This is a genomic window from Pseudomonas sp. SWRI99, assembly GCF_014270125.1.
Lineage (GTDB): Bacteria > Pseudomonadota > Gammaproteobacteria > Pseudomonadales > Pseudomonadaceae > Aquipseudomonas > Aquipseudomonas hamedanensis.
Window position 1 is genome coordinate 57,337 of the sequence record NZ_JABWQR010000015.1, and the last position, 57,671, is coordinate 115,007.

The 57,671-nt window shown below is 59.8% G+C and carries 50 protein-coding genes and 1 tRNA gene (2 of these 51 only partly in view); 20 read left to right on the forward strand and 31 right to left on the reverse strand.

Translation table 11 applies throughout. From position 1 onward, the window contains the following. Together HU743_RS14130 and HU743_RS14135 are read right to left on the reverse strand one after the other, a co-directional pair. Positions 1–468, reverse strand: the 5' portion of a protein-coding gene (locus tag HU743_RS14130) for a TOBE domain-containing protein (RefSeq protein WP_186649276.1). 297 nt of this gene lie to the left of the window's left edge; 468 of the gene's 765 nt are visible here — the first part of the coding sequence; it begins with the start codon at positions 466–468; its stop codon lies off the left edge, out of view. A gap of 184 nt (positions 469–652) precedes the next feature. Further along, positions 653–1,387, reverse strand: coding sequence for a ComF family protein (locus HU743_RS14135; RefSeq protein WP_186649279.1), 735 nt, complete (start codon positions 1,385–1,387; stop codon positions 653–655). 90 nt (positions 1,388–1,477) lie between these two features. Here HU743_RS14135 and bioB point away from each other — a divergent pair, with 90 nt between their 5' ends. From bioB to HU743_RS14185, 10 genes are all read left to right on the forward strand, one after another. After that, a complete protein-coding gene (gene bioB / locus HU743_RS14140; protein WP_186550843.1) occupies positions 1,478–2,533 on the forward strand; it encodes a biotin synthase BioB in 1,056 nt (351 codons plus the stop codon). 159 nt (positions 2,534–2,692) lie between these two features. Beyond that, the gene (bioF, locus tag HU743_RS14145; protein WP_186649281.1) at positions 2,693–3,871 is read left to right on the forward strand and encodes an 8-amino-7-oxononanoate synthase; all 1,179 of its coding nucleotides are present in this window, start codon (positions 2,693–2,695) and stop codon (positions 3,869–3,871) included. After that, the gene (locus tag HU743_RS14150; protein WP_186649284.1) at positions 3,864–4,595 is read left to right on the forward strand and encodes an alpha/beta fold hydrolase; all 732 of its coding nucleotides are present in this window, start codon (positions 3,864–3,866) and stop codon (positions 4,593–4,595) included. The genes bioF and HU743_RS14150 overlap by 8 nt, the downstream gene beginning before the upstream one ends. Next, positions 4,588–5,397, forward strand: coding sequence for a malonyl-ACP O-methyltransferase BioC (bioC, locus tag HU743_RS14155; RefSeq protein ID WP_186649287.1), 810 nt, complete (start codon positions 4,588–4,590; stop codon positions 5,395–5,397). Before HU743_RS14150 ends, bioC begins: the two co-directional genes overlap by 8 nt. Next, on the forward strand, positions 5,394–6,074 hold the full coding sequence (gene bioD, locus HU743_RS14160) for a dethiobiotin synthase (RefSeq protein ID WP_186550851.1): 681 nt from the start codon (positions 5,394–5,396) through the stop codon (positions 6,072–6,074). Before bioC ends, bioD begins: the two co-directional genes overlap by 4 nt. A 108-nt stretch (positions 6,075–6,182) precedes the next feature. Then, on the forward strand, positions 6,183–6,479 hold the full coding sequence (locus tag HU743_RS14165) for a pyrroloquinoline quinone biosynthesis protein PqqE (RefSeq protein ID WP_186649289.1): 297 nt from the start codon (positions 6,183–6,185) through the stop codon (positions 6,477–6,479). A gap of 274 nt (positions 6,480–6,753) precedes the next feature. Then, the gene (locus HU743_RS14170; protein ID WP_186649292.1) at positions 6,754–8,559 is read left to right on the forward strand and encodes a phenylacyl-CoA dehydrogenase; all 1,806 of its coding nucleotides are present in this window, start codon (positions 6,754–6,756) and stop codon (positions 8,557–8,559) included. Positions 8,560–8,750: 191 nt separating this feature from the next. Continuing rightward, on the forward strand, positions 8,751–10,040 hold the full coding sequence (locus HU743_RS14175) for a GGDEF domain-containing protein (protein ID WP_186631457.1): 1,290 nt from the start codon (positions 8,751–8,753) through the stop codon (positions 10,038–10,040). Between the two features lie 90 nt (positions 10,041–10,130). After that, positions 10,131–11,927, forward strand: coding sequence for an acyl-CoA dehydrogenase C-terminal domain-containing protein (locus HU743_RS14180; RefSeq protein ID WP_186649295.1), 1,797 nt, complete (start codon positions 10,131–10,133; stop codon positions 11,925–11,927). A gap of 262 nt (positions 11,928–12,189) precedes the next feature. Then, positions 12,190–13,968, forward strand: coding sequence for an acyl-CoA dehydrogenase C-terminal domain-containing protein (locus HU743_RS14185; protein ID WP_186621035.1), 1,779 nt, complete (start codon positions 12,190–12,192; stop codon positions 13,966–13,968). 228 nt (positions 13,969–14,196) lie between these two features. On the opposite strand, the gene HU743_RS14190 is transcribed toward HU743_RS14185, so the two are convergent. Continuing rightward, positions 14,197–15,111: a LysR family transcriptional regulator gene (locus HU743_RS14190; protein WP_186631448.1), complete on the reverse strand. Its 915-nt coding sequence runs from the start codon at positions 15,109–15,111 to the stop codon at positions 14,197–14,199. A gap of 169 nt (positions 15,112–15,280) precedes the next feature. Between HU743_RS14190 and HU743_RS14195 the strand changes: the two genes are divergently transcribed. From HU743_RS14195 to HU743_RS14210, 4 genes are all read left to right on the forward strand, one after another. After that, positions 15,281–16,564: an aminotransferase class III-fold pyridoxal phosphate-dependent enzyme gene (locus HU743_RS14195; protein WP_186649298.1), complete on the forward strand. Its 1,284-nt coding sequence runs from the start codon at positions 15,281–15,283 to the stop codon at positions 16,562–16,564. A 249-nt stretch (positions 16,565–16,813) separates the two neighbouring features. Then, the gene (locus HU743_RS14200; RefSeq protein WP_186649300.1) at positions 16,814–17,185 is read left to right on the forward strand and encodes a type II toxin-antitoxin system RelE/ParE family toxin; all 372 of its coding nucleotides are present in this window, start codon (positions 16,814–16,816) and stop codon (positions 17,183–17,185) included. Continuing rightward, positions 17,163–17,483, forward strand: a complete 321-nt coding sequence (locus tag HU743_RS14205; protein WP_186649303.1) for a DNA-binding transcriptional regulator — start codon at positions 17,163–17,165, stop codon at positions 17,481–17,483. Before HU743_RS14200 ends, HU743_RS14205 begins: the two co-directional genes overlap by 23 nt. 95 nt (positions 17,484–17,578) lie before the next feature. Continuing rightward, a complete protein-coding gene (locus tag HU743_RS14210) occupies positions 17,579–17,737 on the forward strand; it encodes a YqaE/Pmp3 family membrane protein (RefSeq protein WP_003228885.1) in 159 nt (52 codons plus the stop codon). 110 nt (positions 17,738–17,847) lie between these two features. On the opposite strand, the gene HU743_RS14215 is transcribed toward HU743_RS14210, so the two are convergent. The 16 genes from HU743_RS14215 to rpsU form a co-directional block, all read right to left on the reverse strand. After that, the gene (locus tag HU743_RS14215; protein WP_186649305.1) at positions 17,848–19,656 is read right to left on the reverse strand and encodes a S9 family peptidase; all 1,809 of its coding nucleotides are present in this window, start codon (positions 19,654–19,656) and stop codon (positions 17,848–17,850) included. Further along, positions 19,622–20,782: a pyrroloquinoline quinone biosynthesis protein PqqE gene (gene pqqE, locus HU743_RS14220; RefSeq protein ID WP_186649308.1), complete on the reverse strand. Its 1,161-nt coding sequence runs from the start codon at positions 20,780–20,782 to the stop codon at positions 19,622–19,624. The genes HU743_RS14215 and pqqE overlap by 35 nt, the downstream gene beginning before the upstream one ends. After that, positions 20,754–21,029, reverse strand: coding sequence for a pyrroloquinoline quinone biosynthesis peptide chaperone PqqD (gene pqqD / locus HU743_RS14225; RefSeq protein WP_186550876.1), 276 nt, complete (start codon positions 21,027–21,029; stop codon positions 20,754–20,756). The genes pqqE and pqqD overlap by 29 nt, the downstream gene beginning before the upstream one ends. Beyond that, on the reverse strand, positions 21,026–21,778 hold the full coding sequence (pqqC, locus tag HU743_RS14230) for a pyrroloquinoline-quinone synthase PqqC (protein ID WP_186649311.1): 753 nt from the start codon (positions 21,776–21,778) through the stop codon (positions 21,026–21,028). Before pqqC ends, pqqD begins: the two co-directional genes overlap by 4 nt. 136 nt (positions 21,779–21,914) lie before the next feature. Next, positions 21,915–22,826, reverse strand: coding sequence for a pyrroloquinoline quinone biosynthesis protein PqqB (pqqB, locus tag HU743_RS14235; protein ID WP_186649314.1), 912 nt, complete (start codon positions 22,824–22,826; stop codon positions 21,915–21,917). A gap of 81 nt (positions 22,827–22,907) precedes the next feature. Then, positions 22,908–22,982: a pyrroloquinoline quinone precursor peptide PqqA gene (gene pqqA, locus HU743_RS14240; RefSeq protein WP_003444522.1), complete on the reverse strand. Its 75-nt coding sequence runs from the start codon at positions 22,980–22,982 to the stop codon at positions 22,908–22,910. 156 nt (positions 22,983–23,138) lie between these two features. Next, positions 23,139–25,550: a pyrroloquinoline quinone biosynthesis protein PqqF gene (pqqF, locus tag HU743_RS14245; RefSeq protein ID WP_186649317.1), complete on the reverse strand. Its 2,412-nt coding sequence runs from the start codon at positions 25,548–25,550 to the stop codon at positions 23,139–23,141. A gap of 38 nt (positions 25,551–25,588) precedes the next feature. Further along, the gene (locus HU743_RS14250; protein WP_186649319.1) at positions 25,589–26,383 is read right to left on the reverse strand and encodes a carbon-nitrogen hydrolase family protein; all 795 of its coding nucleotides are present in this window, start codon (positions 26,381–26,383) and stop codon (positions 25,589–25,591) included. Positions 26,384–26,395: 12 nt separating this feature from the next. Next, on the reverse strand, positions 26,396–28,078 hold the full coding sequence (locus tag HU743_RS14255; protein WP_186631422.1) for an NAD(P)/FAD-dependent oxidoreductase: 1,683 nt from the start codon (positions 28,076–28,078) through the stop codon (positions 26,396–26,398). Positions 28,079–28,301: 223 nt separating this feature from the next. Next, positions 28,302–28,763: an Lrp/AsnC family transcriptional regulator gene (locus HU743_RS14260; RefSeq protein ID WP_186649321.1), complete on the reverse strand. Its 462-nt coding sequence runs from the start codon at positions 28,761–28,763 to the stop codon at positions 28,302–28,304. Between the two features lie 245 nt (positions 28,764–29,008). Then, a complete protein-coding gene (locus HU743_RS14265) occupies positions 29,009–29,608 on the reverse strand; it encodes a PBECR2 nuclease fold domain-containing protein (protein WP_186649323.1) in 600 nt (199 codons plus the stop codon). A gap of 195 nt (positions 29,609–29,803) precedes the next feature. Then, positions 29,804–29,880, reverse strand: a tRNA-Ile gene (locus HU743_RS14270). A gap of 15 nt (positions 29,881–29,895) precedes the next feature. After that, a complete protein-coding gene (locus tag HU743_RS14275) occupies positions 29,896–33,642 on the reverse strand; it encodes a bifunctional diguanylate cyclase/phosphodiesterase (protein WP_186649325.1) in 3,747 nt (1,248 codons plus the stop codon). A gap of 126 nt (positions 33,643–33,768) precedes the next feature. Further along, positions 33,769–35,616 carry an RNA polymerase sigma factor RpoD gene (gene rpoD, locus HU743_RS14280; RefSeq protein ID WP_186621013.1) on the reverse strand — a complete coding sequence of 616 codons (1,848 nt, stop codon included), beginning with the start codon at positions 35,614–35,616 and terminating at the stop codon, positions 33,769–33,771. Positions 35,617–35,683: 67 nt separating this feature from the next. Next, positions 35,684–37,648 carry a DNA primase gene (dnaG, locus tag HU743_RS14285; RefSeq protein WP_186637365.1) on the reverse strand — a complete coding sequence of 655 codons (1,965 nt, stop codon included), beginning with the start codon at positions 37,646–37,648 and terminating at the stop codon, positions 35,684–35,686. A gap of 486 nt (positions 37,649–38,134) precedes the next feature. After that, positions 38,135–38,350 carry a 30S ribosomal protein S21 gene (gene rpsU, locus HU743_RS14290; RefSeq protein WP_002551877.1) on the reverse strand — a complete coding sequence of 72 codons (216 nt, stop codon included), beginning with the start codon at positions 38,348–38,350 and terminating at the stop codon, positions 38,135–38,137. A 199-nt stretch (positions 38,351–38,549) separates the two neighbouring features. On the opposite strand from rpsU, the gene tsaD reads away from it, so the two are divergent. Further along, positions 38,550–39,575 (forward strand): tRNA (adenosine(37)-N6)-threonylcarbamoyltransferase complex transferase subunit TsaD, encoded by a 1,026-nt coding sequence (gene tsaD, locus HU743_RS14295; protein WP_186550900.1) that lies wholly within the window; start codon positions 38,550–38,552, stop codon positions 39,573–39,575. Positions 39,576–39,598: 23 nt separating this feature from the next. Here the strand turns inward: tsaD and plsY are convergent, their stop codons facing one another. After that, positions 39,599–40,168: a glycerol-3-phosphate 1-O-acyltransferase PlsY gene (plsY, locus tag HU743_RS14300; RefSeq protein WP_186550902.1), complete on the reverse strand. Its 570-nt coding sequence runs from the start codon at positions 40,166–40,168 to the stop codon at positions 39,599–39,601. 74 nt (positions 40,169–40,242) lie between these two features. On the opposite strand from plsY, the gene folB reads away from it, so the two are divergent. Together folB and folK are read left to right on the forward strand one after the other, a co-directional pair. Then, positions 40,243–40,599, forward strand: a complete 357-nt coding sequence (gene folB, locus HU743_RS14305) for a dihydroneopterin aldolase (protein ID WP_186550904.1) — start codon at positions 40,243–40,245, stop codon at positions 40,597–40,599. Then, the gene (gene folK / locus HU743_RS14310) at positions 40,590–41,108 is read left to right on the forward strand and encodes a 2-amino-4-hydroxy-6-hydroxymethyldihydropteridine diphosphokinase (protein WP_186649327.1); all 519 of its coding nucleotides are present in this window, start codon (positions 40,590–40,592) and stop codon (positions 41,106–41,108) included. The genes folB and folK overlap by 10 nt, the downstream gene beginning before the upstream one ends. 83 nt (positions 41,109–41,191) lie before the next feature. On the opposite strand, the gene HU743_RS14315 is transcribed toward folK, so the two are convergent. From HU743_RS14315 to HU743_RS14365, 11 genes are all read right to left on the reverse strand, one after another. Next, positions 41,192–42,424, reverse strand: a complete 1,233-nt coding sequence (locus HU743_RS14315; RefSeq protein ID WP_186649329.1) for a multifunctional CCA addition/repair protein — start codon at positions 42,422–42,424, stop codon at positions 41,192–41,194. 63 nt (positions 42,425–42,487) lie between these two features. Continuing rightward, positions 42,488–44,050 (reverse strand): SpoVR family protein, encoded by a 1,563-nt coding sequence (locus tag HU743_RS14320; protein WP_186621009.1) that lies wholly within the window; start codon positions 44,048–44,050, stop codon positions 42,488–42,490. Next, positions 44,047–45,318 (reverse strand): YeaH/YhbH family protein, encoded by a 1,272-nt coding sequence (locus tag HU743_RS14325; protein ID WP_039757709.1) that lies wholly within the window; start codon positions 45,316–45,318, stop codon positions 44,047–44,049. The genes HU743_RS14320 and HU743_RS14325 overlap by 4 nt, the downstream gene beginning before the upstream one ends. A 120-nt stretch (positions 45,319–45,438) precedes the next feature. Beyond that, positions 45,439–47,361 (reverse strand): PrkA family serine protein kinase, encoded by a 1,923-nt coding sequence (locus tag HU743_RS14330; RefSeq protein WP_186621008.1) that lies wholly within the window; start codon positions 47,359–47,361, stop codon positions 45,439–45,441. A gap of 296 nt (positions 47,362–47,657) precedes the next feature. Beyond that, the gene (gene glpE, locus HU743_RS14335) at positions 47,658–47,987 is read right to left on the reverse strand and encodes a thiosulfate sulfurtransferase GlpE (protein ID WP_186649331.1); all 330 of its coding nucleotides are present in this window, start codon (positions 47,985–47,987) and stop codon (positions 47,658–47,660) included. Between the two features lie 33 nt (positions 47,988–48,020). After that, on the reverse strand, positions 48,021–48,902 hold the full coding sequence (locus tag HU743_RS14340) for a symmetrical bis(5'-nucleosyl)-tetraphosphatase (RefSeq protein ID WP_186649333.1): 882 nt from the start codon (positions 48,900–48,902) through the stop codon (positions 48,021–48,023). Continuing rightward, positions 48,902–49,282 carry a Co2+/Mg2+ efflux protein ApaG gene (gene apaG / locus HU743_RS14345; RefSeq protein ID WP_186550917.1) on the reverse strand — a complete coding sequence of 127 codons (381 nt, stop codon included), beginning with the start codon at positions 49,280–49,282 and terminating at the stop codon, positions 48,902–48,904. The genes HU743_RS14340 and apaG overlap by 1 nt, the downstream gene beginning before the upstream one ends. A 112-nt stretch (positions 49,283–49,394) precedes the next feature. Further along, positions 49,395–50,213 (reverse strand): 16S rRNA (adenine(1518)-N(6)/adenine(1519)-N(6))-dimethyltransferase RsmA, encoded by an 819-nt coding sequence (gene rsmA, locus HU743_RS14350; protein WP_186621005.1) that lies wholly within the window; start codon positions 50,211–50,213, stop codon positions 49,395–49,397. Further along, positions 50,210–51,199, reverse strand: a complete 990-nt coding sequence (gene pdxA, locus HU743_RS14355; RefSeq protein ID WP_186649336.1) for a 4-hydroxythreonine-4-phosphate dehydrogenase PdxA — start codon at positions 51,197–51,199, stop codon at positions 50,210–50,212. The genes rsmA and pdxA overlap by 4 nt, the downstream gene beginning before the upstream one ends. After that, positions 51,196–52,518, reverse strand: coding sequence for a peptidylprolyl isomerase SurA (surA, locus tag HU743_RS14360; protein ID WP_186550920.1), 1,323 nt, complete (start codon positions 52,516–52,518; stop codon positions 51,196–51,198). The genes pdxA and surA overlap by 4 nt, the downstream gene beginning before the upstream one ends. Then, complete coding sequence (locus tag HU743_RS14365; RefSeq protein WP_186649339.1) at positions 52,493–55,309, reverse strand: LPS-assembly protein LptD; 2,817 nt, start codon at positions 55,307–55,309, stop codon at positions 52,493–52,495. Before HU743_RS14365 ends, surA begins: the two co-directional genes overlap by 26 nt. Positions 55,310–55,439: 130 nt before the next feature. Here HU743_RS14365 and HU743_RS14370 point away from each other — a divergent pair, with 130 nt between their 5' ends. The 3 genes in view from HU743_RS14370 to HU743_RS14380 are tightly spaced (at most 1 nt apart) and all read left to right on the forward strand, a layout consistent with a single transcriptional unit that may run on beyond the window. Beyond that, the gene (locus tag HU743_RS14370) at positions 55,440–56,459 is read left to right on the forward strand and encodes a phosphotransferase (protein WP_186649341.1); all 1,020 of its coding nucleotides are present in this window, start codon (positions 55,440–55,442) and stop codon (positions 56,457–56,459) included. Then, complete coding sequence (gene murU / locus HU743_RS14375) at positions 56,456–57,127, forward strand: N-acetylmuramate alpha-1-phosphate uridylyltransferase MurU (RefSeq protein ID WP_186649343.1); 672 nt, start codon at positions 56,456–56,458, stop codon at positions 57,125–57,127. The genes HU743_RS14370 and murU overlap by 4 nt, the downstream gene beginning before the upstream one ends. A gap of 1 nt (position 57,128) precedes the next feature. Beyond that, positions 57,129–57,671, forward strand: the 5' portion of a protein-coding gene (locus tag HU743_RS14380; RefSeq protein ID WP_186649345.1) for a TerB family tellurite resistance protein. 225 nt of this gene lie beyond the right edge of the window; 543 of the gene's 768 nt are visible here — the first part of the coding sequence; the start codon lies at positions 57,129–57,131; the stop codon falls past the right edge of the window.

Here is a 57,671-nt window from a genome sequence, read left to right on the forward strand (position 1 = left end):
GGTGCTGTCGTGGGTGATCTGCGCGTCGAGGCCCAGACCTTCAGCGAGTTCGAGGCGAATCAGGTCATTGCGACCCTGTGCCTGAATCGACACGACCCTGCCATGCAACTGATTGCGCGCACTGGTCCGGAGCATCAGCCGCCCGAGCAAATCGAGATCGCTGGCGTCTTCCGCCGCTTCCAGCACCTGCGCCTGCAAGGCTTGCAGCTTCTGATACAGGCGCAGCACACGCTCGCCCTCAAGGGTCAGCCTGGCGCCGCCGCCACCCTTGCCGCCGACGACACGTTCGACCAGAGGTTTCTGCGCAAGGTTATTCAGCTCATCAATCGCATCCCATGCCGCTTTGTAACTGAGCCCGGCGCTCTTCGCCGCACGGGTGATCGAGCCCTGTTCGGCGATGTGTTGCAACAGAGCGATGCGCTGCGGGCGGCGGACGATGTGTTGGGACAAGAGAGAAAGCATGGACATATCTGCGGCGCTTTTGACTTGGGCGGTGAATTGGACGTTGGCCACTTGCAACGCATGAGTCAAGCCGAACACAAAACCTGTAGGAGTGAGCCTGCTCGCGATGACGGTGGATCAATCAGCATAGATGTAAGCAGTGCCGACGCTATCGCGAGCAGGCTCACTCCTACAGGGGGTCTAGTGGGCTTCAGGCGCCGGGTTTCGGCGTGCGGGCGAGGCAATACACATCTACCCGCGCCGCACCTGCATCCATCAACAACCGCGCCAGCGCCTGAGCAGTCGCACCGGTGGTCAGCACATCATCCACCAACGCCCAATGCCGCCCCTTCACATCGGCATCGGGCGCCAACGCAAAGGCGTTGCGCAAATTGCGTTGGCGCGCCTTGGCATCCAGATCCTGCTGGGCATCGGTGTCCACGATCCGCCGCAAAATCTGCTCTTCATACGGCAAGTTCAGCGAAACACTCAACCAGCGCGCCAGCATCGCCGCCTGGTTGAAGCCGCGTTGACGCAGGCGTTTGCGCGCCAGCGGCACCGGCAATAACCCGTCAGGACGCGGCAAGCCTTCATCGAAGCGATGTTGCAGGTATTGCCCGAGAACGTCGGCGAGCAAGTGACCAAACGGCCATTTCGCGTTGTGTTTAAAGCGGGTGATCAGGCTGTCCACCGGGAAGCCATAAACCCAGGGTGCGGCGACCTGCTCAAAGGTCGGCGGCTCTAGCAGGCACTCTGCGCACGTCAGCCCGTCTGCGGCCAACGGCAAAGCGCAGCTCTGGCAATGGCTACCGAGCCAGGGCAGTTCGCTTTCACACGCCACACACATTGGCATTTGTGCTTCTGCGGGCTCATCGCAGAGCAGGCAGGTCTGTATGTTTTTTAAACAGATGTAAACCGTACCTTCGTAACGTGGTTGACAGTGCATGCGTCTTCCTTAAATATGCCGAACATCCGTGTAGCGCCTGTGGGTATTCCATTCCCGCAGCGCCAGCCAAGCATAACCAAGGAACTCCCCATGAGCGCGAGCACCACCGCCACCCTGCGTCACGACTGGTCACTGGCCGAAGTCAAAGCACTCTTCGTACAGCCATTCAACGACTTGCTGTTCCAGGCGCAAACGGTGCATCGGGCCCATTTCAATGCCAACCGCGTGCAGGTCTCGACCTTGCTGTCGATCAAGACCGGTGCCTGCCCCGAAGACTGCAAGTACTGCCCGCAGTCCGGGCACTACAACACCGGTCTGGAAAAAGAAAAGCTGATGGAAGTGCAGAAGGTCCTTGAAGAGGCGGCACGCGCCAAGGCCATCGGCTCGACGCGCTTCTGCATGGGCGCGGCGTGGAAACACCCGTCAGCCAAAGACATGCCGTATGTGTTGAAAATGGTTGAGGGCGTCAAGGCCCTGGGCCTGGAAACCTGCATGACCCTCGGTCGCCTCGATCAGGAGCAGACCGAAGCGCTGGCCAGGGCCGGTCTCGATTACTACAACCACAACCTCGACACCTCGCCGGAGTTCTACGGCAGCATCATCACTACCCGCACGTACAGCGAGCGCCTGCAGACGCTGGCTTATGTACGTGAGTCAGGGATGAAAATCTGCTCCGGCGGCATTCTCGGCATGGGCGAATCGCTGGATGACCGCGCCAACCTGCTGATCCAGTTGGCCAACCTGCCCGAGCACCCGGAATCGGTGCCGATCAACATGCTGGTGAAAGTCGCCGGAACGCCGCTGGAAAACGCCGACGACGTCGATCCGTTCGACTTTATCCGCATGCTCGCCGTGGCACGCATTCTCATGCCGCAATCCCACGTGCGCCTGTCCGCCGGCCGCGAGGCGATGAACGAGCAGATGCAGGCCCTGGCGTTTTTTGCTGGCGCCAACTCGATTTTCTACGGCGATAAATTGCTGACCACCGCCAACCCGCAGGCGGACAAGGACATGCAGCTGTTCGCACGTCTGGGCATCCAGCCGGAAGCTCGCGAAGAACACGCCGATGAGGTTCACCAGGCCGCGATCGAGCAGGCACTGGTCGAGCAGAAGAGTAGCGAGCAGTTCTATAACGCTGCGGTTTAAGAACTGCGCGGATTCCTCTGAAGGAATGCAAAACCCCTGTGGGAGCGGGCTTGCTCGCGAAAGCGTCAGTCCAGTCGACATCACCGTTGAATGTCACACAGCATTCGCGAGCAAGCCCGCTCCCACAGGGATATGTGTCATTTGAACATCGAGGCCTGCATGTCTTTCGATCTCGCCGCACGCCTTGCTGCCCGCCGCGCGGAAAACCTCTATCGCCAGCGTCCGTTGCTCGAGTCCCCTCAGGGGCCCGAAGTGGTAGTCGACGGTAAGCCGTTGCTCGCCTTTTGCAACAACGACTATCTGGGCCTGGCCAATCATCCGCAGGTGATCGAAGCCTGGCGCGCTGGCGCCGAGCGTTGGGGCGTCGGCGGTGGCGCGTCGCATCTGGTCATCGGTCACAGCGGCCCGCATCACGCCCTGGAAGAAGCGCTCGCCGATCTCACCGGCCGGCCCCGTGCGCTGCTGTTCACCACCGGTTACATGGCCAACCTCGGCGCCGTCACGGCGCTGGTCGGGCAGGGCGATACGGTGCTGGAAGATCGTCTCAATCATGCATCGTTGCTTGACGCCGGTCTGTTGTCCGGGGCGCGTTTCAATCGCTATCTGCACAACGACGCGACAAGCCTGGCCAAGCGCCTGGAGAAAGCCACAGGCAACACGCTGGTGGTCACCGACGGTGTGTTCAGCATGGACGGAAACCTCGCCGACTTGCCGTCGCTGGCGCGAGAGGCCAAGGCCAAAGGCGCGTGGCTGATGGTCGACGATGCCCATGGCTTCGGCCCGTTGGGCGCCAACGGAGGTGGCATCGTCGAGCATTTCGGCTTGAGCCAGGACGATGTACCGGTGCTGGTCGGCACCCTCGGCAAAGCCTTCGGTACGGCCGGAGCGTTTGTGGCCGGCAGCGAAGAACTCATCGAAAGCCTGATCCAGTTTGCCCGCCCGTACATCTACACCACCAGCCAGCCGCCCGCGCTGGCCTGTGCGACGCTGAAAAGCCTCGAACTGCTACGCACTGAACACTGGCGTCGTGAGCACTTGCAGACACTGATCCGCCAGTTCCGCCAAGGCGCCGAGCAGATCGGGCTTGCGCTGATGGACAGCTTCACGCCGATCCAGCCGATCATGATCGGTGACGCGGGCCGTGCGCTGCGGTTGTCGCAAATGCTGCGCGCGCGCGGGCTGATGGTCACGGCCATTCGTCCACCGACCGTGCCCGCCGGCAGCGCGCGTTTAAGAGTGACCTTGACCGCCGCCCACAGCGAGGCGCAGGTGCAGCTATTGTTAGAAGGACTGGCCGATTGCTTTGCCCAACTGTCATCGGAGCCCTGCCATGCGTAATCGCCTGATTCTGCTGCCCGGCTGGGGCCTCGGTGTCTCGCCGATGGAACCCTTGGCGGCGGCGCTGCGGGGACTCGATGAACATCTGCAGGTCGACATCGAACCGTTGCCGGAGCTGGACTCCAGTGACCTGCAGGACTGGCTCGATGAACTCGATGAGCGCATCCCTCAGGATGTCTGGCTCGGTGGCTGGTCGCTGGGTGGCATGCTCGCGTCAGGGCTGGCGGCGCAGCGCGGCGAGCGCTGCTGCGGCATGCTGACGCTGGCGAGTAATCCGTCCTTCGTCGCTCATGAACAGTGGCCGAACGCGATGTCCGGGGCGACATTCGAGGCGTTTCTCGCCGGGTGCAGCGCCGATCCTCGGTTGACCCTCAAACGTTTTGCGTTGCTGTGCACCCAAGGTGCGGAAGACCCGCGGGGCTTGTCGCGCTTGCTCCTCGGCGGCGCTCAGAACGCCACGGCAAATGTGCTGCTGGCGGGGTTGGAACTGCTTGCGCAACTCGACACCCGTGCAGCGTTGCAGGGCTTTCGCGGTCCGCAGTTTCATCTGTTTGCCGGCCTCGATGCGCTGGTGCCGGCCGAGGCGGCGGCAGCGTTGTTCGCCTTGTTGCCCGATATTGAAATCGGTCTGATCGAACAGGCCAGTCATGCGTTTCTCCTGGAGGACCCACACGGAGTGGCGGGTGCGATCCAGGCTTTTCTACACGAGTGCGGTGATGACTGATTTGTCTTTTGGACAACCGGGTGGCTTGCCTGACAAGCGCCAGGTGGCGGCTTCTTTTTCCCGTGCGGCGGCCAGCTACGACAGCGTCGCCGAGTTGCAACGTGATGTCGGTACCCAGTTGCTGCAGCGTCTGCCGGCGGCATTGCAGCCGTCGCGCTGGCTGGATCTGGGCTGTGGCACCGGTTATTTCACTCGCGCGTTGGCCTCGCGTTTTGCCAAGGGTCACGGTTTGGCGCTGGATATTGCCGAGGGCATGCTCAGGCATGCGCGGCCTGTCGGCGGCGCCGAGCATTTTATCGCAGGGGATGCAGAGCGATTGCCCTTGCGCGACTCGACCTGCGATCTGGTTTTCTCCAGCCTCGCGGTGCAGTGGTGCGAGGATTTCGAGGCGGTACTCGGCGAAGCGTTTCGCGTGCTGAAACCGGGCGGGATCTTTGCCTTTACCAGTCTTTGTACGGGGACGCTGATTGAGTTGCGCGATAGCTGGCGGCAGGTCGATGGGCGGGTGCACGTCAACCGCTTTCGTGAATTCGCTCGCTACGAGCAACTGTGTGCGGCCAGCGGCTTGCGCACGTTAGAGCTGGATAATCAGCCTCACGTGTTGCACTACCCGGACGTGCGCAGCCTGACCCATGAATTGAAAGCCTTGGGCGCGCACAATCTGAATCCGGGGCGGCCGGGCGGGTTGACGGGGCGAGCGCGAATTCTCGGTCTGGTCGAGGCTTATGAACGTTTCCGTGAGGCGTCGGGATTGCCGGCGACTTATCAGGTGGTCTACGCCGTGTTGGAGAAACCGCTATGAGCGCAGCCTGGTTCATCACTGGCACTGATACCGATGTCGGCAAGACCACCGTCGCCGCCGGGTTGCTGCACGCCGCGCGTGCGGCAGGATTGAGTACCGCAGCGGGCAAACCGGTGGCCTCCGGTTGTGACGTCACGCCAAAAGGCCTGCGCAATGCCGATGCGCTGGCGCTGCTGGCCGAATGTTCGATCCCGCTGACTTATCAACAGGTCAATCCGGTGGCGTTCGAACCGGCGATTGCTCCCCATCTGGCGGCGCGGGAAGCGGGCGTGGCGCTGACCGTGCAATCGCTGCTGGCGCCGATGCGCGCGATTCTCGCAATGAATGCCGACTTCACCCTCATTGAAGGCGCGGGGGGCTGGCGGGTGCCGTTGGCGGACCAGGATAATTTGTCGGATCTGGCGATTGCGCTGAAGCTGCCGGTGATTTTGGTGGTAGGCGTCAGGCTGGGCTGTATCAGTCATGCGTTGCTGACGGCCGAGGCGATTGCCCGCGACGGCCTGCAGTTGGCGGGATGGGTGGCAAACATCATCGATCCGAAGACTTCGCGGTTGGAGGAAAACCTTGCGACTCTGGCCGAGCGCATTCCCGCACCTTGCCTGGGCCGGGTGCCGAAACTCAAGGCGCCGAGTGCCGAAGCGGTGGCCGAGTATTTACAGCTGGATCTGCTCGACTAAGGTTTTCGCTATGAACAGGCACTGTGCCATTAGTGTTTTTGACGGGCGTTTTTCTGGCGCGTCTGCTTCAATGGCCGCCAGTGATCCTTTACAGGGATGAGAGCGACGATGGAAATCTCCGGCAACACCGCTTTTTATGCAGGGCTGAGCTCGATTCAGTCGGGACAGAACCGCGTCGATCAGGCCGCGAGCCAGATTGCCAACAACACCATCGAACGCTCGGTGACCAGCCAGTCGTCCGAAGTTCAGGTCGATCGCCTGCGCGGTGTGGATCGTGCGCAACAGTCGGACCTGGCCAGCAACGTCATCGAGATGTCCCAGGGCAAGCTCCAGGCGGAGCTGGGTGTCAAAGTCGTCAAAGCCTCTGACGAAGTGCTGGGTACGATCATCGATACGTTTGCCTGACGTTTCGTCTGCTGCTGATTGAACGCCGCGCCTTGTCGCGGCGTTTTTCGTGGTAAGTCCTTCTTGCTCAACTAATCTTCTCTCTGCGCCCGTGGCTCGTCCGAGCCTGCGGCGGTTTGCTGTGTCCGGCGTTTGAAAAAGGCGAAGACGAACGGCAAAAGATCGACGCTTGACAAGATTTCGGCGTAAACGTATGTTTCAAACAACTGTTTGACCGTCACAACAAATCTACGCGGTCGTTCATTCCCGGTTACATCAGCAGAGGTTTATCGCTATGCCTGACTACAAGGCCCCCTTGCGTGATATTCGCTTCGTTCGTGACGAACTGCTCGGCTACGAAGCGCACTATCAGAGCCTTCCGGCTTGCGCAGACGCAACTCCGGACATGGTTGACGCCATTCTCGAAGAAGGCGCCAAGTTTTGTGAGCAGGTACTGGCACCGCTGAACCGCGTGGGCGACCTTGAGGGTTGCACCTGGAGCGAGTCCGGCGTGAAAACCCCGACTGGCTTCAAAGAGGCTTACAAGCAATTCGTCGAAGGCGGCTGGCCAAGCCTGGCGCACGACGTCGAGCACGGCGGTCAAGGCCTGCCTGAGTCGCTGGGCCTGGCGGTAAGCGAAATGGTTGGCGAAGCCAACTGGTCGTGGGGCATGTACCCAGGCCTGTCGCACGGCGCGATGAACACCATTTCCGAGCACGGCACCCCTGAGCAGCAGGAGGCCTATCTGACCAAGCTGGTTTCCGGCGAATGGACCGGCACCATGTGCCTGACCGAACCGCACTGCGGCACCGACCTGGGCATGCTGCGCACCAAGGCCGAACCTCAGGCCGACGGTTCCTACAAAGTCTCCGGTACCAAAATCTTTATTTCGGCCGGTGAACACGACATGGCCGATAACATCGTCCACATCGTACTGGCGCGCCTGCCGGATGCACCGGCCGGCACCAAAGGGATTTCGCTGTTCATCGTTCCCAAGTTCCTGCCGAATGCTGACGGTACCGTTGGCGCACGCAATGCTGTGACCTGCGGTTCGCTGGAACACAAGATGGGCATCCACGGCAACGCCACGTGCGTGATGAACTTCGACGGCGCCACCGGTTACCTGATCGGCCCGGCGAACAAAGGCCTGAACTGCATGTTCACCTTTATGAACACCGCACGTCTGGGCACCGCGCTGCAAGGTCTGGCTCACGCCGAAATCGGTTTCCAGGGTGGTCTGAAATACGCTCGCGATCGCCTGCAAATGCGCTCGCTGACGGGCCCGAAAGCGCCGGACAAGGCCGCTGACCCGATCATCGTGCACCCTGATGTGCGCCGCATGCTGTTGACCATGAAGGCGTTCGCCGAAGGCAACCGCGCAATGGTGTATTTCACCGCCAAGCTGGTCGACATCGTTAAATACGGCGTCGACGAAGAAGAGAAAAAGAAAGCCGACGCACTGCTGGCGTTCATGACGCCGATCGCCAAAGCGTTCATGACCGAAGTCGGTTTCGAAGCCGCCAACCACGGCGTGCAGATCTACGGCGGCCACGGCTTTATCGCCGAGTGGGGCATGGAGCAGAACGTTCGCGACAGCCGCATTTCGATGCTGTACGAAGGCACCACCGGCATCCAGGCACTCGACCTGCTGGGCCGTAAAGTGCTGATGACCCAGGGCGAGGCTCTGAAAGGCTTCACCAAGATCGTCCACAAGTTCTGCCAGACCAACGAAGGCAACGAAGCCGTTCAGGAATTCGTCGCGCCGCTGGCTGCACTGAACAAGGAGTGGGGCGAGCTGACCATGAAGGTCGGCATGGCGGCCATGAAAGATCGCGAGGAAGTCGGCGCGGCCTCCGTGGACTACCTGATGTACTCCGGCTATGCCTGCCTGGCTTATTTCTGGGCCGACATGGCGCGTGTGGCAGCCGAGAAGCTGGCAGAAGGCACAGGCGACCCGGCGTTCTACACCGCCAAGCTGCAAACCGCGCGCTTCTACTTCCAGCGCATCCTGCCACGTACCCGTACCCACGTGGCCACTATGCTGTCGGGCGCCAATAACCTGATGGACATGAAGGAAGAAGACTTCGCACTGGGCTACTAAGCCTTAGCGCTGTCTCATGAAAACCGCTGCTCCCACTGGGGGCAGCGGTTTTTTTTGTTAATGAATCGCTCAGATAGTCAGCTTTTCGGCCGTTAAAGAGGCTGCATGTGATCTGCATCACATTGTATGTGCTTAACTGCGCTTTGCAGGCACAATGCCATCTCTTTGATATGACGGGTCGGAGCTTACCCTTGCCGCGTTCTTCCGCTGTACGTTTCAGCCATTTCCTACCATCGCTGCTGTTGTTGCTCGCGGGGCTGGCGGCTGCGTACGTCAAAGACCTCAGCGTGTTCTTCACCTCTCTATTCAACGTGCTGCCGACGCTGGTGTTGCTGCTGGGTGGTGCGTATTGCGCGGTCTACCGACGCCAGCGCGAGCTGTTTCTGATGCTCACCGTGTACATTGCCTACTTTTTGCTCGACACCCAGACTGACTTTTATCGCGATCACGGCAAGGTCCGCGAAGACGCGGCGGTGGTTTTTCATCTGGTCTGCCTGCTGTTGCCGTTATTGTTTGGCCTGTTCGCGGCATGGCAGGAACGCACGCATCTGTTCCAGGACATGGTCGCGCGGTTCGCCGTGCTGTTGGCATTCGGCAGCGTTGCGTTGGGACTCGAGCAGAGTTACCCGCAGGCGTTGCTGCTCTGGCTCTCGGAGATTCGCTGGCCGGCGCTGCATGGGGCGTGGATGAGCCTTATCCAGCTTTCCTATCCGGTGTTCATTTCGGCATTTCTGCTGTTGGCCTGGCAGTACTGGCGCAACCCGCGTCCCCTGCATGCAGCCCAACTGGTGGGCTTGCTCGGGGTGTTCTGGATGCTGCCGAAAACCTTCATCCTGCCGTTCACCCTGAACATCATGTGCAGCCAGGTGATGTTGATGATTGCGGCGGCCGTGGCGCACGAAGCCTATCAAATGGCCTTCCGCGACGAGCTCACCGGTCTGCCGGGACGTCGCGCCCTCAACGAGCGTATGCAGCGCCTGGGTCGCAACTACGTGCTGGCGATGAGCGACGTCGACCACTTCAAGAAATTCAACGACACCCACGGCCACGATGTCGGCGATCAGGTCCTGCGTCTGGTCGCCAGCAAGTTGTCGAAAATCAGCGGTGGCGGTAGGGCGTATCGCTATGGCGGCGAGGAATTTGCCCTGGTGTTCGCAGGCAAAACTCTAGAAGAGTGCATGCCGCATCTGGAAGTGATTCGTGAGTCGATTGCGTCCTACAGCATTCAATTGCGTAATCAGGAAAACCGCCCGCAGGATGACCAGCAAGGACGCCAGCGCCGCAGTGGCAGCGGGGCCAGCGCCGTGTCGGTGACGGTCAGCATTGGCGTTGCCGAACGCGTCGAGCAGCGCACTCCGGAAGAAGTGCTCAAGTCGGCCGATCAGGCGTTGTATAGCGCCAAGGGTGCCGGGCGAAACTGCGTGATGGCCTTCGGGCAGAACCGCCGCGGCGCGGTACGCATGGACACCGCTGCGGGTTGAGTGATGACGGCGCATTCAGCGTCCGCACAGTGATTGTGGCGCGTGGTGGCCGGCAGTAGGTTGGAAAAATCTGCTGACGGAGAATCCACCATGCCCGAGTACAAAGCGCCTCTGCGCGACATGCGTTTTCTGATCGACCACGTCTTCGATTTCCACGCCAACTACGCCAATCTGGGCGCGCATGACGCCAGCCCTGACATGATCAGCGCGATCCTCGAAGAGGGCGCGAAGTTCTGCGAGAACGTTCTGGCACCTATCAATCGCAGTGGTGACGAGGAAGGCTGCCATTTCGACAACGGTGTGGTGACAACGCCTACAGGCTTCAAACAAGCCTTCGCACAATACGTCGAGGGCGGCTGGCACGGCCTGGCCGCTGATCCGGCCTACGGCGGTCAGGGCCTGCCGAGTTCGCTGGGGCTGGTGATCAGCGAAATGGTCGGCTCCAGCAATACCTCATGGGGCATGTACCCGGGCCTGACCCATGGCGCGATGTCGGCGATTCACGCCCACGGCACCGCGGAGCAGAAAGACACCTACCTGAGCAAACTCACCGCCGGACAATGGACCGGCACCATGTGCCTGACCGAAGCCCATTGCGGCACCGATCTGGGCATTATCAAAACTCGCGCGGTACCGCGGGCCAATGGCAGCTACGCCATCACCGGCAGCAAGATTTTCATCTCGGCCGGCGAACATGATCTGAGTGACAACATCATCCATCTGGTACTGGCCAAGCTGCCGGATGCGCCGGCCGGAACGAAGGGCATTTCCCTGTTTATCGTGCCGAAATTCTTGCCGGATGCGGCAGGCGAAGCGGGCGAGCGCAACGGCGTTTCCTGTGGCTCGATCGAGCACAAAATGGGTATCAAGGCTTCGGCCACCTGCGTGTTGAATTTCGATGCCGCCATCGGTTATTTGATCGGCGAGCCGAACAAAGGCCTCAACTGCATGTTCACCATGATGAACCACGCGCGGCTCGGCACCGGCATGCAGGGGCTGTGTCTGGGCGAGGCGAGTTTTCAGGGCGCAGTCAGATACGCCAACGACCGCCTGCAGATGCGCTCGCTGACTGGCGCCAAGGCTCCGGATAAACCCGCCGACCCGATCATCGTCCACCCGGACGTGCGCCGGATGTTGCTGACGATGAAAGCTTTCAACGAAGGCAACCGCGCACTGACCTACTTCACTGCGCAAATGCTCGATGTCGCCCATTTAAATGCAGATGCCGAGGCGCGTCAGGACGCTGAAGACCTGTTGGCGTTCCTCACGCCGATCTGCAAGGCGTTCATGACCGACACCGGGCTGGAAGTGACCAACCTCGGCATGCAGATTTTCGGTGGCCACGGTTTCATCCGCGAATGGGGCATGGAGCAACTGGTACGAGATTGCCGCATTGCGCCGATCTATGAAGGCACCAACGGCATTCAGGCACTGGACTTGCTCGGACGCAAAGTGCTGGGCAGTCAAGGCAAGTTGCTGCGTGGCTTTACCAAAATCGTTCACAAGTTCTGCGCGGCAAATGCCGAACATCCGCAACTGGGCAGCTTCGTTGCGCAGCTTGATACGCTGAATCAGCAGTGGGGCGACCTGACAATGAAGGTCGGCATGGCGGCCATGAAGAATCCGGACGAAGTCGGCGCCGCGTCGGTGGATTACCTGATGTACAGCGGCTACATCATCCTCGGGTATTTGTGGCTGCGCATGGCGCTGGTGGCACAGGTTCAGTTGGAGACAGGCGAGGGGGAGGCGGATTATCTGCGCGGTAAATTGGCGACCTGCGAGTTTTACTTCAAGCGCTTGTTGCCGCGTACGGCTACGCATCAAGCGGCGATCGAGGCGGGAAGTGATTGCCTGATGACTTTGCCGGCGGAGTCGTTTGCGCTCTGACACCGTTTTGTGTGGCGAGGGAGGTTGCTCCCGCTTGAGTGCGCAGCGCTCACCGGTTGGCGGCTGCTACGCATCCGAGCGGGAGCAAGCTCCCTCGCCACAGGTTTCCTTGCAGCATTTTAGTGTCGCTCAAACTTAATGACTAAAAATAACAAATCAGTCACCGGTTGACCCTATGTGTCGCAAAAGTTGTTGGGGTACACTCAGGCTCAACGAAAACATCATTCCACGAACCACCTGTTTAGATCTTGCGAGGTTTGCCATGGCTGACTACAAAGCGCCGCTGCGTGATATGCGCTTCGTCCTCAATGAAGTGTTCGAAGTCGCCAAACTCTGGGCCGAATTGCCGGCGCTGGCCGAGACGGTCGATGCCGAAACCGTTGAAGCGATTCTCGAAGAAGCCGGCAAGGTCACCAGTAAAAGCATCGCGCCTTTAAGCCGCGCCGCTGACGAAGAAGGCTGTCACTGGGCCGACGGCGCCGTCACCACACCGGCCGGTTTCCCACAGGCCTACCAGACTTATGCCGAAGGCGGCTGGGTCGGCGTTGGCGGCGATCCGGCCTACGGCGGCATGGGCATGCCCAAAGCCGTGTCGGCGCAGGTCGAAGAAATGGTCAACTCCGCCAGCCTGGCCTTCGGTCTCTACCCGATGCTGACCGCCGGCGCCTGCCTGTCGATCAACGCCCACGCCAGCGAAGAGCTGAAAGCGGCGTACCTGCCGAACATGTACGCCGGCGTCTGGGCCGGTTCCATGTGTCTGACCGAGCCGCACGCCGGCACCGATCTGGGGATCATTCGCACCAAAGCCGAACCTCAGGCTGACGGTTCCTACAAGGTCAGCGGCACCAAAATCTTCATCACCGGCGGCGAACACGACCTCACCGAAAACATCATTCACCTGGTACTGGCCAAGCTGCCGGACGCCCCGGCCGGTCCGAAGGGCATTTCGCTGTTCCTGGTGCCGAAGTTCATGGTCAATGCCGATGGCAGCCTGGGGGCGCGCAACCCGGCCAATTGCGGTTCGATCGAACACAAGATGGGCATCCAGGCTTCGGCGACCTGCGTGATGAATTTCGACGAAGCGGTCGGTTATCTGGTCGGCGAGCCGAACAAAGGCCTGGCTGCGATGTTCACCATGATGAACTACGAGCGTTTGGGCGTCGGCATTCAGGGCCTGGCAACCGGCGAGCGCTCTTATCAGAACGCCGTCGAATACGCGCGCGACCGTCTGCAAAGCCGTTCGCCGACCGGTGCGCAAAACAAGGACAAGGTCGCTGACCCGATCATCGTCCACCCGGACGTACGGCGCATGCTGTTGACCATGAAAGCCTCGAACGAAGGCGGCCGTGCGTTCTCCACGTATGTGGCGATGCAGCTCGACACCGCGAAGTTCAGCGAAGACCCGACCACCCGCAAGCGTGCCGAGGATCTGGTGGCATTGCTGACGCCCGTCGCCAAGGCATTCCTGACCGACCTGGGACTGGAAACCACGGTTCACGGTCAGCAGATCTTTGGCGGCCACGGTTACATCCGCGAGTGGGGCCAGGAGCAACTGGTGCGTGACGTGCGCATCACGCAGATCTACGAAGGCACCAACGGCATCCAGGCGCTGGACCTGGTCGGGCGCAAGATCGTCGGCAGCGGCGGTGCGTTCTACAAGCTGTTCGCCGATGAGATCCGCCACTTCACCGCAACCGCCAGTGCCGATCTGGGCGAGTTCACCAAGCCGCTGAACGACGCTGTCGATACCCTCGACGAGCTGACCGCATGGCTGCTGGACCGGGCGAAAAACAATCCGAACGAAATCGGCGCGGCATCGGTCGAATATTTGCAAGCGTTCGGCTACACCGCTTACGCCTATATGTGGGCGTTGATGGCCAAGGCTTCGCTGGGCAAGGAAACCCAAGACGATTTCTACGCCAGCAAGCTAGGCACCGCGCGCTTCTATTTCGCCCGTCTGCTGCCGCGTATCCACTCCTTGAGCGCGTCGGTAAAGGCTGGTAGCGAATCCCTGTTCCTGCTGGATGCGGCGCAGTTCTGAACCCGTGCGCGCCGTGTAAGCATTTTCTTACACGACGTGCTGCTGTTCTCCCATAGGCGAGGATTGGATCCAGAGCTACTCTACATTTCATGGACGTCGCGCAGGAAGCGCAAAGTAACAACACGGACACGTAGGATTCTGCCAGGGTGGCGGAGTGAAATGGATGTCAGGGAAACAGTCTGCAAAGCCCCGCTTCGGCGGGGTTTTCTTTTGTCTGGAAAAAAGTGTTCAGACCCGTGGATCAAGCGCCGGCTTCACTTCGCGGCTCATCACTTCTTCGAGTAACGTGCGCAGCAGTGCCAACGAGGCCTGCTGGCGTTGTACGTCGCGGCACACCAGGCCGACTTGCAGCGGCACCCGTGGTTCGCTCAGCGGTTTCCACAGCAGCGCCTGATCGTCGTACTCCTTTTGCGAGCGTCCCGGCAGCACGGTCGCCAGTTTGGTGTGCGGCAAACTGTCGAGAATCCCCAGCATGTTATTCAGCTCCGCCTGCACTTGCGGGCGACGCCCGAGGCTGCTCAGTTGTGCCTGCCAGATCTGACGGATCTGGAACTCTTCACCCAGCAACAACATCGGCAGTTCCGCCGCTTGGCGCATCGAGACTTTCTTGAATTCGCGCAAAGGATGATCTGCCGGGATGACGAGCGTCAGCTCGTCTTCGTAGAGCTGCACGCCATGCAGACCCGGTTGGCGCGGCGGCAAATAGCTGATGCCGATGTCCAGTGAACCGTTGAGCAAACGCCGCTCGATCTCCAGCCCGGTCAGTTCATAGATCTGCACCACCAGATGCGGCTGCGCCTTGCGCACGCGTTCAAGCATCTGCGGCACGAGGCTGGTGTGCACCGTTTGCAGCACACCGATCGCCAACGTGCGCAGTGCCTGCCCCTTGAAATTGCCCAACGCCTCGCGCGCTCGCTGCAAGCCATCAAGCAGTGGCAACGCGTGGTTGTACAACGTGTGCGCGGCGAGGGTCGGCAACAGGCGCTTGCTGCTGCGTTCGAACAGGCTGACGTCGAGGTTTTGTTCGAGTTGGCGGATCTGCTGTGACAGCGCCGGTTGCGAGATCGACAGGCGTTCTGCGGCGCGGCCGACATGACCTTCCTCGTAGACCGCGACGAAATAACGCAGTTGCTTGAAATCCATAAGTTATGCTTATCGAAAATGCTGGGAAATCGAAATGGCCTGAAGCCGCCCGTGAGCCTAGTCTAACCGTATTCGTAAGGCTTACAGGGCCAGAAAGCGCGATGAATAGCGTTCGCATACCGAGTCTTTACATAGGCAGTTCAAAAAACCTCAAGCGAGGTTTTTATCCATGAATCTGTTCAGTTTGCGGCGTCAGGCGCCGAGTCTTGATGACCTCGCCAGCGAGGTTGCGCAATCGGCAGACAGCGATACGCTGAGCGCCGAGCGGCTGATGCCCAGCGTCGAACGTCCCCGACAGGTCTTCGTTCGCGGGCAGGGCTCCTGGCTGTGGGACAGTCGCGACCGTGCCTATCTGGATTTCTCCCAGGCCGGCGGTGCGAACAGCCTTGGCCATAGCCCTTCGGCACTGGTCAAGGCGATCGCCAGCCAGGCTCAGGCGCTGATCAATCCCGGTTTCAATCTGCACAATCGCGGCATGCTCAGCCTGGCCGAACGCCTGTGCGCCAGCACCGCCAGCGATCAGGCGTATCTGCTCAACAGCGGCAGCGAAGCCTGTGAAGCCGCGATCAAACTGGCGCGCAAATGGGGGCAACTGCACCGCGGCGGTGCCTCGCGCATCATCGTCGCGAAGCAAGGTTGCCATGGGCGCAGCCTGGCGACGCTCTCGGCATCGGACAGCGACAATCTGCACAATCGTTTTGCGCCGTTGCTACCGGGTTTCGATCCGGTACCCTTCAACGACTTGCCAGCACTGCATGCGGCGGTCGATGCGCAGACCGTAGCGATCATGCTTGAGCCGATCCAGAGCGATGCCGGCGTTGTACCGGCGACCGAGCACTATCTCAAAGGCGTCGAGCGACTGTGTCGCGAGTTAGGCATTCTGTTGATACTCGACGAAGTGCAGACCGGCATCGGGCGTTGCGGCACCCTGCTCGCCGAGCAGTCCTATGGCGTACGCGCCGATATCGTCGTGCTTGGCAAAGGCTTGGGCGGCGGTGTGCCGTTGGCGGCACTGTTGGCCCGCGGCAAGGCCTGTTGCTTCGCCGTCGGCGAACTGGGCGGCACGCATCACGGCAACGCACTGATGACCGCGGCCGGCCTGGTGGTACTCGACAGCGTGCACGACCGTAGCTTCCTCCAGCAGATCAATGACAACGGCGAGCATCTGCGCGCGGGTTTGGCGCGATTGGCGCAGCGCTACGGCCATGGCGAATTGCGCGGCCAAGGCCTGTTTTATGGGCTGACCCTGTCCGAAAACTGCGCCGACGCCGTCGTTCACGCCGCGCTGCACGAAGGCCTGATACTCAACGCCGCGCAAGCCGACTGCCTGCGCTTCACTCCGGCCCTTACCGTCAGCAAAGCCAACATCGATGAAATGCTTCTGCGGTTGGGTCGCGCTTTTTCCCGCGTACGCACGGCACAGATGCAATGCCGCAAGGGGATAGCCGTCTGAGCGGGCAAGCACTGCCGAACTGAAAGAACCGTCTCGCGGTATAACGCACGCCCCACGCCTGATTCTTTTGGCGTGGGGCGTTTTTTTGTGGCCGGGTTTTGCAGATGGGATTTAGAGCTTGAGAGATTGTGACGCGAATGGTCTTTTAGAAAACGCCAGCAAAGGATGCGGGCGCGGCCCACTCGAAATTGACGAAAAGCTGTTTTGCGATATGTACCACTAGGTGGTATGTTTTTGGAAGGGATACCTATGCCATTCAGGCTGTTCAAGACCAAACGTTTTGCCTTACAGGCCGGCAAGGCATGGATTACCGACGAGGAGTTGCAAGGAGCGTTTCTCCAGATGCTTCAGGGGCAAGCGGACGATCTTGGCGGGGGCGTGTGGAAGAAGCGTTTGAATGCTAACCGTCACCGTTCGATTGTCTTGGCAAAGGGCGGGCATTATTGGATCTATCAGGTACTGTTCGCCAAACAGGATCAGAGCAATATCACCCCAATTGAATTAAGGGATTTACGTAAGTTGGCGAAGGCCTATGCGCGACTGACCGAAGAGCAAATCGGAGATTTGTTGGCGATGAAGGAATTTGTGGAGATATTTCATGAGCAAGAAATTCAAAAGTGAAGTCTTTGAATCGATACACGAATCAGCCGGTGCGTTACTTGCTGTCGGAGCCATTAGCAAGGCAACGATGCGGGAGTTCGATGAGTCCTGTCTGGCATCGTTACCTGCAGCGATCCCGGCCGAGGAAATAAAGGCACTCCGCGAGCGCAACAAAGTCAGCCAACCGGTGTTTGCACGGTATCTGAACACCAGTGCATCGACAGTAAAACAATGGGAGTCGGGTGACAAACATCCCAGCGGAATGGCTCTGAAGTTGCTGAGCATCGTGCAGAAACATGGACTGAAAATTCTGGCTTGAGTCGGGTGCAGCTATTGCAGTGAACCCTGACGAACGGCGCTGGTCGATTAGCTTGTATGGCTCAGGCGAGCCAACCCCCATTCAGGAGCTGCCCCATGGATTTCATTCGCATCATCATCGCTATTCTGTTGCCGCCACTGGGCGTGTTTTTGCAGGTCGGGTTTGGCGGGGCGTTCTGGTTGAACATTTTGCTGACGTTGTGTGGCTACATTCCGGGCATCGTGCATGCGGTGTATATCATTGCCAAGCGCTAAGTTCGGCAGCGTCGATTAGATAGCTTTCGCGAGCAGGCTCGCTCCCACACTGGATCTGTGTTGTATAAAAATTCTATGTGGGAGCGAGCCTGCTCGCGAATGAGGCACCGCTAGTTCTGAGCAAGCTCTGATCCCATTACCCGCCGATAAAATGTCCACTCCTGTTCCAGCGCATGCGCCTGATTGGTCGCGCGGCGAAAGCCGTGGCGTTCGTCGGGGTAGTAATGCGCTTCGACGCCAATACCGTTTTGCTCCAGCGCCGCAACCATATCGCGGGTCTGTTGTGGCACGACCACAGCATCCAGCTCACCTTGAAAGAAAATCACCGGCACGCGAATGTTGTTCGCATGCAACAGCGGGGTGCGGGCGGCGTAGCGTTCGGCGTCCTGCTCGGGATCGCCGATCAGCCAGTCCAGATAATCGCCTTCGAACTTGTGCGTTGCCCGGGCCAAAGCGACCGGGTCGCTGACGCCGTAGAGGCTGGCGCCAGCGCGGAAAACCTGCCTGAACGCCAGTGCGCACAAAGTCGTATAGCCGCCTGCGCTGCCACCACGAATAAACGCGCTGTTGCCGTCGATCAAACCCTGTTCGGCCAGGTAGCCGACCACCGCGCAAGCATCCTCGACATCCACCTCGCCCCAGCGCAGGTGCAACGCTTGGCGGTATTCGCGGCCATAACCGCTGCTGCCGCGATAGTTGAGGTCGGCGACGGCGAAGCCACGTTGTGTCCAGTACTGAATGCGCGGATCGAGTATCGGGTAGCAGGCCGATGTCGGGCCGCCGTGGATGAACACCACCAGCGGCGGTTTTGGCTCATCGCTCATGGCCGGATAAAAGAAGCCGTGCGCCTCACCCGAACCGCTGGGATAGCGCAAGGTTTGCGGGCGGCTGATGCGTTCGTCGGGCAATGGAGCCACGCCACCCGCCAAAACGTTCACTGCGCCCGTCGCTCGATCAATGGCAATCACCGCAGAAGGGCTGACCGGTGACGCGGCAATGCAGTAGATAAACTGCTCATCCAGCGCCAGATGACGGAAGCGGCTGTAATCGCCGGTGAAGTCTTGATTGCCGAGAGCCAAACGGCCAAAGCCGCCTTCGCTCCAACTGGCTAGCACGCGATCGCCGACAGGTAAGCAGGTGCAGCCGCCCAGTTGCCACGGCGCGGGCGCATGATCGGCTGTGGCACTGGACAGCGCTTGCAGTCCGTCGCACGTTTCGCCCCACGGTTGCCAGAATCCGCCACGATCAGTCAGGCAATACAAACGGCCATGGGCGTCAAAACGCGGCTGCTGGATCGACTCTTCCATCGGGTCGCCGGCGACACAGCGAGGCACTGAAAAATCACCGTCAGCGATCATCAGGCGTGTCGAGGTCCACGGCTGATGCGGCCGGCTCCACTCGACCCATGCCAGACGCTGGCCATCCGGGCTGAGCGTCGGCGCCGCATAAAAATCGGCGCCCTCGGCCAGGACCTGCCGTGCGCCGCTCACCAGATCGATTGCCACCAGGCGATGCTGATCCTGCTGCTCTTCGACTGCCAGGATCCGACCATTGGCGAAATGCAGATCGCCATAACGGCAATCAGCCGAAGTCAGCGCTTGCGGCCCACTCTCCAGCGTCTGCCGATACAGCTGTTGATCCGCTTCATTGACGAAAACCACACCATCAGGCGTCAGACAAAACGCTCCGCCGCCGTATTCGTACACACGGCTGCGTACGCTGAAGCCATCGGGTGTCAGACGTTTCGCCACGCCATCGCGCCAATGCCAGATGCGGCAGGCCGCATCCTCGGGGCGATATTCATTCCAGAACAAGCCGTGGGCGCCGAGCTGCAATTCGGCGAAGTCGGTCCCGGCGGCGACGGCTTGGGCGGCGCTGAAAGGCTCAGCCCTTGGCGATGAGGCGCGAGTTTCGTTCATTGCGAAAGGCCAGTTGTTCGATGGTTTGAGTGGCGTGCTCGGCTTCTTCGCGGGCCTTGAGAATCACGCCGTGATGTTCCGACTTGCTGCACACCGGGTCGGCGTTGCTGGCATCGCCGGTGAGCATGAAGGCCTGGCAGCGGCAGCCGCCGAAGTCCTGCTCTTTTTCATCGCAGGACCGGCACGGTTCGGGCATCCAGTCGTAACCGCGAAAGCGGTTGAAGCCGAACGAGTCGTACCAGATGTGTTGCATGCTGTGATCGCGCACGTTGGGAAACTGCACCGGCAACTGACGGGCGCCATGGCAGGGCAGGGCGGTGCCGTCCGGGGTCACGGTCAGGAAAATACTGCCCCAGCCGTTCATGCAGGCTTTCGGGCGTTCTTCGTAGTAGTCCGGTGTGACGAAAATCAGCTTGCACGGATGCCCTTCGGCTTCCAGTTTCGCCCGGTATTCGTTGGTGATGCGTTCGGCGCGGACCAATTGTTCCTGGGTGGGCAACAAGCCGACTCGATTGAGCTGTGCCCAGCCGTAGAACTGGCAGGTGGCGAGTTCGACGAAGTCGGCTTCCAACGCAATGCACAGCTCGATGATGCGGTCGATCTTGTCGATGTTGTGCCGATGGGTGACGAAGTTCAGCACCATCGGATAGCCGTGGGCCTTTACCGCCCGCGCCATTTCCAGCTTCTGCGCGAAGGCTTTTTTCGAGCCGGCGAGCAGGTTGTTCACTTGCTCGTCACTGGCCTGGAAGCTGATCTGTATGTGATCGAGCCCGGCCTTTTTGAAATCGCTGATTTTCTGCTCGGTCAGACCGATACCAGAGGTGATCAGGTTGGTGTAGAAACCCAACTGCCGTGCTTCGTGAATCAGCTCGGCGAGGTCCTGGCGCACCAACGGTTCGCCACCGGAAAAGCCCAGTTGCGCGGCGCCCATCTCCCGCGCTTCACGGAAAACCTTGATCCACTGTTCGGTCGTCAGCTCTTTGCCCTGCTCGGCGAAATCCAGTGGATTGGAGCAGTATGGGCATTGCAGCGGGCAGCGGTAAGTCAGCTCGGCGAGCAGCCACAGCGGCAGACCGACTTCAGGTTTGGCCGGCAGATCAGTCAAGGGTGATCCAGTGCTCTGCACGGGCAACCTCCATGAATTGCTCGATGTCATCACCAAGCTCAGGCACGTCGGGAAACTGCTCTTCGAGCTTGGCGATGACCGCGGCAACATCGCGTTCGCCATCAATCAAGCCACCGATCAGCGCGGCGCTGTCGTTCAGTTTGATCATGCCCTCCGGATACAACAGCACATGGCCTTTCTGCGCCGGTTCGTACTGAAACCGGTAGCCGGGGCGCCATTTCGGTGTCCAGGTGCGGTCGAAACTCATACGGTGATTCCTTTATGCCAGACCCGTTGTTCGGTCACGCTGTGATACGGCGGACGGTTCAGTTCGTAGGCCATGCTCATGGCATCGAGCATGCTCCAAAGAATGTCCAGTTTGAACTGGAGAATTTCCAGCATGCGCTCCTGGCCTTCGCGGGTCTTGTAGTGTTCCAGCGTGATCGCCAGACCATGCTCGACGTCACGGCGCGCCTGACCGAGGCGGGTGCGGAAATATTCGTAGCCGGCCGGGTCGATCCACGGGTAATGCTGCGGCCAACTGTCGAGGCGCGATTGGTGGATCTGCGGCGCGAACAGCTCGGTCAGCGAGCTGCTGGCGGCTTCCTGCCAACTGGCGCGGCGGGCGAAGTTGACGTAGGCATCGACGGCGAATCGCACGCCGGGTAGCACCAGTTCCTGAGAGCGCAACTGGTCCGGATCGAGGCCGACGGCCTGGCCCAGACGCAGCCAGGCTTCGATACCGCCGTCTTCACCGGGCGCGCCGTCGTGGTCGAGCAAGCGCTGAATCCACTCGCGGCGGATTTCCCGATCCGGGCAGTTGGCGAGAATCGCCGCGTCTTTCAGGGGGATGTTCACCTGATAGTAGAAACGGTTGGCGACCCAGCCCTGAATCTGCTCGCGGGTCGCCCGGCCTTCGTACATCGCCACGTGGTAGGGGTGGTAGATGTGGTAATAGGCGCCTTTGGCGCGCAGGGCCGCTTCGAATTCGGCGGGGGACATTGGCGTGTCGGGCATGTTTGTTCTCCGGAACAACCATTGGATTCTGTGGAGTCTGGTCGGGCGCTTTCGCGAGCAAGCTCGCTCCAAAATTGGATCTGCGGCGTAGACAAAACCCCTGTGGGAGCGAGCCTGCTCGCGAAGGGGTCATGCGCTACAGCACAATACTCATGCCATCAAACGCCACCTCAACATTACGCCGCGCCAGCTCCGCGCGCTGCGGCGAATCCTCATCAAGAATCGGGTTGGTGTTGTTGATGTGGATAAGCACCTTGCGCTGTTCAGGCAACTGCTCCAGCACTTCGAGCATGCCGCCGGGGCCGTTCTGCGCCAGGTGGCCCATTTCGCGACCGGTGCGGGTGCCGACGCCACGGCGCTGCATTTCGTCGTCGTCCCACAGCGTGCCGTCGACCAACAGGCAATCGCTGCCCGCCATGATTTCCAGCAGCGGCGCATCGACCTTGCCCAGGCCCGGCGCGTAGAACAGCTTGCCACCTGTGTTGAGGTCTTCGACGATCAAACCGATGTTGTCACCCGGATGTGGATCGAAACGGTGCGGCGAATACGGCGGTGCGGCGCTGCGCAGCGGCAGCGGCGTGAAGCGCAGGTTCGGGCATGCCGCGACGGTGAAGCTCTGATCGAGTTCGATACGGTTCCAGTTCAAACCGCCGTTCCAGTGCGTGAGCATCTTGAACAGGGGGAAACCGGTGCTCAGGTCTTCGTGGACCATGTCTGTGCACCAGACCTGATGCGGGCAGCCTTCGCGCAGGCTGAGCAGGCCGGTGGTGTGGTCGATCTGGCTGTCCATCAGGATGATCGCGCTGATGCCGGTGTCACGCAGGGCGCGGCCCGGTTGCATCGGGGCAAAGCTTTGCAGTTGCGCGCGGATGTCCGGCGAGGCGTTGCACAGCACCCAGTTCACACCGTCATCGGAAAGGGCGATGGACGATTGGGTGCGGGCCTTGGCATTCAGGCTGCCGTCGCGAAAGCCTGCGCAGTTGACGCAGTTGCAGTTCCACTGCGGAAAACCGCCACCGGCGGCCGAACCCAGAATCTGGACGAACATGAACGCTCCATCATTTCAACGCGGAAAATAAAACGCCCCGGCGAGCCGAGGCGTTGCACTGCAATTCTACGTAAGCAGAACTCAGCGGCTGGCGAAGTACATGGTGACTTCGAAGCCGATACGCAGGTCGGTGTAAGCAGGTTTGGTCCAGGCCATGAGGTGTCTCCTTCTGTGGGTTGGGATAGCGCTATCCATAGGTATAGTCCACGGCAGCGCGACGATGTTCCAATTAGTTAGGCGGCTATGTTACTCAAAATTTCAGCGCGATGACCCCTGAATCTTTGAGAAAGCTCTTTGCGGCCTCGGTAATGATCAGTTTGCCGCTTGCCACGGCGCGTCCGGCATCGATTCATTGGCCAGGCAATGCCAACCGCCCTCGGCATTGATCAGACGTTGCGCAGCATCGAGCAAAGCCTGGCGATTCAGCTGTTGGATCGCCGCGACCAACTGCTCACGGTAATCCGACGAATGGCCAGCGAGTTTGCCCTGCCACAGCAACTCGGCAGCATCCTTAGTGGAAAACGTGGCGTCGTCGAACTGATCGGCGAGGCTTTGGCGCTGCTGCTTGAGGCTTGCTTCATCGAGCGTTTCGATCAACGCGGGAATGCCGTTGAAAAACTCCTGAATGTATTCGAGCAACTTGCCCGCCGCCGTCGTCGGCGATTGCACGCCAAAGACAATCGCAGTCTTGCCGTACAACTGGCGCAGCGCGCTGAATACGGCGTAACCCAATTGCAGTTCGACACGCAGGCGCTGATAAAAAGGCGTCTGGCACAACTGAGCCAGAAGGCGCCATGCTGCTTCATCAGCGATGTCGCGGCTGGCAGTCGGGCAGATCAGCAGCAAGGCGTGTTCGCTGGAGGCCGTGTTGATCTGGCTCCATTGGTACTGGCCTTGGGTGATCGGTGTCACCGGTAGCTGAGTGTCCGGCGTGCCGGGAATGCGGCTCAGCGCCAGACCCATGGCTGACTGGGTCTGTTGATTTTGCCCTAGAGCGAGGCCGTCCCAGCGCGAAGTTGTCCACAGCTGATTGGCGTCATCGCTGGTTTCAGTCGTGGGCAGGCATTTTTCCGGCAACGCTTCGAGTAGTTGGCGGATCGGCATCGACGGTATCTGTAGCTCATCGCGCGGCGAAACGGCTTCGATCATCGTCAGACATTTCAGCGCATGCTCAAGGATGCTAGGCATCGGTTCCTGAAGTCCGGTCATCTTCAGCAGCCATTGGTTACCTGCGGCGCTGAAAGACAACTCCACGCCGGCTTCGGACGCGTCTTGCCGGGTTTGCTGCAGACTGCGCTGTAATCTTGAACGCAGATCGACGCTGGCTGCCGCCTCGACCTGCCAACGCAGATAAATCGCGCCTTCATCGCCGCAGTCCGGCAGCGTCTGGCTGAACTGCATAGGCGACCGTTCGCGACGGCTGCGCGAGCGATCCTGGGCGAAGGTGCGCAGGCCACGGTGGGCGCTGGTCTGGCCGCGAATCAGCCCGGCGTTGACCAGCGGTTCACTGGCGCGCAAGAAAGGATTGGCTGCGGGCAGGTGCCACTGATCGCTGAAGTTATCCACCACGCCGATTTCCTGCAGGATGCGCTCAAGCGCGGCGGCAGCCGATTCGGACAGGCCGAATGCATGCTGCTCGACGTCGATTCGCGCCAGTTGCAACGCGCCGCGGACTTGCTGCTGGCGCTGAAGCAGGGCGGCGTATTCCTCGCGCAACGGCGTCCAGTCCTGACGGGCGAAGAAGCTCAGCCAATCCATCAGCTGTTCGTGAATGGCGTTCAAGTGCTCGCCGTCGGCATGGAATTGAAGATGCAGCAGCGCTTGCCCGGCAAACTGGTAGAGCGGCGTGGCATTCAAACCATCGGCCAGTTTTTGCTGGCGCAAATGCGCGAGCAATCCACCGGTTTTGGCGCTGTTCAACCAATGGCAGAGAAAGGCCATCGCCTCGGCGGATGACTGGGGCAAAGCCTCGAAAGCGAATAACAGGTTCGCGTGAGCGCCAACCTGTTGATAACTTTTCACCGTCAGCGGTGGCGGTGCGGCCTGGGCCACTTTATCCCCAACCGGCAACACCGCTGCGAATTGCCGCGCCAACTCCCGCAATTCATCAATACTCTGCGGACCGACCAGACTGAGGTTCATTTGCCCGGTTCGATAAAACCGCTGATGGAAATCTTTCAGCGCCGACTGAAACCCAGGCGATTCGACCTGCAAGCTGTCCCGATTGCCCGCATGAAAACCGCGCAACGGATGCTCCGCTGGTAAACCTTCATACAAGGCAAACTGCTGTTGCGCTGTCGGATCCTGCGACCAGGCGACGAATTCGGCCTGCAGCACTTCCCGTTCACGCAGTTGATCGTCCAGATTCATACGTCGCCGGGCGAGCATGTCTGACAGACGCTCGAGCCCCGCGCTGAAGGACGACACAGGCAACTCGAAGAAAAAATCCGTGGTGCGTTCGCGGGTGCTGGCATTCACCTGCCCGCCGTGACGTTGCACGTAGGCCATCAGCCCTTCGTCTGTGGGAAAACGCTCGGTGCCGAGGAACAGCAAGTGCTCAAGAAAATGCGCCAGCCCCGGCCATGCCAGCGACACGTCGTGGCTGCCAGCGGCCACCCGCAATGCGGCGGCACTGCGCTTGAGGCCCGGCACATGGCGCAGGGTCACGCGCAGGCCGTTGGCCAGGGTTTCAGTGTGGGGGCGGGGGTGAGTCGGCGCAGGCATGGGCACTTCCAGAACAGTGAAGTGCCCATGCTAGCGGATTAGCGCCGGTTGAGCGCGCCGTAAAGCTCTGGACGGCGATCGCTGAGATAGCGGTTGGCCTGGCGTGAATCGTTCATCAGTTGTCGGTCCAGTTCGCCAACGATCAACGCTTCGTCCAGACCTGCCAGAGCGATACGGCTGCCGTCCGGCGCGGCGAGGCTGCTTTGCCCGCAGTACTGAATATCGCCTTCATGCCCGCAGTAATTGGCGTAAGCCACATAGCACTGGTTTTCGAAGGCGCGGGCACGCACGGTGACATCGGCGACGAAGTCGAACGGAATCATGTTTGCTGTCGGCACCACAATCAGCTCGGCGCCGGCCAAGGCCAGACGACGAGTGTTTTCAGGAAATTCCAGGTCGTAGCAGATCAGGAACCCGAGCTTCCAGCCGTTCAGTTCAACCACCGGCAACTCCGCATCGCCAGGGCTGAACATAGACCGGTCGAGGTCGCCGAACAGATGCGATTTGCGGTAATTGCACAGGCGCTCGCCGTGCGCGTCGATCAGTTGCACAGCGTTGTAAATCTGCCCGTCAGCGGTGCGCTCGGGGTAACCGTACACGGTCGCCAGGCCGGCAGCCTTGGCTATCCGGCCGATCTGCTGCGCCCATTCACCGTTGTAGACCTCGGCCAGGGTGCTGACCGCTTCGGCGCCGATGTTGTAGCCGGTCATGAACATCTCCGGCAGCACCAGCAGATCAGCGCCCTTGGCCTCCATCGCCACTTGATGCAGGCGATGCAGGTTGGCGACGGGGTCGAGTGGTAACGGCGGACATTGGTAAACGGCTACACGCATCAGGGATTCCTCTTACTCGGGCAGGGCGATAGGGCCGATGTCTTTGAACACATCACCCGGGCCGGGGTTCTCTTTATGTGTGGACCCGCCGAAGTGGTTCATGATTCCCCATACCGCATTGAGCGAAGTCTGCACCGCGCCTTCGACCCACGCCGGCGTCCACGACACATCGTCGCCGGCGATGAAAATCCCGCGCTGCTCGGCCGGCATCTCGTCCTGCATGAAGTGCGCGTACATGCGCTGGTTGTAGCGGTAATGGCCCGGCAGCGCGCCTTTGAAGGCACCGAGGAAATACGGATCGGCCTCCCATGACACGGTGATCGGATCGCCGATGATGCGTGCGGCGATGTCGACTTTCGGGTAGATCTTTTTCAACGCGTTCAACGCCAGCTCAACGCGTTTTTCCACCGGATGCGGGAGCATTTTCAACGCGTCGCTCATCCATGAATAGGACAGGCAAATCACGCCCGGCTTGTCGTCGCCGTTGTCGAACAGGTAGGTGCCACGGGTCAGGCGATCGGTGAGGGTCATGCTCATCAGGTCGCGGCCGGTCTCGGGGTCCTTGTCCTTCCAGAATGGCCGATCGACCATCACGAAAGTCTTCGACGACTGCATGTAGCGCGTGCGGTCGAGAGCCATCCACATCTTCTGCGAGAACAGGGTTTCGTCGCATTCGATCTGCGTGGTCAGCAGCCAGCTCTGGCAGGTAGTCAGCACGGCGGCGTATTCGCGGGTGTCACCGTTGTTGTCGGTAACGGCGAAGCGGCCACCCGGGGCATGGGCAATTTTTTTCACACCGGAACGCGGTGCGCCACGGTGCAGGGATTTCAGACTGGTGCCCGCGGGCCAGTGCACGCAGCGCTCCGGCACATGGCGCCAGATGCCTTGTGGCACCTGCTCGACGCCGCCGACCACCAGGTGTTGGTGATCATCGCAGTTGGTCATCACTACGCGGAAAATTTCCAGCATGGAGTTGGGAAAGTCAGAGTCCCAGCCGCCGGTGCCGAAACCGACCTGACCGAACACTTCACGGTGCTGGAACGACAATTTGGCGAAGGCTTTCGAGGTCGCGACAAAGTCGTAAAAGGTCCGGTCGTCCCACAGCGGCACAAGCTTGTTCCACAACTCTTTCAGGCGCGGCACATCGCGGTCGCGAATGGCTTGCTGGATGTCGGAGAACTGCGAACCGGCCTCCAGCGCATCCGCCCAAGCGTCTGCCACTTCCTGAAACAATGCTGGAAGATCCTTCAGGCTTTCTGCGTAATAGGTCTCGCCTTCCAGGTCGATCACGGTGCTGCCTGAAGCACCCGTCAGCGGGTTCGGGAAAGGTTTGGTTTCCAGACCGAGCTTGTCGACGTAGTGATAGAACGCCGTGGAAGACACCGGGAAACGCATGCCGCCGAGCTCCGCGACGATGGCGTCGGTGCCGTTGAAGGCTTGCGAGCGCAGACGGCCGCCGAGCTTCGATGCCTCGTACACCACCGGCTTCAAACCGAGTTTCATCAGTTCATACGCAGCCACCAGACCGGCAATGCCCGCGCCGACAATTGCCACTTCGGCGCCATGGTTATGCTCAGGAATACTGCCCAGGCCGGCGGGGTGCTCGATCCAGTCGTCAAACGCGAAAGGAAAGTCCGGGCCGAAAATCGTGACAGGTTTCTTGCCGTCTGCAGGATGGCGATTGTTCTTGTTCATTGGCTGACCTTACTGGCGACCCGACGCAGGATTCGCGTCTGAGTATAGGAAAAGATGCCAGCCATTCTAGGGAGGGTAGAACACGTTAATAAGACGCAAAGTGTCGTCGTTTTGGCAGCCAATCAATCAAAGTGACGATCACAGACTGCAGACCGACCAGATTGTAGACGCGAGCCTGCTCGCGAAGCGGTCCTGTCACCCACCCGGGAGTCCTGCCAATATCTTAAACCGGCTGTCCCCGATCAATCTTGCTACTCAAAATAATCGAAGTCGTGGTTTTCTCCACCCCATCGACACTGCCAATCTGGTCCAGCAACTGATCGAGCTGTTCTGGCGAATCCGTACGTAGCCAAGCCACATAATCAAACTCGCCACTCACCGCACATAGCTGCTGCACCTGCGCCATCGCACTCAAGCGCCGCAGCACTTCCTTGCCGGAGCGCGGCTGCACCTTGATCCCGACGTATGCCTGCAAGCCGCCGTCGACCACGCGCTGACCGAGGCGTACGCCGTAACCGGTAATCACTTTGGCTTTTTCCAGGCGTGCCAGACGCGAAGTGACGGTGGTGCGAGCAATCCCCAATTGCCGAGCGAGCATGGCCACGCTTTCGCGGGCATTGATTTGCAGAGCGGCGATCAACTGGCGGTCGATTTCGTCGAGGGTGGGGGGGCGGGTGTCTGGCAAGGGAAGCTCCATAAGCGTTGGGTCGGAACGGGGCGCACTTTACAGGCAAACAACGATAGGCTTTTGAGCGATAACAAAGTGGCCACGTGTGGCTCCGCTGAAACAAATGTTCTGACAATTGATTTGACTTGTCTGCCCTGTTTCCCAAGAATGCCAACAAGAGCGCGAAATCTGTTGCCTTGCAGGGCGATAGCAGACGTAGGTACCTCAGCGATGCTGCAACATCGGTGTCAGGTGAGACCTCTTCATCCCATTTCCTGGGGATGCAAATATCGGGATTTAGATGTTATGGGCGGCCCGATGGCTGCCCTTTTTTTGTCCGTAAGAATGTACCGCCTATACAAAAGCACGCCTTTTCGATGCCTGTTCATCGCTCTCGCCGGAGCGTGCATGAAATTCCATAAAACGTGTCCATTGCGAGTGTCCACAACCACAAGCATGTCGTTTTTGGCCTCATAGGCATTGATGAATGCCATTCGATGTCCGCCGTTATCGTAACGAATTCTCCATATTTCAAAGGGGCCCGTTAAGGTATCGATAGCGTGTCGAACATAGCGCTCGCGGGAATCCGGGCGTTTCTCAACGATGTGGGCCAGTTTTTCTCTCGCAACCGCAACGTTTCCAATAGGCGTCAGGATGGTGACGGCCATGATTGATTCATCAATGAATCCGAAGTATTCAAGGAGTATTCCCAAGGCACCCGCTGCATCGTCAGCCCTCTTTATTTCCTCGATTGCGGCTGATCGAAGTTCTTTCGAGAGCGTTCGCAAGTCGGGTAAAGCAAGATCGGTCCAGGTTGCTTGGCTGGCTGCTTCCTTTGTTGTTGGAGCAGCATTTGTGAGCATGGAAACAATCCTGGGCGGCGATGGCGTCTGGAGATTACTAGCTCGCAGGAGAACCTAACAACGCTGCAAACGTGCCAGAAACATCGCTTCAGAATCTTCCTACGGATATCGCGGCTGTCTTCCGAGCGTCGCGATTAGCAAGACTGAGAAATTAAACGCCAAAAAAAACCGCGCATTCAGCGCGGCTTTTCAACTTGGTGGGCCCACACGGACTCGAACCGTGGACCAAAGGATTATGAGTCCTCTGCTCTAACCAACTGAGCTATAGGCCCTCAGTAGGCCGCGGATTATAGCGACGGTTTCGCGGCTGTGCTATCCGAAAAATCCGATACGGTTACTTGCAGAAACGTGGCGGCGAATTCGTCCGGTGGTAGCGGCAGGCTGACGATGTAGCCTTGGATCTGTTCACAGCCCTCAGTGGCGAGGAATTGTTGTTGCGCCTGGGTTTCGACGCCTTCGGCAATGACGGTGAATTGCATGCTCCGTCCCAGCGCAATGATGGCGCGCACAATCGCTGCGTCGTGGGGGTCGTCGGGCAGGCCGCGGACGAAGGACTGGTCGATTTTCAGGATGTCCAATGGCAAGCGCTTGAGGTAACTCAACGAGGAGTAGCCGGTGCCGAAGTCGTCGATTGCCAGTTGTACGCCGAGGCGTTTGAGTTGATGCAGGACCGCCAGTGCCTCTTCGGCCTGACTCATGATGAAATTCTCGGTAATTTCCAGTTGCAGTAATTCCGGCTGCAGGCGGTTGTCGCTGAGCAGTTGTTCGATGCGCCCGAGCAAATTCGGCTGGCGCAATTGCGCACCGGCGAGATTCACCGAGAGCGGGCCGAGACTGTCGTAGACCTGGTTCCACTCGAACATTTGCCGGCACGCGGTCTCAAGGACCCAGTCGCCGATCTGCAGGATCATGCCGTTTTCTTCGGCCAACGCAATGAAGTGCTCCGGCGGGACCTCGCCGAACGTTGGATGCCGCCAGCGGATCAAGGCTTCGGCGCCGACCAGGCGGTGGTCGATGAGGCTGATTTTTGGCTGGTAATAGAGGAACAGTTCATCACGCTCGATTGCACGGCGCAGTTCGTGTTCCAGGGCGACGCGTTCACTGGCTTGGGCGGTGAGGTCGCGGGTGTAGCTTTCGACGCGGTTACGGCCCTTGGCTTTGGAGCGGTACATCGCCGCGTCGGCGTTCTTCACCAGGGTAGCGACATCGCAGCCATCGCGAGGATAGAGGCTGGTGCCAATGCTGGCGCTGATGAAAAACTCATGTTCACCAGCCTGGAATGGCGCGCTGAAGCAGTTGAGCAGTTTGGTCGCGATGTTGTCGGCATCGCTGGCCTGTTGCAGGCCGGGCAGCAGGATGATGAATTCGTCGCCGCCCAGTCGCGCGACCGTGTCGATGTCGCGCAGTTGTTCTTTCAAGCGCACCGCGATGCCTTTGAGCAGCAGGTCGCCGACCGGATGGCCAAGGCTGTCATTGATGTGCTTGAAACGGTCCAGATCCAGAAACAGCACGGCACCCAGGCTGCCGTTTTCCTGTTGACTATTCAATGCCGCCAACAAGCGGCTTTCAAACAGCGTACGGTTCGGCAGGCCGGTGAGCGGGTCATGGTGGGCCTGATAGTCGAGCCTGGCCTGGGCGTGTTTGAGGCTGGAGATGTCGGCGAACACCGCGACAAAGTGAGTGATTAACTTGTCACGGTTGCGCACGGCGCTGATGGTCAGCCAGCTAGGGTACAGCTCGCCGTTCTTGCGCCGGTTGGAAATCTCGCCCTGCCAGTGACCCTCGTCGGTCAATTGATGCCACATCGCAGCGTAAAACGCGCTGTCATGCAGGCCTGAGGCGAGCAGGCGGGGCGTATGTCCAAGCGCTTCGCTTTCGCTGTAGCCGGTAATTTCGGTAAACGCCCGGTTGACCGCGCTGATGTGTTGCTGGGTGTCGGTAATCAGCACGCCTTCGGCGGTGCTCTCGAACACGGTGGCGGCCTGTTGCAGTTTTTCCTGCATCAAATGGCGTTCAGTGATATCGCGAGCGATGGTCAGCATGCAGTCTTCGTCGCCGATCGGCAGCGGGCGACTGGACACTTCGCACAGGCGAATCTGCCCGTCGCTGCGGCGGATATGGCAACTGAAGTCTCGAACGAAACCGTCGCGCTGCAGCAGGTCGAGCATCTGTTTGCGTTCGTTGAGGTTGACCCAGATGCCCAGGTCAAGCGTCGAGCGATCTACCGACATGGCGCTGTTGAACCCGGTGATGCGACTGAAACCTTCGTTGACCTCAAGCAGCAGGCCGTCACTCTGGCGCGACAGCAGCAAGCCGTCCGGTGAGGCGTGGAAGGCCTTGGCGAACTTCTCTTCGGAGGTTTGCAGCTGTTGCTGGGTTTCCTTGAGTTGGCTGATGTCGCGCACCACAACCACTAGCGCCGGCGTGGTGTCGAGGTCGAATGGTTCGGCGGAAATCAGCCCGGTGAACAATTGGCCGTTGTTACGGCGAAAGGGCATTTCCAGATTGCGGATGCTGCCCGCCTGCAAGCGTTGCAACAGCCCCGGCCCGACACCGGGAATCCCCCAGATATTCAGGTTGGTGGCGGTTTGGCCAACCACTTGCTCAGCCGTGAGGCCGATCTGCTCTTCGAAGGCCTCGTTGACCTCCAGCAAACAGCCGTCGGACAAACGCGCGATGACCAGAATATCCGGACATTGCTGGAAGACCGAAGCGAACTTCTGCTCCGACAGCCGCAGTGCCTCTTCCGTGCGCTTGATTTCGCTGATGTCGATCATCAGCCCGCGCATCACCGGCTCATGTCCATGCTCGATCAGGCTGACGATGTCACGCACCCACAGGCAGCGGCCGTCGGCGGTGATGACGCGATAATCGACGATGTGATCACGGCCCTCACGCAGTGCTTCTTTGCAATAATTTTGCGTACGGGTCAGGTCGGCCGGGTGGATGATGTTGTGCCAGAAGCCCGGAATCAGCCAATGGGATTGTGGATAACCAAGCAGATTCTCCGCGTGGGGCGAAACATAGCTGTAGGTGAAGTCACTCATGCGCGCTTCCCAGGCGATGGCCGAGAGACTCTCGACCAGGCCGCGATAGTGATACTCGCTGCTGCGCAATTCCTGTTCGAGGTCGATGCGTCGGGTAATTTCCGAGCTCAGGCGACGGTTGATGCGTATCACCACGGCAAGGATGGTCATCAGCAGCAACAGACCCGGCAGGCCATAAATCAATAGATCCGACCAGAACGTACGGTGGTCGAGGACATTGCCGACCCAGTGCTCCTGAATACTGCTGATTTCGGCGGGGGTCATGTCGGCGAGGACTTTGTCGAGAATCCCCACCAGCACTTTGTTGTCGCGGGGCACGGCCATCGCCAGTTGATAGCGATACGGGGTTTCGCCGCTGACGTACAACCCGTCGAGCTTGAGCTGGCGCAGGCTCCAGACGCTGGAGGCGAGGTCACCGACGACAGCGTCCACTTCGTCAGTGGCGAGTGCCTGCAACGCCGAGCTAACATTGGGCATCGCTACCAGATTCAGATCCGGATGGTGCGTGCGCAGCAATTCGTGGGGGGCGTAGTTTTCCACCACAGCAATTTTCAAACCGTACAGATCATTGAGCTTGCGCGGCTGTGCCCCGCCGACATGGGCAAGGATGACGATCGGAAAGTCGAGATAGGGGCGGGTAAACGCCAGGTAGTTCTGGCGCTCCGGGGTGGACATGATGCCGGGCAGCAAGTCGATCTTGCCTTTCTTGACCTGCTCCAGCACCACCGTCCAGCTCACCGGTTCGATAGGGGTGAGCCTGATCGCCAAACGCTCGCGGATCACGTCGATGTAGTCGGCGGCCAGGCCTTGATAGCGATTCTGGTCATCACGGAACTCAAACGGTGGCCACGACGCGTCCACACCCAAGCGCAGGTCAGGATGGGCCGCCAGCCAGCTGCGTTCTTCATCGGTCAGAGTCAGCGCGTCAGCCGTTGCGGTCCAGATCATCAATGACAGCAGAAAAAGCGCAGGCGCCAGTCTGTGCATAACGCTCTCGTTATGGCTTTTGGAGGGTTGTTTCGAGTGTAGACGGGGTAATCGGCGGGGAGGGTGGTACGCGGTATTTAATCTGCCACAAAACAAAACCCCCGGCCTGGGCCGGGGGTTCTGGTATCACTCGTCGAGGAAGGAGCGCAGATGCTCGCTTCGCGTCGGGTGGCGCAGCTTGCGCAGCGCCTTGGCTTCGATCTGACGGATCCGCTCACGCGTTACGTCAAACTGTTTGCCCACTTCTTCGAGTGTGTGGTCGGTGTTCATGTCGATACCGAAACGCATGCGCAGTACCTTGGCTTCACGGGCGGTGAGGCCAGACAGCACTTCGCGAGTCGCTTCTTTCAGACTTTCCACCGTGGCGACATCGATTGGCGACTGCATGGTCGAGTCTTCGATGAAGTCGCCCAGATGGGAGTCTTCGTCATCACCAATCGGGGTTTCCATGGAGATCGGCTCTTTGGCGATCTTCAGTACCTTGCGGATCTTGTCCTCAGGCATTTCCATGCGCTCGCCCAACTCTTCCGGGGTCGGTTCGCGACCCATTTCCTGCAACATCTGCCGGGAAATACGGTTGAGCTTGTTGATCGTCTCGATCATGTGCACCGGAATACGGATGGTGCGGGCCTGGTCGGCGATCGAGCGAGTGATCGCCTGACGGATCCACCAGGTGGCATAAGTAGAGAACTTGTAACCACGACGGTATTCGAACTTGTCCACCGCTTTCATCAGGCCGATGTTGCCTTCCTGAATCAGGTCGAGGAACTGCAGGCCGCGGTTGGTGTACTTCTTGGCGATCGAGATCACCAGACGCAGGTTGGCTTCAACCATCTCTTTCTTCGCGCGGCGGGCCTTGGCCTCACCGATCGACATGCGACGGTTGATGTCCTTGATTTCTGCGATGGTCAGGCCGGTCTCGGTTTCCAGCGCGATCAGTTTCTGCTGGCAACGGATGATGTCCGGCTGCACGCGACCGATGGCTTCGGCGTACTTGCTCTTGCCTTTGGCCAGGGCGTCGGACCAGCTTTCGTCGACTTCGTTGCCCGGGAACTGACGCAGGAAATCGGCGCGTGGCATACGTGCATCACGTACGCACAATTGCATGATCGCGCGCTCTTGCTGACGCAGACGATCCAGGGCACTGCGCACACGCTCGACCAGGGCTTCGAATTGCTTCGGCACCAGTTTGATCGGCATGAACAGCTCGGCCAGGGCCAGCAACTCGGCAACCGCTGCCTTGTTGTGACGACCGTGCTTTTTCAGGGCCTTGCGGGTGATTTCCATCTGATCGGCCACGGCGCCGAAGCGCTGCGCAGCGATGACCGGGTCCGGACCGCTTTCGGCTTCTTCTTCGTCATCGGAAGATGCTTCGGCTTCTTCGTCGTCGGTTTCGTCGTCGGCTTTAGCGACTTTCGCTTCGACAGGCGGCGGCACTTCGGCAGGCGGCGCGATGCCGTCGTCCGGGTCGATATAACCGCTGAGGACGTCGGACAGGCGACCACCTTCGGTGGTGACGCGGGTGTACTCGGAGAGAATGTGGTCAACCGTGCCAGGGAAGTGCGCAATTGCGCTCATCACTTCACGAATGCCTTCTTCGATCCGCTTGGCGATTTCGATTTCGCCTTCACGGGTCAGAAGCTCGACCGTACCCATTTCACGCATGTACATGCGCACCGGGTCAGTGGTGCGACCGATATCGGTCTCCACCGCCGCCAACGCAGCGGCTGCTTCTTCCGCAGCTGCCTCGTCGGTATCGGCGTCGGCCAACATAAGGGCGTCCGCATCCGGAGCACTCTCGTGTACGGGGATCCCCATGTCGTTAATCATGCGGATGATGTCTTCCACCTGCTCAGGATCTGAAATATCCTCGGGCAGGTGGTCGTTGACCTCGGCGTAAGTCAGATACTTCTGCTCACGACCCAGTTTGATCAACTCAATAATACGAGACTGCTGTTGCGCTTTTCCGGACATAACACCCTATCCACTGAAGGTCTTGGCGGGCAAAAAACAAGCCGAGGATTATACCTGAGCTATGACCTCACGCGCCAGTTGAGGTCGGGTTTGATGCGGAAACATTGCGACTTAAAAGGTCGCGCAGTTGATTTTTCTCTTCCAGGCTCAGTTCGCTTTGTCGCGCTTTCCTGAGCAACTGTTCCAGATTTCGCTCGCGTTGGCGGGCTGACAAGCTAGTAATGGTGTCGAAAAACTGTTGTTCAAGGTTATCTCCGTCAATCAGCCACTCCTTTTCTGCCAGTGCCTTGAGCAAGCGACCCTGTTCGGTGCCGTGCCATCGTGCGATCAACTGAAATGAGTTTAGCTGGGGATTCTTCTGTACGGCTTCCAGCAGCGCCACAAGCAACTGGGCGTTGGTCTGATTTTCATCGGCAATGTGCCCGGCGTCTTCGACGCGCCTGGCCAGCTGCGGGTGATGAAGCAATGTTCTCAGGGCTGTCAGGGTCGGCGATTCGACGCCGATCGGCGTGCGCGGGCGTTGCTGATCGCGATCGCCGCCACGCTTGCCATTCTTGTCCCAGGGTTTTTTGTCCCACTTCTTGCCGCCGGCGCCGGGTTTCTTCGGTGTCCATTCCTGCTGCGGCACATACATGTCCTGTGCCTGCGGCTGATGGTAGTCGCCATAATCCGGCATGGCATCGTAATTGATGCCCGGATCGTAGGCGGGCGGTGCTTCCTGCGGCGCACTCTGGGCAAGCTGGCTGACGGTCTCGCTGCTCAGGCCGGTGATTTCGGTCAGGCGCTGGCGCATCAGGATACGCAGGTTCGCCCCTGGAACCTTGTCGATCAGCGGCGCCGCGAGGGTGGCCATGTGGGCCTTGCCTTCGAGCGAACGCGGATCGGCTTCTTCGGTCAGTTGCTGGAAAAAATAATCGGCCAGCGGTTGCGCATGTTGATTGATGCGCGCCTTGAAGGCATCGGTGCCTTCGGCACGAACCAGCGTGTCCGGGTCTTCGCCCTCGGGCAGGAACAGGAATCGCGCGCGGCGCCCGTCCTGAAGGCACGGCAGTGTCGCTTCCAGCGCACGCCACGCGGCATTGCGGCCGGCCTGGTCGCCGTCGAAGCAGAACAACACGTTGGGCACGACGCGAAACAGGCGCTTCAAATGTTCTTCGCTGGTCGCGGTGCCCAGCGTGGCGACGGCATTCTTCAAGCCTTGCTGGGCGAGGGCGATGACGTCCATATAGCCCTCGACGACAATGATTTCGTCGAGGTTGCGGTTGTTCTTGCGCGCTTCATAAAGGCCATAGAGTTCCTGGCCTTTATGGAATACCGGAGTTTCCGGTGAGTTCAGGTACTTGGGCTTGTCGTCGCCCAGTACGCGGCCACCGAAAGCGATGATGCGCCCCCGGGTGTCGCGGATCGGGAACATTACTCGATCACGGAAGCGGTCGTAGCGCTTGCCGGTTTCGGCGTTCTCGATCAGCAGGCCGGCCTCGATCATCGCCTTCTGCTGCAGTGTATCGCTGCTCAGATGCTTGAGCAGGTTGTCCCAGCCCGGTGGCGCAAAACCCAGGCCGAAATCCCGGGCGATCTCGCCGGTCAGGCCGCGACCCTTGAGGTAATCCACCGCGGCCTTGCGCGACGGATGGCTCTTGAGTGCCTGCCGGTAAAAGTCGGCGGCGGCGGTAAGCAGCGGATACAGCGGCGAGTCGGTCGGCTGGCGTGGCTTGCGCTCGCGGCCGCTTTCTTCGCGGGGAATTTCCATGCCGGCGGCCTTCGCCAGGTCTTCGACAGCCTGGGGGAAGTCCAGGTTGTCGTGATCCATGAGAAAGCCGAGGGCGTTGCCGCCAGCGCCGCAGCCGAAGCAGTAGTAGAACTGCTTGTCCGGGCTGACGCTGAAGGACGGGGTTTTCTCTTTATGGAACGGGCAACAGGCGGTGTAGTTCTTGCCGGCCTTCTTCAATTGCACGCGCGAGCTGACCACGTCGACGATGTCGGTGCGGTTCAGCAGGTCGTCAATGAAGCTCTGGGGAATCAGCCCGGCCATGGCGTTCTCGTCTTCTGCGCTGCAATAAGTCCGTTGCGACAGGCTGTAGGACGCGGGCGATTGTTGGAAACGCACAAAAAGTGCGGCTCGACCGGTGTCGTCTGCGTGATCGCTGTCGGGAAGTGTATCTGCCGAAAATCCACTGACGTTAGTACCTATCAGTCTTCGACTATTTGAAAGTGTTGCGCTGAATCCGCTGACGGCCGGTTGCAGGCCTCGGATAGCTCAATAAAACGGGCACGCATGCAGGTGCCTTGGGCTGATCGTCGTAAGAGGAATCAGTGGGTGTGCTCGTCAGTAGCCTTGAAAGGCTCGTCAGAAAAGACGTGCACCGCTGGCAAAAGAGCCAGGCCTGACGCGGTGAAGCAGATTTGTCTCGGTCGCATCGGCGGCTTCGACGGTGAAGCATCAAGCGTTTTACGCAAATGCCATTAGCCCGGCTGAGGGCCGGGCTTAGGCAAGAAGCTTGCTACGAACGTCTGTGTATTAGTACAGACGAACGGCGCGGCGCTGTTCGCGCTGAACTTTCTTGGCGTGACGCTTGACAGCAGCTGCTGCCTTGCGCTTACGCTCAGAAGTTGGCTTCTCGTAAAATTCGCGGCTACGAACTTCAGCCAGTACACCGGCTTTTTCGCAGGAGCGCTTGAAACGACGCAGAGCTACGTCGAAGGGTTCGTTCTCTTTTACTTTGACGGCTGGCATCCAGAGCTACCTTCATTCATTACCGGGGTCAACATCCTCGCGGCAAAAGAGCACTTGAAGACGTCGGTTTTTAAGGGTTGCGGATGTTAACCCCTCATCGCTCGGAATGCAAAGCCTCTGATCGAAAACCGCTGGTCGGGGCATCACGTGGCGACTATTATGCGCGCCTTCGAATTCAGCCTAAACAAGGCGCAAACCCATGCTAGTACTGGGATTAGAAACCTCCTGCGACGAAACCGGCGTCGCATTATATGACAGTGAACGCGGCCTGCTGGCCGACGCGCTGTTCAGCCAGATCGACCTGCACCGCGTCTATGGCGGTGTGGTGCCGGAGCTGGCCTCGCGTGACCACGTCAAACGCATGCTGCCCTTGATCCGTCAGGTGTTGGCCGAGGCCGACTGCGTGCCGACCGAGATCGATGCGATCGCCTATACCGCCGGTCCCGGCCTGGTCGGCGCGCTGCTGGTCGGTGCGTCCTGCGCGCAGGCACTGGCGTTTGCCTGGGGGATCCCGGCGCTCGGTGTGCACCACATGGAAGGCCACTTGCTGGCGCCGATGCTTGAGCCGAAACCGCCCGAATTCCCGTTCGTCGCTTTGTTGGTTTCGGGTGGTCATACGCAGCTCGTTCAGGTCGATGGCATCGGTCAATACAGCCTGCTCGGCGAAACCCTTGACGACGCGGCCGGCGAAGCCTTCGACAAAACCGCGAAGATGATGGGCCTCAATTATCCGGGCGGGCCGGAAATCGCCAAACTGGCCGAGAAGGGCGTCGCTGGACGTTTCACCTTTCCGCGGCCGATGTGCGACCGTCCTGGTCTGGATTTCAGTTTCAGCGGCTTGAAAACCTTTGCCCTCAACACCTGGCAGCAATGTGTCAGCGCCGGGGACGACGGCGAACAAGCCCGTTGCGACATCGCGCTGGCGTTCCAGCAGGCCGTGGTGGAGACTTTGACCATCAAGTGCAAGCGCGCCCTGAAACAAGCGGGCATGAAGCGCCTGGTGATTGCTGGCGGCGTCAGCGCCAACAAGGCGCTGCGTGTGTCGCTGGAGAAAATGCTGGGCGATCTGAAGGGCGATGTGTTCTACGCGCGTCCCGAGTTCTGCACCGACAACGGCGCGATGATTGCCTTCGCCGGTTGCCAGCGTCTGCAGGCCGGTCAGCAGGAAAGCCTGGCGATCAGCGTGCAGGCGCGCTGGCCGATGGAGCAATTGTCGGCCTTGTAAAAGACGGCGCCCGTGAACGGTATTTAAAAATGCCGTTCGCGCCCGGCAAACAGGTCGCGTAGATTGCCGCGGTGACGCCAGACGATCAGCAATGTCAGCGCGCTCATCGGCAACAGCGCCTCCGGTTCCTGCCAGGCCAGCAATGGCAGGGTCAGCGGCGTGGCGATCAATGCCGCCAGCGAGCTGGTCCGGGTCAGGTAGAACGTCAGCAGCCAGGCGCACACGGCCAGCAGCGCAGCGGGTGGATACAGGCCCAGCAGCATGCCGGCGGCGGTGGCAACGCCCTTGCCGCCACGAAAGCGGAAGTACAGCGGGAACAGGTGACCGATCACGGCGCATACGCCGATCCAGGCCTGATCCTGCAACGAAAGGCCCGCGGCTGCGGCGATCAGCACCGGCAGCAGGCCTTTGCACAAATCACCGAGCAGGGTCAGGATCGCCAGTTTGCGACCGGCCAGGCGCAGCATGTTGGTGGCGCCGGCATTACCCGAGCCACTCATTCGCGGATCCGGATGTCCGGTCAGGCGGCTGAGCAAAATGGCGAAGGACAGCGAGCCGAGCAGGTAGGCGAGAGTCGCCAGTAACCAAAACATGCTAACTATTCCGGGCGAGGACGCCCTGATTCTAACGGCGCATTGCGCCCTTGTCGTGCAGCGGAGAGAAGTGCTTGGACAGAGTGTTTATCGAGGGCCTGGAAGTCGACACCGTGATCGGTGCCTACGACTGGGAGCGCGACATCCGACAGTGCCTGCGTCTTGATCTGAGCTTCGCCTGGGACAATCGCCCGGCCGCGGCCGGTGACGACCTGACACTGGCGCTCGATTACGCCAGTGTCTCCATGCGTATCCAGGCGTTTGCCGAACAGGCCCGGTTTCAACTGGTCGAGACGTTTGCCGAGCGTCTGGTTGAAGTGCTGATGAGTGAGTTCAAGATCACCTGGGTGCGCCTGAAACTGACCAAGCCCGGTGCCGTGCCGGCTGCGAAGGGCGGCGTGGGTGTGGAGATCGAGCGCGGATGTCGCTGACTCAGGTCTATCTCGGGCTCGGTAGCAATATCGAGCGCGAAACCCATTTGCGCGCCGGTCTCGATGCGCTGGCCACGTTTCTGGTGGATATCCGCTGTTCGGCGGTATTTGAAAGCCAGCCGGTGGGGATCAAGAGCGGGCCGTTCTTCAATTTCGTGGTCTCGGCGTACACCGACCTGCCGTTGATGGAGCTGGATCGGCGGCTTAAATTCATCGAGGCGGATAACGGTCGTTATGCGCCGGACCGCAAGGGCTTGCCGCTGGATATCGACGTGCTGCTGTACGGCGATCTGGTGGGAAACTTCGATGGATTGATTTTGCCGCGGGCGGAAATCCTGAAGAACGCTTTTGTCTTGTGGCCGCTGTCGTTGATCGCGCCGGATCGGGTGCATCCGGGCGTGGGAAAAAGCTTCGCGACATTATGGGCCGAGGCGAAGATCGATCAGGTGTTGGCGCCGGTTGCATTCGAATGGCGGGGTGTGCAACTGACACCTTTGGATTCGCAGTGATATCCAGGGCGCCATCGCGAGCAGGCTCACTCCTACATTTGGAATGCGTTCTCCTGTGGGAGCGGGCTTGCTCGCGAAGCTCTTCAACCTGACGCCGAGGCTTCTTTGTAAATCTTCAAAGCCTTGAGCCGTTCACGCTTCAGCGCTTCACCCAGCTCAGGCCCCTTGAATCCCTTTTCCAGTAACGGCTGCACCGCAACCCCGCGCGCTGCGACGGCGGCTCCGCGCAAATAATCCGCCTGTGGATAACTGCGCTGCTCCAAGCCCTTACGGCCACGAGCGTCCATCTCGCACGCGGCGATAAATTCCTCGAAGCGCTGCGGCCGACGATAGACATCGAAACTGTGCAGCAACTCAAGCAGCGTCGAGGCCTTCAATTCCAGTGCCCGATGACCATGGGTGTGATATTTCCCGACCAGCAGCGCCAGTTCCTGACAATCCTTGGGCGCCTTGAAGCGTTCGTTGACCGCTTTGATCAGCTTCAATCCGGTGTGTTCATGGGCGATATGCCGCGGCCATTGTTCTTCGGGTGTCAGGCCTTTGCCCAAGTCATGCAGAAGGCAGGCCCAGCGCACCGTCAGTGGCTGCGTGTGCAAGGCGGACTGCTCCAGCACGCTCAACGTATGCAGGCCTGTGTCGATTTCCGGGTGATGCGTCTCCGGCTGCGGCACACCGAACAAGGCGTCGACTTCCGGCATCAGCACTTTTAACGCACCACAGTCGCGCAACACCTCGACGAACACTTGCGGATGATTTTCCATCAGTGCCCGGGAAATTTCCTTCCAACTGCGTTCGGCGGTCAGCGCTTGCAGTTCGCCGGACTCGCTGAGCTGGCGCATCAGTTCCATTGTCTCGTCGGCGACCGTAAAGCCCAGCCCGGCGTAACGCGCTGCGAAGCGGGCAACGCGCAACACCCGCAAGGGATCTTCGGCGAACGCCGGAGAAACGTGGCGCAGGATGCGAGCTTTCAGATCGCGCTGGCCATGGTACGGATCGGTCAGGTTGAGCGCATCGTCCTCGGCCATGGCGTTGATGGTCAGGTCGCGGCGGATCAGGTCTTCTTCCAGCGTGACTTCCGGGCTGGCGTAAAAAGTGAAACCACCGTAGCCGCGACCGCTTTTGCGCTCCGTGCGGGCGAGGGCGTACTCCTCTCCGGTTTTCGGGTGCAGAAACACCGGGAAGTCTGCGCCGACCGGTCGATATCCGAGGGCGAGCATTTCTTCCGTGGTGGCGCCGACCACGACCCGGTCCACGTCAGTGACCGGTAATCCCAACAGACGGTCACGTACCGCGCCGCCAACCTTGTAAACCTGCATAAAAAACCTCCGTCAGTCCGACAGGATAACCCTTGTGTCAGACTTTCGGAGGCTGGAACCTGCTCAAAGATGAATCACGGCGAGGTCGAGCCGGCCGTAATCCCCCTCGCTGTGTTCACTGCGCGGCGGCACGTGATGGGTTTTCATGATCTGGTCGCCCTGCAGGGTTTCCAGATGAATGTCGAAGCCCCACAAGCGGTGCAGGTGTTTGAGTACCTCGTCAGTGGAGTCGCCCAACGGCTTGCGGTCGTGCTGCTGGTGCCGCAAGGTCAAGGAGCGGTCGCCGCGCCGGTCGATGCTGTAGATCTGCACGTTCGGCTCACGGTTGCCGAGGTTGTATTGCGCCGCCAGGGTTTCGCGGATGATCCGGTAGCCGGTTTCATCATGGATTGCCGGCACCAGCAGGTCATCTTTCTGGTCGTCGTCGAGAATGCTGAACAGCTTCAGGTCGCGAATCACTTTGGGCGACAGGTACTGCAGGATGAAGCTTTCATCCTTGAAGCTGCTCATGGCGAACTTGATGGTCGACAGCCAGTCGGAGCCGGCGATGTCGGGGAACCAGTGGCGGTCTTCCTCGGTGGGCGCTTCGCACATGCGCCGAATGTCGCGGTACATGGCAAAGCCCAGCGCGTAGGGGTTGATGCCGCTGTAGTAAGGACTGTCGAACCCCGGCTGGAACACCACGCTGGTGTGCGATGTGAGGAACTCCATCATGAAGCCGTCAGTGACCAGGCCCTCGTCATACAGGTCATTCATCAGCGTGTAATGCCAAAACGTTGCCCAGCCTTCGTTCATCACCTGAGTCTGGCGCTGTGGATAGAAATACTGGGCGATCTTGCGCACGATCCGCACGATCTCGCGCTGCCACGGCTCCAGCAGCGGCGCGTGCTTTTCGATGAAGTACAGGATGTTTTCCTGCGGCTCGGCCGGGAAACGGGCGTTATCCTTGTCGCTGTATTTGTCGGCGCCCTTTGGGATGGTGCGCCACAGGTCGTTGATCTGCTTCTGCAGATGTTCCTCGCGATCCTTTTGCCGCCGACGTTCTTCCTCGGCGGAGATCGGATACGGCCGCTTGTAGCGGTCGACACCGTAATTCATCAGGGCATGGCAGGAGTCGAGCAGGTCTTCCACCGCGTCAATGCCGTGGCGCTCTTCGCACTGCATGATGTACTGCTTGGCAAACACCAGGTAATCGATGATCGAGCTGGCGTCCGTCCAGGTGCGGAACAGGTAATTACCCTTGAAAAAGCTGTTATGGCCATAGCAGGCGTGGGCCACCACCAGCGCCTGCATGCAGATGGTGTTTTCCTCCATCAGGTAGGCGATGCACGGATCGGAGTTGATCACGATTTCGTACGCCAGCCCCATCTGCCCGCGGCTGTAGGATTTTTCGGTGCTGAGGAAGTGCTTGCCGTAGGACCAGTGGTGATAGCCCAGCGGCATCCCCACCGAGGCGTAGGCGTCCATCATTTGCTCGGCGGTGATCACTTCGATCTGGTTGGGATAGGTATCCAGCGCATAACGGGCCGCGATACGGGCAATTTCACGGTCGTAGGTCTGGATCAGCTCGAATGTCCATTCGGAGCCGGTGGAAATGGGTTGGCGCTTCTGCTCTTTGGCGGTCATGTCACTAACCTGCGCTGGAAGAGTTCACGGAAGACCGGATAGATATCTCCGGCCGAGACCAGTTGCTGCTGGGCAAAAGTGTCAGAGAAGGCTTCGGCGATGCGTTCGTATTCGTACCACAACGCCTGGTGTTCGCGCGGGGTAATCTCCACGTAAGTGTAGTACTGCACAAACGGCATGATCTGGTTGATGAGGATATCGCGGCAGATCGGCGAGTCGTCGTTCCAGTTGTCGCCGTCGGAGGCCTGCGCGGCGTAGATGTTCCACTCGTTGCTCGGGTAGCGCTCGGCCATGATTTCCTGCATCAGCTTCAGGGCACTGGAAACGATGGTGCCGCCGGTCTCCCGCGAGTAGAAGAATTCTTCTTCGTCGACTTCCCGGGCGCTGGTGTGGTGGCGGATGAATACCACGTCGATCTTGTCGTAATTGCGCTTGAGGAACAGGTACAACAGGATGAAAAAACGCTTGGCGATGTCTTTGGTCGCCTGGGTCATCGAGCCGGAAACGTCCATCAGGCAGAACATCACCGCTTTGGAGCTGGGATTCGGCTGCTTGACCAACAGGTTGTATTTGAGATCGAAAGTGTCCAGAAACGGCACCCGGTGAATGCGCGCGCTAAGCTTTTCTATTTCAGCTTCAAGTTCCTGAATATCGCCGAAGTTGTCTGGCTCTTCGCGTTTGAGGCGCGCCAGTTCTTCCTTGGCTTCGCGCAGTTTTGCCCGGCTGCTGCCGGACAGGGCGATGCGGCGCGCATGGGCGGAACGCAATGTGCGGATGATATTGATACGAGACGGGTTGCCCTCGTTGCTGATCCCGGCACGCACGGTCTTGAAGGTGTCCGTTCCGGTGAGGTTGCGTTTGACCAGATTCGGCAGTTCCAGGTCCTCGAACATGAATTCGAGGAACTCCTCCTGGGTGATCTGGAAGACGAACTCGTCCATGCCTTCGCCGGAATTGCCGGCCTTGCCCGGACCTCGCCCGCCGCCACCACCCGGTGGCCGCGCGATGTGTTCGCCGGCAGTGAATTCCTTGTTGCCGGGATGAACTACGGTCTGCTTGCCGCCGCGGCCATGGTGCAGCACCGGCTCGTCGATGTCGCGACCGGGAATGCTGATCTGCTCACCGTGTTCCATGTCGGTAATGGAGCGCCGGCTGACCGCCTCTTCGACGGCCTTCTTGATGTGGTCACGATAACGCCGCAGGAAACGCTGGCGGTTCACCGTGCTCTTGTTCTTGCCATTGAGGCGTCGGTCGATCACATAGCTCATAGGTGGCCCTCCGGGCAGCTTCAAGTTGTGAGCTGCAAGCTGCAAGTAGAAGCGAATCCCGCTGAATCCGGGGTCGAGCGCTTGTTTCTTGCAGCTTGTGGCTTATAGCTTGCAGCTGCCTCACTGCGACTTGCGGACCCGCAGGTACCATTCGGACAGAAGTCGTACCTGTTTGTCGGTGTAGCCACGTTCGACCATGCGTGTAACGAAGTCGTTGTGCTTCTGCTGATCCTCTTTGCTGGCCTTGGCGTTGAAGCTGATGACTGGCAGCAGGTCCTCGGTGTTCGAGAACATTTTCTTCTCGATGACCACCCGCAGTTTTTCGTAGCTGAGCCAGGTCGGGTTCTTGCCGTTGTTGTTGGCCCGGGCACGCAGCACGAAGTTGACGATTTCGTTGCGGAAATCCTTTGGATTGCTGATGCCGGCCGGTTTTTCGATTTTTTCCAGTTCTTCGTTCAGGGCCACGCGGTTGAGGATTTCGCCGGTTTCCGGATCGCGGTATTCCTGATCCTGAATCCAGAAGTCGGCGTACAGCACGTAGCGGTCGAAGATGTTCTGGCCGTACTCGCTGTAGGATTCCAGGTACGCCGTCTGGATTTCCTTGCCGATGAACTCGATGTAGCGCGGCGCCAGGTATTCTTTCAGATAGCGCAGATAACGTTCGCGGGTCTCGGCCTGGAATTGCTCCTGTTCAATCTGCTGTTCCAGTACATAGAGCAGATGCACGGGGTTGGCGGCGATTTCGTGTGGGTCAAAGTTGAAGACCTTGGACAGAATCTTGAAGGCGAAGCGGGTCGACAGACCGTTCATGCCCTCGTCGACGCCGGCCGAGTCGCGGTATTCCTGAATCGACTTGGCTTTCGGATCGGTGTCCTTGAGGTTTTCGCCGTCGTAGACGCGCATCTTCGAATAGATGTTGGAGTTTTCCGGCTCCTTGAGGCGTGACAGCACGGTGAACTGCGCCAGCATCTTCAGGGTGTCCGGCGCGCAATGGGCCTTGGACAGCGAGCTGTTGAAGAGCAGTTTGTCGTAGATCTTCACTTCATCGCTGACGCGCAGGCAGTACGGCACCTTGACGATGTAGATCCGGTCGATGAACGCCTCGTTGTTCTTATTGTTGCGAAAGGTGTGCCACTCCGATTCGTTGGAGTGAGCCAGCAGGATCCCGGTGAACGGTATCGCACCGAGGCCCTCGGTACTGTTGTAGTTGCCCTCCTGAGTGGCGGTCAGCAGCGGGTGCAGCACCTTGATCGGTGCCTTGAACATTTCGACGAACTCCATCAGGCCCTGGTTGGCCCGGCACAGCGCACCGGAGTAGCTGTAGGCGTCGGCGTCGTTCTGTGGGAATTCCTCGAGTTTACGAATATCGACCTTGCCGACCAGCGCCGAGATGTCCTGGTTGTTCTCGTCGCCCGGCTCGGTCTTGGCCACGGCAATCTGGTTCAGGATCGACGGATACAGCTTGACCACGCGGAACTGGCTGATGTCGCCGCCGAATTCGGCCAGGCGCTTGGTCGCCCACGGCGACATGATGGTGTTCAGGTAGCGTCGCGGAATGCCGAAGTCTTCCTCGAGGATCGCGCCATCTTCGGTGGCGTTGAACAGACCCAATGGCGACTCGAAGACTGGCGAGCCCTTGATGGCGTAGAAGGGCACTTTTTCCATCAACTGTTTCAGCTTCTCGGCCAGGGACGATTTACCGCCACCGACGGGGCCGAGCAGATAAAGAATCTGTTTCTTCTCTTCCAGGCCTTGGGCGGCGTGGCGGAAATACGAGACGATCTGATCGATGCATTCTTCCATCCCGTGGAAGTCTTCAAAGGCCGGATAGCGGCGGATCACCTTGTTGGAGAAGATGCGCGACAGCCTCGAGTTGGTCGAAGTGTCGAGCAGTTCCGGCTCGCCGATCGCCATCAATAGACGCTCGGCAGCGGAAACGTAAGCGCTGCGATCCTTTTTGCACAGTTCCAGGTACTCCTGCAGGGAGAATTCTTCCTGGCGTGTGGATTCGAAGCGTTGTTGGAAGTGGCTAAAGATACTCATGACGTCACCTCGCTCGATACGTGGAGCCGACGCCGGATCAGTCAGTCGATGCTGGCAGCAGTCGCTGTGGCAGCTGCTGTTTACCCCCCAGAATTCTCCCACGGTCGACAAACCGCGAAAGCTACTCCCGATGACCCGTGCGCCGGTGTACCGGCTCTCCCCTGATTTGGATGGCCTGCGCTTAAGGATAGTTGGGAATTTGAGAGGTAAAGGCGAGATACGTAATTAGTTGTGGCAGACCGTTCGTCTGCTCCGCGCAGGCCCGCGGGAGCCGGGGCCTTCGCGTGACAAAAAAATTATTCGGCAGCTTCCTGCGCGGTTTCCGACGGGTAAATCGTACGCCACAGCTCGAAGCCGCCGTCCATGCTGTAGACGTCGGTGAAGCCTTGGCTGATCAGGTAGCCGGCAGCGCTCTGGCTGGAATTGCCGTGATAGCAGACCACTACCACCGGTGCATAAAGGTCGGCGTTGCGGATAAAGTCGGCGATCGAATGGTTGTCCAGGTGGTGAGATCCGGGAATGTGATTCGCGGCATAGGTCTGAGGGTCGCGAACGTCAACTACCACAGCCCCATTCTCACGCAGGGCCTTGGCCTGTTCTGGAGGGATTCGTTTGAATTCGGTCATTGCGTATTCCTGTTGCTCAACTGAAAGTGCAGTCTAACGCGGCGCGCCGACTGGCGAAGATTCGGGGATAAGCGGCACGACCGAGGGCGCAAGCCCGCCGTGTTCATCGCATCTGCATGACAGGCGTTCGCCGCTGTCGACGTTCATCAGCGTCAGGCTGCCGCCCCATACGCATCCGGTGTCCAGCGCCGAAATACCCGGCTCGTGAATATTGCCCTCGAGCGCTGCCCAGTGACCGAAGATGATGCGCAGGCCTTTGGTCTTGCGCTCCTTGTGCTGAAACCACGGTTTGTAGCCGGGCGGGGCGCTGTCGAGGCCTTCCTTGCTTTTGAGGTCAAGCTTGCCCTCGGCGGTGCAGAAGCGCATGCGCGTGAAGTAATTGGTGATTACGCGCAGGCGCTCGATGCCTTTGAGGTCGTTGTCCCATTTCGTTGGCTCGTTGCCATACATGCCGTCGAGGTAGGCGGGGAACACATTATCGTCGCGCAGTGCGGTCTCGACTTCGGCGGCGCACTTCAAGGCGCGGCGCAGCGACCATTGCGGCGGGATGCCAGCGTGGACCATGGCGACATCGCGCATTTCGTCGTAATGCATCAGCTTTTGCTGGCGCAACCATTCCATCAGCACCGGGCCGTCGGGCGCCTCGATGATCTCGCGCAAAGTGTCGCTTTTTTTCAAGCGCTCGATGTTCTTCGCTGCGGCCAGCAGGTGCAGGTCGTGGTTGCCGAGCACGCACACCAGAGACCCGCGCATGCCATAGAGAAAGCGCAGGGTTTCCAGCGACTGCGGGCCACGGTTGACCAGATCGCCGACCAGCCACAGCTGATCGAGCGCCGGGTCGAAGGCGACTTGCTTGAGCAGGCACTTGAGCGGTTCGAGGCAGCCCTGCAGGTCACCGACAGCGTACGTCGCCATCAGTGCAGGGCCCCAGGCACAGCGAGGCGAAACGGTTTGATGATCGCGTCGAAACGTTTTCCGTCGTCGGCGAGCATTTGATAGGTGCCCTGCATGGTGCCGACCTTGGAAGTCATCACCGTGCCGCTGGTATACGTGTGGCTCTCGCCAGCGGCGATCAGTGGCTGCTGACCGACGACACCTTCACCGCGTACTTCTTCGACATGGCCGTCACCATCGGTAATCACCCAATGCCGCGACAACAGCTTGGCCGGGAGCTGGCCGTTGTTCTGCACGGTGATGGTGTAGGCGAAGGCGAAGCGGCTGTGCTCGGGTTGCGATTGTTCGGTCAGATAGCGGGTAACGACGCTGACATCGACCTGGTAACGGGAATCGGACATGCAAAAGGCCTTAACGAAGCGGAACGCGGGGCGTAGCTGATGGAGAATCAGTCTAGGCAAGTATCGGGCAGTAAACCAGAGTGGCGTCCTGCCCGATAGCGTTCATCGTCTGTCAGTCGGCGGCAGGGGCAGCCGGGACTTGTATCGCGAGCTGGTCGGCCAGGCGCACGAACGCGGCCAGGTCCAGCTGTTCCGGACGCAGGCTGCCATCAACGCCGGCGGCTTCGATCTCGGCATTGCTGAGCAATTGCTTGAGGGTGTTGCGCAGGGTTTTGCGCCGCTGGTTGAACGCCTCGCGCACAACGCGCTCCAGCAACTTGTGGTCCTTGGCCGGGTGCGGCAGCACCGCGTGCGGCACCAGACGAACGATCGCCGAGTCGACCTTCGGCGGCGGGTTGAATGCGCCCGGCCCGACGTTGAACAGATGCTCAACGCGGCAATGGTACTGAACCATGATCGACAGGCGACCCCAGTCACCGCCACCCGGGCCTGCGGCCAGCCGCTCGACCACTTCTTTCTGCAGCATGAAGTGCATGTCGCGGATGATCCCGGCGTTGTTCAGCAGATGGAAAATCAGCGGCGTGGAAATGTTGTACGGCAGGTTGCCCACCACGCGCAGGCTGTTCGGTGCGGCGTTGAGCGTGTTGAAGTCAAACTTCAGTGCATCGCCCTGATGCAGGTTGAAGTTGTTCATGCCGGCAAATTGCTGATTGAGGATCGGGATCAGATCCTTGTCCAGTTCCACCACGTCAAGTTGTGCGCCAGAGCCGAGCAAGCCTTGGGTCAGTGCGCCCTGGCCTGGGCCGATTTCCAGCAGGCGGTCGTCAGGCCTGGCGTGGATGGAGCGCAGGATGCGGTCGATAACTCCGGCATCGTGCAGGAAGTTCTGGCCAAAGCGTTTGCGCGCCTTGTGTTGGTATTGCTCGGTCATAAACGGGTCTCGGCCATCTGATAGGCGGTTTCCAGGGCGACTTGCAGGCTGCCTGTGTCGATCTTGCCGCTGCCGGCCAGATCCAGGGCAGTGCCATGGTCGACGGACGTGCGGATGATTGGCAGGCCCAGCGTCACGTTGACCGCAGCGCCGAAGCCTTTGTACTTGAGCACGGGCAAGCCCTGGTCGTGGTACATCGCCAGCACTGCGTCGCAGTGCTCCAGATATTTGGGGGTAAACAGAGTGTCGGCAGGCAACGGGCCACGGAGGTCCATGCCCTCGCCGCGCAGGCGCTCTAATGTCGGTTCGATGATGTCGATTTCTTCATGGCCCAGGTGTCCGCCTTCACCGGCGTGCGGGTTGAGGCCGCAGACCAGAATGCGGGGCCGGGCGATGCCGAATTTGTCTTGCAGGTCGGCGTGCAGGATTCGCGTGACTCGTTCCAGTCGCTCTGGCGTGATCGCGTCGGCAATCGCGCGCAAGGGCAGGTGGGTGGTGACCAGGGCCACGCGCAAACCGCGGGTCGCAAGCATCATCACCACTTGGGCGGTGTGGGTCAGGTCAGCGAGAAACTCGGTGTGACCGGAGAAGGCGATGCCGGACTCGTTGATCACGCCTTTATGGACAGGCGCGGTGATCATCCCGGCGAAGTCGCCGTTCAGGCAGCCATTGCCGGCGCGAGTCAGGGTTTCGAGGACGAAAGCCGCGTTGGCCTTGTCCAGTTGCCCTGCGACGACCGGTTCGCTGAGCAATGTATCCCAGACGTACAGACTGTTGGCCGGTGCCGGAGCGTCCGGCCAGCGGTCCGGCCCGACATCCAGCAAGTTGACGGCCAGCCCCAGCTGCGCGGCCCGCTCAAGGAGCAGGTCGCGGCTGGTGATGGCAATCAGGGGATGAGGCTGGGCTTGCGAGGCGAGCAGCAGGCACAGGTCGGGACCGATGCCGGCGGGCTCGCCGGGTGTCAGCGCGAAACGCTTGGGTTTCACTGCGCTGCCTGGTCTGCACCAGGGAGTTTGATCTCTACGTACGCTTCGTCACGGATCTGACGCAGCCAGGTTTGCAGCTCTTCGTCGTATTTGCGGTTACGCAGTACGGTCATTGCCTGCTGCTCACGGGCCTGTTCGGTGCTGTCGGTGGCGCGACGGCCAAGGACTTCCAGCACGTGCCAGCCGTATTGGGTCTGGAAGGGCCTGGACAGCTGACCTTGCGGGGTCGAGGCCATCACTTCGCGGAATTCCGGCACCAGCACGTTCGGGTCGATCCAGTTCAGGTCGCCGCCGTTGAGGGCAGAACCCGGATCTTCCGAGTAGTTTTTCGCCAGCTCGGCAAAGTCTTCACCAGCGGTGATGCGGTCATACAGCGACTGCACCAGCGCCTTGGTCTTGGCTTCATCGCGAATCGGACTTGGCTTGACCAGGATGTGGCGTACATGCACTTCATCGCGCATCTGCGCTTCACCGCCACGCTTGCCCAGCAGTTTCAGAATGATGAAACCGCCCGGCGTACGCGCAGGCTGAGTAATGTCGCCAACGGCCATGCTGCTCAGCTCGCGATCGAACGGCGGTGGCAATTGTGCGGCTTTACGCCAGCCCATGTCGCCGCCTTCCAGCGCATTGTCGCTGCCGGATTTGGCAACGGCCATCTGACCGAAGTCGGCGCCTTGCTTGAGCTGCTGGTAAACCTCCATGGCCTGACGCGCGGCGCTCTGAATGGCATCAGAGTTGGCGCTTTCCGGTGTCGGAATCAGGATGTTGGCCAGGTGCAGTTCTTCGGACAGTTGCATCTTGCCCAGGTCGGAGGCGAGGAAGTTTTTCACTTCCTGCTCGGAGACCTGAATGCGTTCTGCCACGCGACGCTGACGCACACGGCTGATGATCATTTCGCGCTTGATCTGATCGCGGGCGTCGTCATAGTTCAGGCCATCGCGAGCCAGCGCAGCACGAAACTGATCAACCGTCATGTTGTTGCGCTGAGCGATGGTGCCGACAGCCTGGTTCAGTTCTTCATCGGTGATGCGAATGCCGGAACGTTCGCCGATCTGCAGTTGCAGGTTTTCGACGATCAGGCGCTCGAGCACCTGCTGATCCAGCACGCCCGGTGGCGGCAAGCCGCCACCGCGCTTGGCGATGGTTTGCTGAACTTCATGAACGCGCTGGTCCAGTTGGCTCTGCATGACCACGTCGTTGTCGACGATCGCTACCACTTTGTCGATGGACTGTACGGCGGCGTTGGCCGCCGTACCCAGGAACAGCGCGCCCAGCAGCACCGGGCGCAGACAATCAGAAAGCTTGGTCTTCACGTTCACGATAACCTTGAATGCCTTTGTCGAGGAAGCTCTCTACCTTGGCGCCAGTCAGGCCGCCGAGTCCCTTCAGAACAATTTGGAGGAAGACGCCATGGTCGCCTTTTTCGTTTTGCGGAGCTTCCTGGCTGAACTCGTCATAGGAAACCCAGTAACGGTTGATCAGGCGCAGTTTCCAGCAGCAGTTGTCGTACTCGAAACCACCGAAGGCTTCCAGCGTACGGTTGCGGTTGTAGTCGTACTGCCAGCGGCTGATTGCGTTCCACTGCGGAACGATCGGCCAGATGACCGAGAAATCATGCTGCTTGATCTTGTAGTAGTCCTTGACGTAGCCAGGGGTGCCCGGGGTTCCGTAATCACCGCCGCCCACACTCCATTTACCGGTGTTCTGGTCGAAACGGACCTGGTCATTGCGATAGCGATAGCCGGCGTTGATAACCTTGTTCGGGTTGTCTTCCGGTTGGTAGTGGAGCATCGCGCTGCCGGAACGCGGGCTGTGGCTGTCCGGGTCCCAGTTGTAGTCGGCGGTGGTGCGCCAGTCGCGGTTCCAGCGGTACTCGTATTCCAGCGCGTAAGGCGAAACGTTGGAGCGGGCATCGTCACGATCGGCAAAGTCGATGCCTGGCAACTGAACCTTGCGATCCTTGAAGTACAAGGCCTGCCCGACGCTGACGCGTTGACGTTCAAAGCCGTCGTCTTCGATCCAGCGGCTGGTAACGCCCAGCGACAGCTTGTTCTCGTCGCCAACGCGGTCTGCACCCGAGAAGCGGTTATCGCGGAACAGCGAGGCGTAGTTGAAGGTGTATTCGCTGGTATCGAATACTGGAATATCTTCCTGGTCCTTCTCTGGCACATAGAGATAGAACAGGCGTGGTTCCAGGGTCTGGCGGTAGTTCTTGCCAAAGTAGGACGTGTTGCGATCGAAGTAGAGACCACCGTCGATGCTGGCGATGGGTACGCCGCGGTTCTGGTTGGTGTCAAATTCACCACCCACATATTTAGTGCCAGCACGTGCAGCAGCAGCTTGCTGATCGATGATGTCCTGTTTACCCGTACCGTCCAGATCTAGTTGGTACTGAGTGTATTGATACTTGAGCGAAGGCTTCAGGAAGCCATACGTCCAGTTCATCGGCAGGCTGACGCCAGGCTTCAGGTTCAGACGATCGCCGTTGGCGCGGTCCAGACCGGTGATGTTGTTGTCCAGGCGCGGCTCGGTGGTGATGCCGTCTTCCTGTACAAACGTGCCGCTGCGCAGGTCACGGTCGAAACGTACCAGCTCGGTCTCGTAATCGAAATTCAGACCTTCCGGGTGATACGGCAGTTGACCATTGAAGGTGATCTGCGGCAAACGACCATAAGGCGTGATGTTCGAAACAGTCGCCAGTTGGTACTGCTGAGCATTCAGGCGTGCGGTATAGCTGTCACCACGGTAGGTGACCGCGCCCTGCTGATTCACATAGTCAGAACTTTTCACACCAATCTGATCGGTCTGCAAATCCTGGAAGTAATACGGATCGCTGATCTTGGTGTAATCGACTTCGGTCAGCAAGCGGGAGTCGAGACCGCCCTTGTGCTGCCAGTTGTACATGTAGCGAGTCTCGCTGTAATCGGACTGGCGCTTGCGATCGTCGTTTTCGTCGTTGAGGTACGCCGCACCAAACTGACCTTCACTCGACTTGGTCAGGTAACGGAACTCGCCTTCCACCAACATGCCGCGCTTGCTCATGTAACGCGGATACAACGTGGCGTCATAATTCGGCGCCAGGTTGAAGTAGTACGGCGTGACCAGCATGAAGCCGGTGTCGCTGCCCGAACCGATGGTCGGCGGCAGGAAGCCCGACTGGCGACGGTCGTCGATCGGGAAGTAAATGTATGGCGTGTACAGAATCGGAATGTCTTTGACGCGCAAGGTCACGTTGGTCGCGGTACCGAAACCGGTGGCCGGGTTCAACGTGATGTTGTTGCCTTTGAGCTGCCACGCATTGCTGTTCGGTTCGCACGTGGTGTACGTGCCGTCCTTCAAGCGGATGATCGCGTTTTCGGCGCGCTTGGCGTACAGCGCGCTACCGCGGATGCGCGATTTGTGCATCACGTATTCGGCGTTGTCGACCTTGGCTTCACCGGTGTCGAGCTGGACATCGGCGTGGTCGCCGACGATCAGCGCGCCGTTGTCGCGGATGCGCACGTCACCGTTGAGCTCGGCGCGGCTCTCGGCCTGGTACAGGCTCGCCTCGTCGGATTCGACTTGCATGCTGCCCTGGCGCAGGACGACGTCGCCGGCCAGCGTACCGACTTGATCATCGGTGTTATAGCGCGAGGCTTTTGCGCCGATAAAGGTCGGAGCATCGCTTTTGTTCGTCTTGTCATTCATGCCAGGACGAACCGGTTCGATATAGGCACCGGAGCAATAAGGACCGGTCTCGGCCAGTTGGGCGGCGGTGAGCTTCTCGCGCGGAACCCAGTCGAGGTGACTGTAGTCTTCGCTACGGGATTTCAGGCCACGGCCCTTGGCTTCGGTGACCAGCGCCGTTTTCGGCCCTGTGTCGGCAACCGAACCGTTGTCGGCCGGGGCCTCGCCACTGGAGCTGATGGCACTGCCGTCATGCACCGGACGCGGCGGCAACGCCGCGGCGGGTGATTTGGGTGCACAGTCCCAGCCACCCGTCGCCGAGACGGAGCAGTCATACTGCTCGGCGGCAACAACGAATGGACTGGCCAGAGGTTGCATAGCCAGCAGACTGCCGGTTACCAACAACGGAAATTTTTTACGAAACGCGGGGGATTTCAATGCCATCTTATTAGTCCGGGCTTCCTGCGTGCCATCTGCCCGCGGTGTGGGCCGCACGCCTCTCGATGGTCTGAAAAAGATGCTGGATAATAAAGCATGACCCGCTTGACGGCTAGCGCCGTCGGAGACCCTTGCAATGCCTGACCAAGATGTACGCTTGCAACACCTGAAAGTTTGGCTCGATGAGCAGTTGGCAAAGTTGTTTGCCGAGCAGGGCTGGGGCCCCGTGCCCCCGGCCACGTTGACCGCGGCCAGCAGCGACGCGAGTTTCCGCCGCTACTTCCGCTGGGAGGGCGACGGTCGCAGCTTCGTCGTGATGGACGCGCCGCCACCGCAGGAAAACTGCAAACCGTTCGTGGATATCGCCTTTTTGCTGGCGAAATCCGGAATTAATGTGCCGAAAATTTACGCCGAAGACCTCGATCGCGGATTTCTTTTGCTCAATGACCTGGGCAACAAGACGTATCTGGACGTGATCGACGGCGAAAATGCCGACGCGTTATTTCACGATGCCCTGCAAGCGCTGTTGGCTTTTCAGCAATTGCCGATGGTAGCGCCGCTGCCCGGTTATGACGTTGCCTTGCTGCGTCGCGAGCTGGAGTTGTTTCCCGAGTGGTACGTCAAGCGCGAGCTGGGCGTCGAGTTCGATGCGACCCAACAGCAACAGTGGCAGCGCATCAGTGAGCTGTTGATCAACAGCGCCCTGGCGCAGCCCAAAGTGCTGGTGCACCGCGACTACATGCCGCGCAACCTGATGATCAGCGAGCCGAATCCTGGCGTGCTGGATTTTCAGGACGCGGTCTATGGTCCGGTGACTTATGACGTGACCTGCCTGTTCAAGGACGCCTTCCTCAGTTGGCCTGAAGAACGTGTGCGCGGCTGGCTGGAAAGTTATTGGCAGCAAGCGTCGGCGCTGGATATTCCCGTGCAGGCGGATTTCGAAGACTTCCTGCGCGCCAGCGATTTGATGGGCGTGCAGCGCCATCTGAAAGTCATCGGTATCTTCGCGCGCATCTGCCACCGCGACGGCAAGCCACGCTATCTGGCGGACGTGCCGCGCTTCTTCTCTTATATAGAAGCGGTGATCGCCCGGCGTCCCGAACTGGCGGAACTGCAAGCGTTGTTCAGCAGCTTGCGTGCTGGAGCGACAGCATGAAGGCAATGATTCTGGCGGCGGGCAAAGGCGAGCGCATGCGCCCGCTGACCCTGACCACGCCGAAACCACTGGTGCGTGCCGGTGGCGTGCCGTTGATTGAATATCACCTGCGGGCCCTCGCGGCCGCAGGCTTCAACGACATCGTGATCAACCACGCCTGGCTGGGTCAGCAGATCGAGGATCACCTCGGTGATGGCTCGCGGTTTGGCCTGAGCATTCAGTACTCACCCGAAGGCGAGCCGCTGGAAACCGGCGGCGGAATCTTCCGGGCACTGCCGTTGCTCGGTGACGATGCGTTTGTGGTGGTCAACGGCGACATCTGGACCGATTACGATTTCAGCGTGTTGCACCAGCCGATCAACAGCCTGGCGCATCTGGTGCTGGCGGATAATCCGGCGCATCACCCGAACGGTGATTTCACGCTGATTGACGGCAAAGTGCAGGACGGCGAGCCTGATGCACAGACCTTGACCTACAGCGGCATCGCCGTGCTCCACCCGCAGTTGTTCGATGGCTGCAGCGAGGGCGCTTTCAAACTCGCGCCTTTATTGCGCAAGGCCATGGCCGACGGCGAAGTGACAGGCGAGCGGCTGAAAGGTCACTGGGTGGATGTCGGTACCCATGAGCGTCTGGCCGAAGCCGAAGCCTTGATAGAAGCGAGTCGCTGACATGTTGTGGCCAGGGACTCTGATTGGAGCCGGAGCGGGTTTTGCCATTGCCAGCATTCCGGGGGCCATGCTTGGGGCATTGTTGGGGCAGGCGCTGGACCGGCGCCTGCACCTGCAGAGCTGGGGGCATTTGCGGGAAAGACTCGGCGGTCGGCCGATGCTGCGCAACGACGAATTGCTGTTCGTGTTGCTTGGGCGTCTGGCCAAGAGCGACGGACGCGTCACCGATGGGCACATTCAGCAGGCACGCAATGAAATGCGCGCGCTGGAAATGAGCGAGCCGGCGACACGTCGGGCGATCGCCGCGTTCAATCGTGGCAAGTCAGGCAGCGATCATTTGCGAGGTTATCTGCGCCGCCTGAGTGCACAGCCCCACGCGGCGGAAGGCGTGTTGCGCGCCTGTTGGCGGATGGTCTGGGCCGACGGTCGTGCCGGGGTCAGCGAGCGGGAGTTGCTGGCGCAGTGGGGCAAGTGGCTGGGCTGGACGCCGCAGCAGGTGCAAGCGCTGGCCAGCGATTACGAGCCGGGTAAACGGCCGATCGTC

Coding starts and splice junctions, on each gene's coding strand:
- HU743_RS14250 (WP_186649319.1), bottom strand. CDS start 26,383: ATGCGTGTAGCCGTTTACCAATGTCCGCCGTTACCACTCGACCCCGTC.
- rpoD (WP_186621013.1), bottom strand. CDS start 35,616: ATGTCCGGAAAAGCGCAACAGCAGTCTCGTATTATTGAGTTGATCAAA.
- HU743_RS14265 (WP_186649323.1), bottom strand. CDS start 29,608: ATGCTCACAAATGCTGCTCCAACAACAAAGGAAGCAGCCAGCCAAGCA.
- HU743_RS14150 (WP_186649284.1), top strand. CDS start 3,864: ATGCGTAATCGCCTGATTCTGCTGCCCGGCTGGGGCCTCGGTGTCTCG.
- apaG (WP_186550917.1), bottom strand. CDS start 49,282: ATGTCCGATTCCCGTTACCAGGTCGATGTCAGCGTCGTTACCCGCTAT.
- pqqC (WP_186649311.1), bottom strand. CDS start 21,778: ATGCCCGACACGCCAATGTCCCCCGCCGAATTCGAAGCGGCCCTGCGC.
- rsmA (WP_186621005.1), bottom strand. CDS start 50,213: ATGACCGAGCAATACCAACACAAGGCGCGCAAACGCTTTGGCCAGAAC.
- HU743_RS14320 (WP_186621009.1), bottom strand. CDS start 44,050: ATGACCGCCAAAGAGCAGAAGCGCCAACCCATTTCCACCGGCTCCGAA.
- HU743_RS14365 (WP_186649339.1), bottom strand. CDS start 55,309: ATGGCATTGAAATCCCCCGCGTTTCGTAAAAAATTTCCGTTGTTGGTA.
- HU743_RS14190 (WP_186631448.1), bottom strand. CDS start 15,111: ATGGATTTCAAGCAACTGCGTTATTTCGTCGCGGTCTACGAGGAAGGT.
- HU743_RS14340 (WP_186649333.1), bottom strand. CDS start 48,902: ATGGCGACGTACGCTGTCGGTGACCTGCAGGGCTGCCTCGAACCGCTC.
- pqqF (WP_186649317.1), bottom strand. CDS start 25,550: ATGCCTGCGCCGACTCACCCCCGCCCCCACACTGAAACCCTGGCCAAC.
- bioB (WP_186550843.1), top strand. CDS start 1,478: ATGAGCGCGAGCACCACCGCCACCCTGCGTCACGACTGGTCACTGGCC.
- HU743_RS14170 (WP_186649292.1), top strand. CDS start 6,754: ATGCCTGACTACAAGGCCCCCTTGCGTGATATTCGCTTCGTTCGTGAC.
- HU743_RS14205 (WP_186649303.1), top strand. CDS start 17,163: ATGAGCAAGAAATTCAAAAGTGAAGTCTTTGAATCGATACACGAATCA.
- plsY (WP_186550902.1), bottom strand. CDS start 40,168: ATGTTTTGGTTACTGGCGACTCTCGCCTACCTGCTCGGCTCGCTGTCC.
- HU743_RS14325 (WP_039757709.1), bottom strand. CDS start 45,318: ATGAGCTATGTGATCGACCGACGCCTCAATGGCAAGAACAAGAGCACG.
- HU743_RS14165 (WP_186649289.1), top strand. CDS start 6,183: ATGGAAATCTCCGGCAACACCGCTTTTTATGCAGGGCTGAGCTCGATT.
- HU743_RS14135 (WP_186649279.1), bottom strand. CDS start 1,387: ATGCACTGTCAACCACGTTACGAAGGTACGGTTTACATCTGTTTAAAA.
- pqqD (WP_186550876.1), bottom strand. CDS start 21,029: ATGAGTTTCGACCGCACCTGGACACCGAAATGGCGCCCCGGCTACCGG.
- bioD (WP_186550851.1), top strand. CDS start 5,394: ATGAGCGCAGCCTGGTTCATCACTGGCACTGATACCGATGTCGGCAAG.
- HU743_RS14210 (WP_003228885.1), top strand. CDS start 17,579: ATGGATTTCATTCGCATCATCATCGCTATTCTGTTGCCGCCACTGGGC.
- murU (WP_186649343.1), top strand. CDS start 56,456: ATGAAGGCAATGATTCTGGCGGCGGGCAAAGGCGAGCGCATGCGCCCG.
- bioF (WP_186649281.1), top strand. CDS start 2,693: ATGTCTTTCGATCTCGCCGCACGCCTTGCTGCCCGCCGCGCGGAAAAC.
- HU743_RS14255 (WP_186631422.1), bottom strand. CDS start 28,078: ATGAACAAGAACAATCGCCATCCTGCAGACGGCAAGAAACCTGTCACG.
- folK (WP_186649327.1), top strand. CDS start 40,590: ATGTCGCTGACTCAGGTCTATCTCGGGCTCGGTAGCAATATCGAGCGC.
- glpE (WP_186649331.1), bottom strand. CDS start 47,987: ATGACCGAATTCAAACGAATCCCTCCAGAACAGGCCAAGGCCCTGCGT.
- HU743_RS14315 (WP_186649329.1), bottom strand. CDS start 42,424: ATGCAGGTTTACAAGGTTGGCGGCGCGGTACGTGACCGTCTGTTGGGA.
- HU743_RS14330 (WP_186621008.1), bottom strand. CDS start 47,361: ATGAGTATCTTTAGCCACTTCCAACAACGCTTCGAATCCACACGCCAG.
- tsaD (WP_186550900.1), top strand. CDS start 38,550: ATGCTAGTACTGGGATTAGAAACCTCCTGCGACGAAACCGGCGTCGCA.
- dnaG (WP_186637365.1), bottom strand. CDS start 37,648: ATGGCCGGGCTGATTCCCCAGAGCTTCATTGACGACCTGCTGAACCGC.
- HU743_RS14200 (WP_186649300.1), top strand. CDS start 16,814: ATGCCATTCAGGCTGTTCAAGACCAAACGTTTTGCCTTACAGGCCGGC.
- HU743_RS14185 (WP_186621035.1), top strand. CDS start 12,190: ATGGCTGACTACAAAGCGCCGCTGCGTGATATGCGCTTCGTCCTCAAT.
- HU743_RS14275 (WP_186649325.1), bottom strand. CDS start 33,642: ATGCACAGACTGGCGCCTGCGCTTTTTCTGCTGTCATTGATGATCTGG.
- pqqB (WP_186649314.1), bottom strand. CDS start 22,826: ATGTTCGTCCAGATTCTGGGTTCGGCCGCCGGTGGCGGTTTTCCGCAG.
- HU743_RS14370 (WP_186649341.1), top strand. CDS start 55,440: ATGCCTGACCAAGATGTACGCTTGCAACACCTGAAAGTTTGGCTCGAT.
- HU743_RS14180 (WP_186649295.1), top strand. CDS start 10,131: ATGCCCGAGTACAAAGCGCCTCTGCGCGACATGCGTTTTCTGATCGAC.
- rpsU (WP_002551877.1), bottom strand. CDS start 38,350: ATGCCAGCCGTCAAAGTAAAAGAGAACGAACCCTTCGACGTAGCTCTG.
- bioC (WP_186649287.1), top strand. CDS start 4,588: ATGACTGATTTGTCTTTTGGACAACCGGGTGGCTTGCCTGACAAGCGC.
- HU743_RS14215 (WP_186649305.1), bottom strand. CDS start 19,656: ATGAACGAAACTCGCGCCTCATCGCCAAGGGCTGAGCCTTTCAGCGCC.
- HU743_RS14195 (WP_186649298.1), top strand. CDS start 15,281: ATGAATCTGTTCAGTTTGCGGCGTCAGGCGCCGAGTCTTGATGACCTC.